Here is a 57671-nt window from a genome sequence, read left to right on the forward strand (position 1 = left end):
GAGAACAGCGAGGAGGGCCAGTTCCTCTTCAACGTCTCCTCCGAGCGGGCCGCCGAGCTGGACGCGGACGTGTTCCTCACCTACGCCACCTCCGAGCAGGAGGTCGAGGACCTGGCCAGCAACCCGCTGACCCGCCAGATCCCCGCCATCGCCGACAACCGCTGGTACGCCGCGGTCGACCTGACCGAGGCCATCGGTTTCTCCGCCCCGTCGCCGCTGTCGCTGCCCTCGGCGCTCGAGGACTACGTGCCGAACGTCGCCGCGGCCGTCGAGGGCGACGGCTCCGGGTCCTGACCCGGCCACCCACGAGGACGAGACGATGGCGCTGAGCACACCGGAGGTCCTGGACCGGCCGCGGGCGCGCCCCGCGGCCGGTCCGGCGCGGGCCGCCGCGGTGCTGCTCGCGGTGCTGCTGGTCGTCGCGGTCGGCTCGGTCCTGGTGGGCTCCCGCGCGGTCTCCCCGCTGGCGCTGCTCGAGGCCGGTCCGGACCGGGTCGTGCTCGAGTCCCGGGCGGTCCGCACCGTGCTCGGGGTGCTCGTCGGCATGGCCCTCGGGCTCGCCGGCGCCGCGATGCAGGGCCTGACCCGCAACCCGCTGGCCGATCCCGGCATCCTCGGCGTCAACGCCGGCGCCGCGCTGGCGATCGTGCTCGGCATCGTCTACCTCGGCGTCGGGGGGCTGCAGGCGTACATGCTGCTCGCGTTCCTCGGGGCCGCGGTCGCCTCGGTCCTGGTGCACGCCATCGCCGGCCTCGGCCGGGACGGCGCCACCCCGGCCACGCTGACCGTCGCCGGCGCCGCCTTCGCCGCGGCCGCGAGCAGCTGGACGGTCGCGGTGCAGATGGTCGACCAGACCACGCTGGACGTGATGCGACGCTGGCAGGTCGGCTCCCTCGGCGGCCGCGACTGGGACACGGTCGGCACGGTCGCGCCGGTGCTGCTGGCCGGCATCGCGCTGGCGCTGCTGCTGAGCCGTACGCTCAACTCCCTCGCGCTCGGCGACGACCTCGCCCGGGGCCTGGGCCGCCACACCGGCCGCGACCGGGTCCTGGTCGGCGTCGCGATCGTGCTCCTCGCCGGCACCGCCACCGCCGTGGCCGGCCCGATCGCCTTCGTCGGCCTCGTCGTACCGCACCTCGTCCGGGTCGTCACCGGCTCCGACCACCGCCTCCTGCTGCCGCTCTCGGCGGGGTACGGCGCGGTGCTGGTGCTGCTGGCCGACACCGTCGGTCGTGTGGTGCTCCCGCCGGGCGAGGTCCAGGTCGGCATCATGACCGCCGTCGTCGGCGTGCCCGTCTTCCTGCTGCTCGTGCGGCGCGGACGGATGGGCCTGTGAGCACCCCGACCCTGCGCGCGGCCGTGCCCGTGCGGACGTCCTCCCGCCCCGACCTGCGGGTGGCCACCCGCCGTCCACGCCGCCGCCGGCGGCTGGTGATCGGCGGGCTGCTGGTCGCCCTGGTCGCCGCGTTCGCGGTCCGGGTGCTGCTCGGCGACTACACCGTGACCGCGCCCGACTTCGTCCGGATCGTGCTCGGCGAGCAGATCCCGGTCGCGACCTTCATCGTGATGGAGTCCAAGCTGCCGCGGGCCGTGCTGGCCCTGCTGGTGGGGCTGGCCCTCGGCAGCGCCGGGTCGCTGTTCCAGACCCTGCTCCGCAACCCGCTGGCCAGCCCCGACGTGATCGGGGTCAGCATGGGCGCCAGCGCGGCCGGGGTGCTGGCCCTGCTCGTCCTCGGCCTGCGCGACGGCGCCGTCTCGGTCTTCGCCGTGGTCGGCGCGGTCGTGGTCTCGGTCGTGGTGCGGTGGGTGGCCGGCACCACCGGCGGCTACCGCCTGGTGCTGGTCGGCGTCGGGATGGCGGCGGCGATGGTCTCGGTGGTGCAGTACCTCTTCGCCCGCTCGGCCACCTACGACGTGCAGCTGGCGCTGCGGTGGCTGGTCGGCAGCGTCAACAACGTGCCCTGGTCGACGATCGGGGCGCTGGCCGCGGCCCTCGCCGTGCTGCTGCCCCTGCTGGTCTGGCTGTCCCGGGCGCTGCCGGTGCTCGAGCTGGGCGACGACGCCGCCGCCGGGCTCGGCGTGGGCCGGCACCGCACCGACGTCCTGCTGCTGGTCGGCGTGCTGCTGACCTCGGTGGCCGTGGCCGCCGCGGGCCCGGTGTCGTTCGTGGCCTTCATGGCCGGGCCGATCGCCCGGTCCCTGCTCGGCGGGCGGCACAGCCTGCTGGGCGGCGCCCTGGTGGGGGCCGTGCTGATGCTGCTCGCCGACTACGCGGCGGCGTACCTGGTCCCCGGCGTGGTGCTCCCCGTCGGGGTGGTGACGGGGGCGGTCGGAGGACCGTTCCTGCTGTGGCTGCTGGCGCGCGGCGCCGCAGGAGGGAGAGTGCGATGAGCAGGCTGCGCACCGAGGCCGTGAGCCTGGGGTACGGCGACCGCACCGTGGTCCGCGAGGTCACCCTCGAGGTCCTCGACGGGCAGGTGACCGTCGTGGTCGGCCCGAACGCCTGCGGGAAGTCGACCCTGCTGCGGGGCCTGGCCCGGCTGGTCCGGGCCCGCGGTGGCAGCGTGCTGCTCGACGGCGAGGTGATCCACCGCCGCCCGACCAAGGAGGTCGCCAAGGTCCTGGGTCTGCTGCCCCAGAACCCGGTCGCCCCCGACGGCGTGACCGTCGCCGACCTCGTCGGCCGCGGCCGACACCCCCACCAGGGCATCTTCGCCCGCTGGGGCGCCGAGGACCGGGCGGCGGTCGAGGAGGCGATGGTCCTCACCGACACCGCCGGCCTCGCCGACCGCGTCGTCGACGAGCTCTCCGGGGGGCAGCGCCAGCGGGTCTGGATCGCGATGGCCCTGGCGCAGGGCACCGACCTGCTCCTGCTCGACGAGCCGACGACCTACCTCGACGTCGCGCACCAGGTCGAGATGCTGGACCTGCTCGCCGAGCTCAACGCCCGCTCCGGCACCACCATCGTGATGGTGCTCCACGACCTCAACCTCGCGGCCCGCTACGGCCACCGGCTCGTGGCGATGCGCGACGGCGTCGTGCTGGCCGAGGGCACCCCGGCCGAGGTGGTGACCTCGGCGACCGTGCGGGAGGTCTTCGGCCTCGACAACACCGTGATCACCGACCCGGTCTCCGGCACCCCGCTGGTGGTGCCCATCGGGCGCACCCACGCCCCCGTCCCCCAGGAGGACGCATGACGACCGACCCCGACCTCGACCCCGACCCCGACCTCGGACTCCCGCTCGTGCTCGGGGAGGTCGAGGTGGTCGCCGTGGAGCGGCTGTCGCCGTCCTTCGTCCGCGTCGAGCTCGGCGCACCGTGCCTGGCCGAGATGGGGGTCGACGGCAGCTGGCTCGACCAGCGGTTCAAGGTGATCTTCCCGTGCGACGACGGCTCGTTGCCGCAGCTGCCGATGGCCGGCCTCGACTGGTGGGAGGCGTGGCAGGCGCTGCCCGAGGAGGAGCGCGGCAGCATGCGCACCTACACCGTCCGCGACGTGGTCGGGGTCGGCGAGCACCGCCGGCTGGTCGTCGACATCGTCCTCCACGACCCCGTGGCCGGGGAGCCGGACGGGCCGGGCAACCGGTGGGCGACCGCCGCGAGCGAGGGCGACCGGCTGCTGGTGCTGGTCCCGCGTCGCGGGCACGAGTTCGGCGGGCGCGAGTTCGCGCCGGCGCCGACCGACCGGGTGCTCCTGGTCGCCGACGAGACGGCCGTGCCGGCGGTGGCCGGGATCCTGCGCGACCTGGGACCGGAGGCGGCCGGGTGCGCGCTGCTCGAGGTGCCGACCTCCGCCGACGTGCAGGCCCTCGAGGCTCCGGCCGGGGTGGAGGTGCACTGGCTCCCGCGGGACGGGGCGCCGCGTGGCGACCTGCTGCACGCGGCCACGGTCGCCCGTCTGGGGGTCGACCCCCGGGAGCTGCCCGAGGTCGACGACGAGGAGGTCGACCCGAACGTGTGGGAGACGCCGGTCTACTCCTCCTCGGGGGAGCAGATCGCGCCCGACCCTGGGGTGGACGTCCGCGACGGCCTGTACGCCTGGATCGCGGGGGAGTCGAAGGTGGTGACCGGCCTGCGCCGGCACCTGGTGCGCGAGCGCGGGGTCGACCGTCGACAGGTGGCGTTCATGGGCTACTGGCGCGAGGGCGTGTCGATGCGGGGCTGACCGCGTCTGCGGCGGGTGGTCCCGGGGACGCCGGGGCGGGCGTACCGCGTGGCGGTGGTGCGGTCGGCCGAGCGCTGACGCGCCTCGACCTCGGCGAGCGGACGGAACTCGTGCACGGGGGTCTCCTTCGTGGGGCGGACAGGGGTGCGTCGGTGCGTCGTGGGGTCAGGCGTCGACGAGGTGCACGTCGCCGCTCACGGTGCTGACCCGCAGGGTCAGGTGGGGGCGGTCGTCGGTGGGCTCGCCGCGCGGGGAGGTGTCGGCGCGGACCGAGCCGGTGACGCTGGTGATGTCGGTCCACACGGGGAGGTCCGTCGGGATGGCTACCTGCACGTCGGTCGAGGCGCCGCGCAGGCTGATCGTGCAGGGCGCGGCCCGGTCGACGACGACGTCGCCACTCCCGCTGGTCATCATGACGTCGCCGTGGTGGCGGGCCACGTGCAGGTCGCCGGACCCGGTCTTGACCGCGAGGTCGCCCTGTACCTCGCCGAGCCGGACGTCCCCGGAGCCCGTGGACACCGCGACGGCCGCCGAGGCGTGCTCGACGACCACGTCGCCACTCCCGCTCTTGACCTGCAGCTCGCCCTGGACGCGGTCGAGGCGGACGTCGCCGGAGCCGGTCTCGACCAGGGTCGCCCCCGTGAGGGTGTCGACCGTCAGGTCCCCGCTCCCGCTGCGCAGGGAGCCTGCGCCGTACGAGCCCGCGGCCCGCAGGTCGGCGGTGCCGAGCCGCACGTCCAGGTCGCTGCCGGTGGGGAGCACGACGTCGACGTCGACCTCGACGTCGCGCTCGACGAAGCCGCGGTGCTGGGGCGCGGTCACCGACAGCACCCCGTCGTGGAGGTCGACCACGACGTCGCCGGCGTGCTGGCCGGCCACGCGGACCGACGTGCTGACGGTGTCCTCGGCCGTGACGGTCAGGCTGCCGCGGCCCAGGCGGGCACGGAGCCTGACGGGGGCGGTGGTGTCGAAGGCGTGGTCTCGGGCGGCGGTCATGGGGGCTCCTCGGGCTCGGTCTCGGGTGGGGTGGCCGGTGGTGGTCAGAGCCAGCCGGTCGTACGGCGGCCGGCACGGCGGCCGAACGGGTCGAACCCGCCGGCCAGCGGGCGGCTGGACAGGTCGACGTCGACCCGGGCGGCTCCGTCGCGGGTGGCGTCCCGGACGACGGTGACCAGCCAGGTGTTCAAGGACTGCCCGGCCCCGGCCGCGGCCTCCTCGGCCTTGTTCTTGAGGTGCTCGGGCAGCCGGAGCGTGATCCGGGCGACGCCGCCGTCCTCGTCGGACTCCGGCGGGGCGGGGGGCGCGAGACCAGGACCGGCGGTCGAGGAGCGAGCGCAGCGAGCATCACGAGACCAGGACCGGCGGTCGAGGAGCGAGCGCAGCGAGCATCACGAGACCAGGACCGGCGGTCGAGGAGCGAGCGCAGCGAGCGTCACGAGACCAGGACCGGTGGTCGAGGAGCGAGCGCAGCGAGCGTCACGAGACCCCTCCACAAGGGACATAGGTCCACTGACGATCGAACGCATGTTCGACTACACTAGATCCATGACCACCACCCCAGACCAAAGCACCGGGCCCGACCCGATGCTCGACGTCGACGTGCAGGTGGAGGCCGTCATGTCCCCGGACCCCTCGTTCCTCGACTGGGTCCACGAGCTCGACAACCGCCGCGAAGCCACCAGGGCCGACGCACTCGCAGTCGTGAAGAACGCACGTGCAGTCCGCGCTGCCGCAGAGGTCGCGGTCCTGCAGTCGATCGTGGAGTGGTGCGTGATCAACGAAGCACTCCGCGACGACGAGGCCATGTGGATCGCCGGCTACGGCGACCACGGCCTGTCCCTCGGCGGTGCCGGGTGCCCCCTGGTCCGCGAGTCCGCGGTCATCGAGATCTCCGCCGTCTTAGGCGTCTCCACCCGCTCCGGTGCCGACCAGATCGCGATCACCCTCGAGCTCCGCTACCGGCTCCCACTGTTGTGGGAACGCGTCATCTCCGGGGCCTGCCCGGTCTGGCGGGCCCGGCTCGTCGCGGAAAAGACCATGGCCCTGTGCGAGGACGGCGCCGCGGAGGTCGACCGCCTCGTCGCTCCGTTCGCCCACTCCATCTCTTATGCCCAGCTGTGCCGCCTGACCGACGAGGCGCTCTTGCGGTGGGACCCCGCCGCGGCGGAGGAGAAGCGGAAGGCTGCCGCCGACGGCAGGTACTGCCGCATCGGACTCTCGCAGCATGTCGACGGCACCGTGCAGCTCGACGCCGGACTCGACCTCGCCGACGCCCTGGCCCTCGAAGCAGCGGTCCGGGACCGGGCGAAGGCCTACGTCGACGACGGATCGACCGAGTCCCTCGACGTTCGCCGCTCGATGGCCCTCGGCTCCCTCGCCCTCGGCGAGCAGACCCTGCCCACCGACAACACCGACACCGGGAAGACACCCACGGCGCCGGCGGGGCCGGTGGGGCCGGCCCTGGTGTTGTTCGCTCACATCCCCGGCGGGGTGTTCAACCCGCTCTTCCAGGCGGGCGCCGGCTCCGTCAATGACGCCCTGGTGTCGCGGTTGGACAACCGGCACCCCGCCAAGGGCCCGATCACCACCGCGCAGGTCCGCGAGTGGGCGCGGACCGCGGCGAGCATCACGATCCGGCCGGTCCTGGACCTGGCCGAGACGATCCACTGCGACTCCTACGAGTGCTCCGACCGCCTCAAGGAACAGACCCAGCTGCGCGACACCACCTGCGTCTTCCCGTGGTGCACCAACCCCGCAGTCTTCACCGACATGGAGCACGTGATCCCGTACCCCGAAGGGCCCACCCAGACCGGGAACGTCGCCCCCGCCTGCCGCACCCACCACCGCGCCAAGACCCACATGGGCTGGGACTACGACGTCCTCGGCCCCGGGCTGTACCTGTGGACCAGTCCCCAAGGCGAGCGGTACCTGAGGTCCCACGCCGGGACCCACCCCATCGACCAGCTCCCGCCCGGGCCACCACCCGAACCCCTGCCCGAAGAACCGGACTCGACCCCGTACCCGGACCCGTCACCCCCGGCCGCAGACAACCCAGACGACCCCGACCAACCCGACGAATCACCACCCCGCAACACCACCCCACCCTTCTGACCCACTAACACTCAGCCGCAGCCATACCGCCGGACCGGGCACGCCCACCGGCGATACCGGCACGCCCGGACCTCCCCCGGCCACCGCGGCCCACCCGCTGCCGCGACCGGTCTCGTGACGCTCGCTTCGCTCGCTCCTCGACCACCGAGGGCTGACCTCCGCTTCTCGACCGCCGAAGGCTGGCCTCCGCTCGTCGACCACCGGGAGCGCCGGTACCGGCGCCCCCGCGCCCTCGGGCTCTCGACTCGCGATCCGGTGCCACCTGCTGACACCGGATCGCAACCCGACCGCCCCCGCCGGCCCGGGTCACCGGCTGCCGTGGTCGATGTGATCTGCACTCATCGGGTGCACGCAGATCGCACATCGACTCACCGCGACTGGTCTCGTGACGCTCGCTAGCGCTCGCTCCTCGACCACCGGGCCGCCGGCGCTCGGTCGTCGACCACGGGATCAACCCGCCCGGGCGCAGACCCCCGCACGTCGACCTGACCGTTTCACGCACCAGGTGCGTGAAAGTCACAGGTCGAGGTCTCGTGACGCTCGCTGCCGCTCGCTCCTCGACCCCCGGGGCCACCGCTCTCCTCGACCACCGGGGCCAGTTCCCGCTCCTCGACCACCGGGCCTGCACCCGGGCCCAGACGCACCGCGGCCGCGACCCCCGTGGGGGCCGCGGCCGCGGTGAGGAGGCTGGGTCAGGTCAGCCGTTGAAGCTGGGCTGCGACTGCGGGTTGAACCCGCCCTTGGGCTGGCGCGCGAGGGGGGTCAGGCGCGGGTCCTCGATCTTCAGCACGTCCAGGCCCTGCTGGATGTCGTTGCTGTAGATGTGGCCGCGGTACCAGTAGGCCGACCAGGAGCCACCGAGCACGAGACGGGCGTCCGAGATGGGGCCACGGTCGAACCAGCCGATCTCCTTGGGCTTGGCGGCGTTGGTGAAGTCCCAGACCGAGATGCCGCCCTGGTACCAGGCCTGCACCATGACGTCCTTGCCCTTGACCGGGATCAGCGAGCCGTTGTGGGCCACGCAGTTCTCGTTCTCGGAGTTGGTGCGCGGGATCTTGTAGTAGCTGCCGAAGTTCAGCTGGCCGCGCTTGCCGATCGAGTAGATCGCGTCGGCGCCCTTGGTCGGGCCCACGTCCGGGTTGCAGGTCGCCGCGCCGCCGCCGCCGAGCTCGTCGGTGAAGACGACCTTGGTGCCGGCGTTGTTGAAGGTCGCGGAGTGCCAGAACGCGAAGTTCTTGCGGTCGCGGACCGTCTCGGTCACCACCGGGTTGGCCCGGTCCGAGATGTCCATCAGCACGCCGTCACCCATGCAGGCGCCGGCCGCGATGTCCTTGCTCGGGTACGCGGTGATGTCGTGGCAGCCGCTCGTCGTGGAGGAGTAGTTGCCGGTCGGGTTGCCACCCTCGGGGAAGATCTTCGGCTCGCTGATCAGCTGCGCGCCCTCGGGGAACGCGCGGGTGATCTTGACGACGCTGATCTTGTCGTGCGGACGGCGGCAGTCCGGGAAGACGTTCTGCGGGCCGTAGGACGACACGTAGACGTAGACCTGCTTGCCGTTGTCGCTCGGCGCGAGGGTGTGGGTGTGCGACCCGCAGGCGGTCTCGACCGACGAGACGAACGCGGGAGCAGTCGGGTCGCTGATGTCGAAGACCCGGATGCCCTCCCAGCTCTTCTGGTCCTCCGCGGACTGGGGCAGCGAGGTGCAGGTGTCGTTGCTGCGGCTCGAGTCCACGCTCAGCACGAGCAGGTCGCCCGAGACCGAGATGTCGTTCTGCGAGCCCGCGCAGACGACCTGCGCGACCTGGACCGGGTCGGCCGGCGTACTGATGTCGTAGACGGTGAAGCCCTCGTAGTTGCCGGCGAAGGCGTACTTGCCCCGGAAGGCGAGGTCGGAGTTGTAGGCGGTCTCCGCGGCGAACGCACCCTGCTTGGGCACGTTGGCGATGAGCTCCATGTTGGCGCTCATGTCCATCTCGCCGGACGGGATCTCGGCCTGTGCGGCCGCCGAGTCGCCCGCGACGTCGCAGCCGACGCCGAAGCGGTCGGCCGCGCTGTTGAGCTGGCGGGCGAGCGCCGGCGGGCAGAAGCCGGCCGTCGAGCTGGCCGCGGCGGCGGCGTCCTCCTCGGCCGAGGCCGAGGTGAGGGCGGCGGGGACGGTCGCGGCGACGACGGCCGTGAGGAGCGCGCCGGCGAGCAGGGGGCGGCGAAGCGATGATCGCGAGGGGTGCTGAGGGTGCAGTGAGCGGTCCCGAGACACGAGGCACCGAACCTTTCCGAGAGAGTGGTGCTCTGATGGGTGGGTATGTCGTACCGTGCCCGGGAGATGAATGTAAAGACTCGGGTCCGCATTTCCTCGCTCGCCGCACTGGCCGTCGTGGCCGTCGCCGGGCTCTCCGGCTGCGCCTCCGACAGCGGGGGTGACGCCGGTACGCCGCGCGCCGCACCGTCCGCGTCGACCCCGCCGAGCCCCTCCGAGGGCGTCGTCCTCCAGCCCGGAGGGCCCGGTGAGCCGAACGCCACCGGCGACGCGGTGCAGCAGCAGGCACCCCAGCCGTGGAACGCCGAGGACGCGACCTTCGTGCAGATGATGGTCCCGCACCACAGCCAGGCCCTCGAGATGGCGGCGCTGGCGCGCACCCGCGCCGAGGACCCCGGGGTCCGGGCACTGGCGGACCGGATCGGGGCGGCGCAGCTGCCCGAGATCCGGCTGATGTCGGCGTGGATGACCGAGCAGGGCCTCGCCCCCGAGGACATGGGTGGGATGGACGGCATGGACATGTCGTCGATGGCCGGCATGGAGGGCATGCTCAGCCCCGAGCAGATGGACACCCTCGCCGCGGCGCAGGGCGCGCGCTTCGACCGCCTCTTCCTGCGCGGGATGATCGCCCACCACGAGGGCGCGGTGACGATGGCCGACGACGTCACCGTGGCCGGCAGCGCCCTCCAGGTCTCCGAGCTGGCCCTCGACGTGTCATCCGGCCAGTCCGCCGAGGTCGACCGGATGCGCGACCTGCTCCGCACCCTCTGACACCGCACCCTCTGACACCGGAACCCCTGACACCGCACGACGGGGAACGGCCCCGGGACCGTGGTCCCGGGGCCGTCCTGTCGTGCGTGCTGCGGTTGCTGCGCAGGCCTGCCGCGTCAGCGGCGGGCGGCGTCGCTGCGCGGCGTGAACGGGCGCGAGGTGCGCTCGTAGTCCGCGTTCAGCGCCTTCGTGCTGGTGCCGTAGCGCGCCGTGGCGTCGGCCATGGCGTTGGTGAACTGGTTGATCGCGCGCATGTTGACGTTGCTGATGTCGTCGCAGGCCTGGTGGTAGCAGGCGTCGTACGCCTCGCCGGCCGTGCCGCCGAACAGGGCCGCCTCCTCGTCGGTCTTGACGCCCTCGGCGCCGCTGAACAGACCACCGGCGGGGATGCCCTCGGCGATGAACGGCCCGTAGTCGCTACGACCGTTGAACTCGGTCGGGGCGGAGGCCAGGTCCTTGCCGCGGAAGTGCTTGCGGAAGGTCTTCTCGATGGCCGCGGAGCCGGCCGGGCCCTCGGGACCGCCGGTCGAGCCGTCGCCGTCGTAGACGAAGCGCGCGAAGTTCGGCGAGCCGATCATGTCGAAGTTGAGGTACATCCGGATGTCGGCGAGCGCGCCCGGGTTGTCGGCCTTCAGGTCGCTGACGTAGTGGTCGGAGCCGAACAGGCCCTGCTCCTCGGCGCCCCACCAGGCGAAGCGCACGGTGTTGCGGAAGTAGCCGCGCTCGGCGGCGGCCTCGGCCAGCTCCAGCAGGCCGGCGGAGCCGGAGCCGTTGTCGTTGATGCCGGCCCCCTCGGCCACGCTGTCGAGGTGCGCGCCGGCCATGACGACGTTGCCGCCGTTGCCGTACGGCGTCTCGGCGACGACGTTCCAGGTGCGGGCGCTCTCGGAGACCGCGTCGACCGCGACCCGGGCCACGGTGCCGTCGTCGGCCAGGTCGAGCCCGGTGGCGTAGCTGGCGCCGACGGCCGGGATGTAGTCGCCCGGCCCGCCGAGGGTGCCGTTGAGGACGCCGTCCTCGCCCTCGGTGCCGCGGTTGAAGATGATCGCGGCGGCCGCGCCGGCCTCGCCGGCGTTGGTGACCTTGTCGACGAACCCGCAGGTCCCGCGCTGCATCAGGGCGATGGAGCCCGCGGGGAAGCCCGCGAAGTCGGCGTCCTCGCAGCCGCTGGTCGAGGTCGCGCTGGGGCTCAGGTCGGTGTCGACCACGACGACCTCGGCGGTGACGTCGCCCGAGCCGGCGTACTCCATGACCGCGAAGTCCTCGTCGCCGACGTAGGTCGTGGGATCGGGCAAGACCTGCTCGAGCTCGCTCGGGGCGTTCTCCCGGAACACGTCGACGGTGAACGGCTGCACCTGCGGGCGGTAGCCCGCGTCGCGCAGCCGGTCCACGACGTAGTCCTTGCTGGCCTGGTAGCCGGGGGTGCCGGTCGAGCGGTTGCCGCCGTTGGCGTCGGAGATGGCCTGCAGGCGCAGCAGGTGCTCACGCACGCCCTGCGGCTTGGTGGCGCGCTGCAGCTGGCGCGACAGCTGGTCGGCGGACGGCCCGAGGGCCACCGACCTGTCGCTCTTCTTCTCGGCGGCCGAGGCCGTACCGGTGCCGGTGGTGCCGACCGCGGTGACGCCCAGGGCCAGACCGAGGGCCAGGCCGCCGGCACCGAGCCGGCGACGGGGGGTGAGACGTGAGGACACGATGGTGCTCCCAAGAGGTTCCAGGCCCCGAGCCGATCGGCGGGGCGGTTGCCGCAGAGTAGGGCGCGCCGCCGACACAGGCAACGGTTCTGGGTCCTCCGTCCCGAAGGTCAGTGGCCGCCGCCGAGGCGCTGGTTGACGACCCGGGTCAGCCAGCCCGGCGAGAACCGCGAGCCGAGCGACAGCGCCCGGGTCTGCAGGCCGACCGGGAAGTGGACCTGGTGGATGGCCGCACGCGGGCGGCTGGGGTGGACCGCGGCCCACACGGCGTCGGCGACCTCCTGCGGGCCGAGGCGGATCCCCAGCGAGGAGGTCGTCCCGGTCTTCAGCGTCGTGGTCATCGCGGTCTGCACGAACAGCGGCCACATCGCCACGACCCGCACCCCGTGCCGGCCCCACTCCAGGTCGAGGGCCTCGGTGAGCCCGCGGACGTAGAACTTGGTGGCGCTGTAGTTGGCGAGCTCGGGCTGGCCGTAGATCGCGGAGGCCGAGGCCATGTTGACCACGGTCGCCCGGCCGTGGGCAGCCGCGGTGGTGCGCAGGTGCTCGTACCCGGCGTGGCAGCCGTTCAGCACGCCGCCGACGTTGATGTCGACCTCGCGGCGGTGCCGCTCGACGTCCTGGTCGGCGAACCAGCCGCCGACCAGGACCCCGGCGTTGTTCACCAGCACGTCGAGCCGACCGGTCTCGCCGACCAGCGCGTCGACCGCCCCGGCGAAGGCGCCGGCGTCGGTGACGTCGAGCCGGCCCGTACGCACGGTGCCGCCGAGCCCCTCGACCTCGGTCGCCAGCGTGGCCAGGCCGGCCTCGTCGACGTCGTAGGCACCGACCGTCCAGCCCTGCCGGGCGAAGGTGAGGGCGATGGCGCGGCCGATGCCGGCGGCGGCGCCGGTGACCAGGACGGTGGATTGGCTCATGGAGAGGTCCTACCAGACCCGACAGGTCGGTGCACACGTGTCCACCGTCACCCGGCGGTCACCCCTGGCGCGCGAGCGCCCCCATCGGGTCCCACGCCGGGAGCACGAGCGGCTCCTGGTCGAGGGCCGCGCGCAGGTCGGCCGGCAGCGCGTCGCGGCGTACCGCGATCTCGAAGACGTACTCGCCGAACCACGAGTCGTTCATGGTCCAGAAGCCCTTGTCGGCCTTGTCGGTGCCCCACGAGTTCTCCACCCGCCAGCGGCGGGCGGTGGGCCCGTCGGGACCGTCGACCACGTCGACCCCGGTCAGCAGCATCGCGTGCGTCATCGCGGTCGCGTGGTGGTGCAGGCGGTCGGCCTTGGTCATCGTCGTCGAGGAGCCGTAGAGCGCGTCGTAGTCGAAGAGCGCGGCGTCCCAGTAGCCGTTCTCGGCCTCGCGCATCGGCTCGACGTCGCACCCGAACCACACCGGCTCCCCCGGCTCCCCCGGCTCCCCCGGCTGACCGTCGGCGCCCCCGACGATCGCCTCCCGCGCCAGCCGCTTCAGCACGTCCATCTCGACGTTCAGGTAGACCACCGGCGGGGCGCCGACGACGTTGCCGAGGTGCTCGACGGTGAAGGTGCGGCCGTACGGGCTGCTCTCCCGCGGGTCGTGGACCAGGCAGACGTAGTCGTCGAGCGGCACGGTGACGTAGCGCTGCGCGAACTCCTGCGGGGTCAGCTCGCCGTCGCGGTGGAAGGTCTTGTCGGTGTCGCGCCACTGCCAGGTGAAGCTGGTCGGCGGCGTGCCGAGGTGCAGGCACAGCATCCGGTGGACGACCTCGAGGACGTCGCCCTTGGCCTCGGCCAGCGCCGCCGCGTCGGCCCCGCCGGCGGCCGCGCCGCGCAGGTCGCGGGCGGCCTGGCGCAGGACGGTGGCGAGGTCGCGGTTCAGCTGGCGGGTGGAGGACGACGACACCGTCTCCGGCATCGCCGACTGGGGCACCAGGCCGTGCTTGGCGACCAGCGCGAGGAACATGTTCCACTGCCCGCCGTCCTCGGTCGGGGCCGACAGCAGGTGCGCCACCGTACGGTCGTCGACGTCGCGGTCCGCCGTGGCCAGCACCGACTCGAGCCAGTGGTTGGCCTTCTCGAGCTTGTCCCAGAACAGCGGGTAGCTCTGGCTGAGCTCGAGCTCCTTCATCCCCAGCCGCTGCGCCGCGCCGACGCGCAGCAGGTTCAGCCCGGCGAACATCCAGCAGCGACCGGACTGCTTCTGGTTGGTCGCCGTCCAGTCGTCGAGCTGGTGGCTCATCGTCCGGTCGATCGACCGGGCCAGCTGGTGGTCCAGGGCCACCTGGTCGACGTGGTTGCGGGTGACGGCGTTCTGCAGGAGCCGGTGGCGCGGGTCCGCCTCGAGCTCCTTGGTCAGCCGCTCCACCAGGTCCGGGGTGATCTCGCGCTCCATGCCGCGCACGCTACGCCGCGCGGCGCGGCCGGCAGGCGGGGCCGTCGAGCGGGACCGTCGAGAGGCAACCGCGCCGACGCGGGCACGGAACACGTCGGCAACACGACGCTGGTGGTCTGGACCGCCGCACCACCACGACGCTCGTACCGACCCCCAGGAGACCTCCGTGCCGTCCGTCCACCACCTCCACGCCGCCGACCACGACGAGCTCGCCCGCTCGATCGGGTCCCTGCTCGGGCGCCGCGCCCTGCTGCGCGCCAGCGCCGGCGGCGCGCTCGCCGGCGGGGCCCTCGCCGGCACCGCGGCCGGCGGCCCCGCCGCCGCGGCCGCCGCCGCGCCGGGCCGCCGCAAGCCCCGGATCCTGCAGCCGGGCACCGGCCGCACGCCCGGCCGCTACGTCCCCGCCAAGGCCGACGAGGTGCTGTGGGGCCGGTTGCCCAACCGCGACAGCAGCCCGGTCGCGAGCGTGCGCAGCGGCTCGGTGGTCACCCTCGACACGATCAGCCACGAGGGCCTGCTCGAGGACCAGGGCCAGGACCCACGGTCGTTCTTCGCCGACCAGGGCGTCCCGCGACGCCAGGTGCTCGACGACGCGATCGCGGTCGCGGCCACGACGCCGCACGACGGTCCCGGGCCGCACGTGGTGACCGGGCCGGTCGCGGTGCGCGGCGCCCGTCCCGGTGACGTGCTGAAGATCGAGGTGCTGCGCCTGCAGCTGCGGGTGCCGTACGGCGTGATCTCCAACCGCCACGGCAAGGGCGCGCTGCCCGGGGAGTACCCCGAGCAGTTCGTCGACGACCCGGCGGCCACGCCGTACTTCAACGAGGGCGGCAACATCAGCGTCTTCACCCGCGTCGACGGCGACCGCGCCCGGCTGCCCGGGGAGGTGCCGGTCGGGTTCCCGCTCGCGCCCTTCATGGGGATGATGGGCGTCGCGCGCGACACCTCGGCCCTGGTCGACTCGGTGCCGCCGACCGACGCCGGCGGCAACATCGACATCAACGACCTGCAGGTCGGCTCGACGCTCTACCTCCCGGTGCAGGTCGCCGGGGCGATGTTCTACAGCGGGGACCCGCACATGGCCCAGGGCGACGGCGAGGTCGCGCTCACCGCGATGGAGGGCTCGCTGCGGCCGACCTTCCGGCTCAGCGTGGTCGCCAAGGGCGAGCGCGGCGCCCCCTCGCCGGCCTTCGACGGGCCGTTCGCCGAGACGCAGCGGCACTGGGTGCCGATCGGGCTGTCCGACCCCGACGGCCCCGAGAACGGCGGCAACGAGACCAGCCTGGACGTGGCGATGAAGGCGGCGGTGCGCCAGGCGATGGCGTTCCTCACCGACGACGTGGGCCTCGCCGGCCCGGTCGCGTACGCCTACCTCTCGGCCGCCGCGGACTTCCAGTGCTCGCAGGTCGTCGACCGGACGACCGGGATCCACGCCCTGATCCGCAAGAGCGACTTCTGAGTCAGACGTGGCCCGCGAGTTGGGCCATCCGCGCCCGCAGCGCCTCGAGGTAGGCGTCACGCTGCTTCGGGGTGACCGCGGGGTCGACGCCCTTGGCGTGCTCCTCGAGGTGGCTGCAGGCCGGCAGCACGTCGATGGACAGCTTGGCCGCGCCGGCCAGCGCCCGCAGCTCGTCGAGGCGGTCGCCGAACGGCGTGCCGCTGCCCGGGGAGTAGGAGCGGACGACGTCGTCGAGGTCCTCGGCGAAGAGGTCGGCCTTGGTCACCACCACGACCAGCCAGGTGGGACGCTCCCGGCGTACGGCCATCGCGGCGATCCGGTGCGCGGTGACGGTCCAGTCCTCGAGCTCGGCGGCCAGCTGCTGCTCGCGGGTGACCGGTGCGGGCCCGGTGGTGCCGGCGGGGCGGCGGCCGGTCGCGTGGCCGTGGGCGACCAAGTGCAGGACGCCGTCGACCGGGTCGTCGTGGAAGACCTCGTCGAGGGCGCCGAGCCGGGTGGCGGCGTTCTCGCCGGGCACGACCCGGAAGCGGAACCCCTTCAGCCGCCCTCCGCGGCGCACCCTCCGCTCCAGGACCGCCGAGCCGGCCTCGGGCGTGCCGCCGGGCTGCGGGCGCCCCACCAGGTGGTCGACCAGCTCGGACTTCCCGACGCCGGTCATCCCGGTCACGGCGACGGTCGGGAACCGGTGCGACCAGACCCCGGTGACGCGCTCGCGCCCCCGGGACAGGGCGCCGGGGACCGCGCGGACGACGCGGGGGCGGGACGGGGCCACGGCTGCTCCTGGGTGAGGGGTGGTGGGTGAGGGGTGATGGGTGGTTCGGACGGCGACGGTAGCCCCACCGCCGAGGTGACGCTCGCGGACAGCCGAGATGACGGTTCCGGCGCCTCGAGATGACGGTTGCGGCGCCTCGGAGCAGCTCACCTCCCCGGTCGCGGGGTCGTCGAGGGCACACTCGCAGCATGCGCCCCGAGCCCGTCGACCCGCTCGCCCCGTCGCTGACCGGGCCGACGCTGATGAACCAGGACTGGCGCGACCTGACGTACCTGCACTGGGCGGTGCCACCGGAGCGCGTGGCGCACCTGATGCCGCCCGGCGTACGCCCCGACGTCCACGAGGGCGCAACGTACGTCGGACTCGTGCCGTTCCGGATGGTCGACGCCGGCCCCGGCCGCCGCACCAGCGTGCCGTGGGCCGGCACGTTCCTGGAGACGAACGTGCGCCTCTACTCCGTCGACGAGCGGGGGCGTCGGGGTGTGGTGTTCGTGAGCCTGGACGCCGACCGGCTGCTGGTGGTGCTGGGCGCACGAGCGGCGTTCAACGTGCCGTACCGCTGGGCGCGGATGCAGCACCACCGGGCGCCGGGCACGGGGCCGGGGCCGCAGGGCGACGTGCACACCTACACCGCGCGGCTGCGCTGGCCGGGCACGTCGGGGCGGAGCCGCGTCTCGGTACGGGTCGGGGCGCCGCGGGCCGCGGACGCGCTCGACGACTTCGTCTCGGCCCGGTGGCGGCTGCACACGGCCGTGCTCGGCCGGACCCTGGTCGTCCCGAACTCGCACGAGCCGTGGCCGCTGCACGACGCCGAGGTGGTCGACCTCGCCGACGGGCTGCTGGCCTCGGTGGGATTCGGCGAGCTGCTCGACCGGGCGCCCGACCACGTCGCGTTCAGCCCCGGGGTGCACACCGACTTCGGGCTCCCGCGGCGCTGAGGCGCCGGCGAGGTGTCCGCAAGGGTCATCTCGAGGCGCCGCAAGCGTCATCTCGGCTGTCCGCAAACGTCATCTCGGCTGAGTAGTCCTGCTCAGGAGGTCGAGTAGGACGACCCTGGGAGCGAGGGTGCGCGGTGCGACGTACTGGACCCATGGCCCGTTACGCCGACCCCGGCTCCTGCCCCGACTGCCGCACCGTGCTGCCCCACGCGCCGGCACAGTGCCCGACCTGCGCGCTGCCGCTGCGCGGCCCGACGGCCGCGGCGCTGCTCGCGACGCTGACCCGGGCCGACGAGCTGCTGGCCGTCCTGCGGGCCTCGGCACCGGTCACCGCGCCGGTGCCCGCGACCGCGGCCGGCGTCCCGGCGCCGGCACCGTCGGCGGGCCCGACCGGCCTGCGCGGCTCGTCGGTCCCCCGGGTCCTGCTCGGCCTCGGCGCCGCCTGCCTGCTGGTGGCGGCGGTCGCGTTCCTGGCCGTGGCGTGGTCGTGGCTCGGCGTCGAGGGCCGGACCGCGGTCCTGGTCGCGCTCACGGGCTCGGCCGCCACCGCGGCCGTGGTGCTGGCCCGCCGACCGCTGCCGGTCGCGGCCGAGGCGTTCACCACCGTCGCCCTCGGTCTGGTCGCCCTCGACGTGCTGGGCATGCGGTCCTCGGGCTGGCTGGGCGACCTCGGCGCCGGCGGCACGACCGCCGTGGTCGGCACCGCCTCCGGCCTGACCGCCGCCGCGCTCGTGGCCGTCACCCGCCACCGCGGGAGCGCCCCCGTGGCCGCCCAGGTCGGCACCGCGATCGGGCTGCTCCTCCTCGCCGGCGGCACCGTCGCCGGCACCGGCCACCTGACCAGCACCGCGACCGCGACCGTCCTCGCCGCGGCCCTCCTCGCCGGCCTCGCCCACCGCCTCGACCTGCACGCCGGCGCCGACGCGGCGGCGGTCGTCGCCGCCGCCTGGTGGCTCGGCCTGACCACCGTCGGTCTCGCGGACGCCGCCGCCGACCCCTCCGTGCGCGGCCTGGTCCTCGACGGTGCCGGCGCCGGCCTCCTGTCGGCCGGGCTGCTCGCCGCCCTCCCGCTGGCCCACCCCGCCGTACGCCGGTCGCGCGTCGCCGGGCCGGCCGCCGCGGCGGTCTCGGCGCTGCTGCTGACGCTGCTCGCCGTGGTGCCGCTGGCCGACGAGGGCGCCGGCGCGCTGCTGGTCGGGTGCCTGGTCGGCCTGGCGGCCTGGAGCGCCCTCGCCGTCGCCGCTGCCGCCGTCGCCGCCGCCCCCGCCCGTCGCTGGACCACGGCGATCGCGGCACCCCAGCTCGTCCTCGCCCTCCCCGCCGGGCTCGTCGCGCTCGACCTGGTCTCCTCGGCCGTCGGCAACGTGGGCCGGCTGGTCGAGCGGGTCGGCTCCCCCGGCGCCGCACCGCTCGACGCGGTGCTCGGCTCGGCCGTCACCGCCACCACCCCGGCCCTGCTGGTGCCGACCGTCTGCCTGCTCGCCCTCGCCGGCGCGGTCCACCTCCCCGCGCGGCACCGCCCGACCAGGCTCCCGGCCGTCGCCATTGCCGCCGTCGTCGCCCTGCCCGTCCCCGCCGCGGCGGTCGCCCTGGCCTGCCTCCCCGTGCCGCTCGCCCTGGTCGTCGCCGTGGCCGCGGTCCCGGCGCTGGTCGCGGCCGCCCTGGTGCTGGCCGGCCCTGGCGGACGCCACCGCACCCCCCTCCTCCTGGCTGCCACGGTCGCGGCCGGCACCGCCCTGCTCGCGGCGCTGCCCAGCGCGGCCCTGACGGCGCTCGTCCTCGTCCCGGTCGCCGCCGTCGCCGCCGTCCTCGCGCTGACCGACGAGGCCGGCACCCGGACCCGGACCGTCGCGGCCGCGTCGCTCCCGCTCGCCCTCGGCGGCCTGGCCTGGTCGGTCGCCGACGTGGTCGACCTCGCCGTCGCCGACCGCGCGCTCCCGGTGCTGCTGGTCGTCGGTGTCCTCGCGGTGCTCCGCCCGCGCCTGGCCGTCGCGCTCGGCGCCACCGCGGCCGCCGTGCCCGCCACCGTCGTCGCGCTCGCCGCCCTCGCGGCGTCGCCGGCCACCTCCGCGGTCGGCTCCGCGTCGGTCTCGCTCGCGGTGCACCTCACCCTCGCCGGCGCGCTGCTCACCGCGAGCGCCGGGCTGCACCCCTCCCGCCGGCTGCTGGCGTGGCCGGGCGGGCTGCTGCTGGCCGCCGCCACCTGGGTACGCCTGGCCGACCTCGGGGTCAGCGCCCCGGAGGCGTACACGCTCCCGACGGCGCTCGTCCTGGTCGCGGTCGGCGTGGTCCGGCTCCGCCGCGACCCTGCCGCGGCCACCCGGACGACGCTGCTGCCCGGGCTCGTCCTGGCCACGCTGCCCTCGCTGCTGGTCGTGCTGGCCGAGGACCCGGTCTCGCCGCGCGCCGCCGCCCTCGGGCTCGGCTGCCTGGTGCTGCTGCTCGCCGGTGCCCGGCTCCGCTGGAGCGCCCCCGTGGTCGTCGGCGGTGCGGCCGGCGCCGTCCTGGTCTTAGCCGAGCTGGCGCCGTACGCCGCGGTGGTCCCGCAGTGGCTCCTGCTCGCCGCCGCGGGGGCCCTGCTCACCGCCGTGGGGGTCACCTGGGAGGACCGCTCGGCCGACGCCCGCCGGGCGGCGCGCTACCTGGTCCGCCTGCGCTGACCCCGTCCCGTACGAGCGGGGCCGGCCGGCCGGTGTCCGGAAACGTCATCTCGACGCGCCGCGAGCGTCACCTCGGTGCGCCGCAAGCGTCATCTCGGCGGGTCTCCTGGGTGAGAAACGCTCTCACGTGACTGCCCTACCCTGGCTCCACGACGTGTTCCCGGCGTCGACCTGCCCCCGACGCGCCCGCCCCCCGCAGGGCCCGCCACCGACGAGGAGTTCCACCATGACCGTGCCGACCTGGGTCTGGGCCGCGACCATCGCGCTCATCCTCGCGATGCTCGTCTACGACTTCGTGTTCCACACCCGCAAGGCCCACGTGCCCTCGCTCAAGGAGGCCGCGGTCTGGTCGGCGGTCTACGTCGGCATCGCCGTGGTCTTCGGGCTCGTCGTGCTGTGGTTCGGCGGCGGCACGATGGGCGGGGAGTACTTCGCCGGCTACATCACCGAGAAGGCGCTGTCGGTCGACAACCTCTTCGTCTTCCTGATCATCATGACCAGCTTCAAGGTGCCCCGCGAGGACCAGCAGAAGGTCCTGCTCTTCGGCATCATCTTCGCGCTGATCGCGCGGACCGGCTTCATCTTCCTGGGCGCCGCGCTGATCAACCAGTTCGCCTGGGTCTTCTACCTCTTCGGGCTGATCCTCATCCTGACCGCCGGCAACATGCTCAAGGGCGAGGTCAGCGACGACGACCCGCACGACAACGAGAACTTCATGGTCAAGGTGGCGCGCAAGCTCGTGCGCACCTCGCCGGAGTTCGACGGCGACAAGCTCTTCACCGAGGTCGACGGCAAGCGCGTGCTGACCCCGATGCTGCTGGTCATGGTCGCCATCGGCGGCACCGACATCCTGTTCGCGCTCGACTCGATCCCCGCGATCTTCGGGCTCACCCAGAACACCTTCATCGTGTTCACCGCGACCGCGTTCTCGCTGCTCGGCCTGCGCCAGCTGTTCTTCCTCATCGAGGGCCTGCTCGAGCGCCTGATCTACCTCTCCTACGGCCTCGCCGCGATCCTCGCCTTCATCGGCGTCAAGCTGATCCTTCACGCGCTGCACGAGAACAACCTGCCGTTCATCAACGGCGGTGAGCCGATCGAGGTGACCGAGATCAGCACCGGCGTCTCGCTCGGCGTGATCCTCGGGCTGCTGACGGTCACCGTCGTCGCCTCGCTGGTCAGCAAGAAGGGCCGCGCCAAGGTCGCGATCGGCAACGCCCGCCGCCACGTCAACGCCTACCTCGACCTCGACTACACCACCGACGAGGCCGAGCGGGAGCGCGTCTACTGCGCGCTGGTCGAGGAGGCCGAGCAGGTCAAGTCGCTCGGCCCGGAGTCCAAGCGGATGATGCGCGACGAGACCGAGCTGATGGAGAAGATCGAGAAGGCACGCAAGCAGCACGAGGAAGCCACCGGCGCGAAGGTGGACAACCCCGCGCCGTGACCCACCCCGACGCCTGGGACCTCGGCGCGCTCCCGCCGCTGGTCCCGGTCGCACGACGGCGCCCGGTCGCCCTGGCCCAGCCCGGCACCAGCGTCGTGGCCGCGCCGTACGCCGCCGCCGAGCTCGACCTCGCCTCCCCCGACGGGGACGCGGTGGTCGGGCTCGCGGCCGGTCCGGCCGGGGGCACCCTCACCGCGCTGCGCGCGCGCCGCAGCTCCGGCCGGACCTGGCTCGAGCTCGACCACGACGGCGCCACCTCGCGCCACGAGAGCCGGCGCCACGCCCGCTCGCCCCGCGCCGAGGCGCTCGCGGTGACGCTGACCGGCTCCCTGGCGACCGCCTGGACCCGCGAGGCCGGCACCTGGCGGGCCCGGGCCGTGCTCGACCTCGCCGAGCTGCGCAGCCGCGAGCCCGCGACCACCCCGGACCCGTTCGACGCGGCGTGGCTGGCCGGGCTGCGGGCCGAGCCCGGCGCCGACCGCGCCGGCACCTTCGGCCAGCTCGGCCTGCGTGACCCGCACCTGGTCACCCACGCCGACGGCACGGCCTACGACGACGACGGGCTGCTGCTGCTCAGCGCCACCTCGGCCGGGCCGGGCGGCTTCGGGACGGGGCACACCTCGGTGTGGTCGCTCGACCCGACCACGCTGGTCCTCGCCCACCGCGGCGACCTGTTCTTCCACCGCTCCGACCGTGCCGGGGTCCTCGGCGACCACGCCACCCACGTCGTCCGCGACGGCGACCGCTGGTTGGTCGCCACCAGCACCTGGGGCGACTTCGACCTCGACCGCAACCCGCACGTCGCCATGACCCTGGCCGTCGTCCCCGCCACCACCGACCTCCTGCGCGGCAGCCACGTGCTCGACACGGTCCCGCTGCCCACCCCGGCCGGCACCGACGGGCCCGCCCCGGTCGGCACCTGGGACCCGCACCTGGTCCGCGACGACGACGGCACCTGGCTCCTCGCGTTCGTCCAGGCGACCCGGTTCTTCGTCTTCCACCCCGCCCTGGCCAGCGGCCCCGACCCCACCGACCCCACCGGCTGGACCCTGCGCGCCGCCGCCACCGCGCGGACGGCCTGCGAGGGCCCCTCCCTGCTGCGCACCACCGACGGCTGGCGGGTGCTGGCCAGCCACGGGCGCGACGGCAGGCGGGACGCCGAGGGCGCTCCGGCGACCTACCCCGTGCTCGACCTGGACCTGCACGAGGTGGGCCGGCTCGACGCGGCCTACCCGACCAACCTGCCCTGGCCCACGCTCGCCCGCACCGCGGCGGGCCCCCTGCTGATCGGCTTCGACTCCACCCCGGCCGGTGGCCCGCTGCTGGGCTACGGCACCCACGGAGACCTCGTCCTCCAGCGCCCCGCCGAGGCCTGAGGCGCACCGGCGGCGCCCGGATGAGAGGACCCTCATCCGGCTCTCACCGGCGGCTCACCGCCGGGCCCCAGGATCGTCCACGTGACGACAGACGACCGGACGGGTGGCTCACCTCAGGAGCCACCCGCCCGGCCGCTCCCGGATCCTCCCACGCCGCGGACCGGCCTCCTGGCGCGCGCCGCCGCCTCGTTGCGTCCCGGCGCCGACGACGACCCGCTGGTGGCCCAGGCCCGCGGGATGACGATCGCCGACGTCGTACGCCGGTTCTGGCCCCGGCTGCGCCCCCTGCGGGCCTGGCTGGTCCTCGGGCTGCTCCTGCTCGCCGCCGCCCCGGCGATCACCGTGGCCGAGACGCTGCTCTTCCAGCAGCTCGTGGACCGGGTGCTGGTCCCCGCCGACCCCGGCCCGCTGCTGTGGCTCGCCCTGGTCTTCCTCGGCCTCAACCTGCTCTCCGGCGTCGTCTCCGGCGCCGACGACTACCTCGGCACCTGGATCTCGCAGAAGTTCCTCGTCGGCCTGCGCCGCGACTCCTTCGCCCACGTGCTGTCCCAGCCGTCCCTGACCCAGGACCGGCGCCGGATGGGCGACGTGCTGACCCGGCTCACCTCGGACGTCTCCGCCGTCGAGAGCTTCATGGTCGGCCAGCTGACCGTCGGCATCGGCGCGGTGCTCCAGCTGGTGTTCTCCCTCGCGGCGCTGTTCTGGCTCCAGTGGCAGCTGGCCCTGGCCTCGCTGGTCGTGGTGCCCGTCTTCTGGTGGGTCTCGACCCGCTTCGCCCGCCTCACCAAGGACGTCTCCCGCGAGCGCCGCCGCCGCGGCGGGTCCCTGAGCAGCGTCACCGAGGAGAGCCTGGCCAACGCCTCGCTGGTGCAGGGGTACGGCCGGGAGGCCGACGCCGTGGCCTCGTACCAGCGCCAGAACGAGGCCATCGCCTCCGCCGAGCTGGCCGGCAGCCGGGTCCGGGCGGTGTTCCTGCCGCTGGTCGACCTCGCCGAGCTGGCCGGGATGCTGCTCGTCATCGGGCTCGGGGTCTGGGCGCTGGCCACCGACCGGCTGAGCCTCGGCGGGCTGCTGGCCTTCCTCACGCTGCTGATCACCTGCTACAAGCCGGTCCGCGAGCTCAGCCAGCTCGTCCCCTCGCTGTTCTCGGCCACCGCCGGCGTCGAGCGGATCGTCGAGCTCCTCGACGAGCCGGCCGCCGGCGACCGGCCCGGCGCGACCCCGCTCCCGGCCCCGGTGCCCGGCGCCCCCCGCGGCGGCGTCGAGCTCCGCTCCGTCTCCTACACCTACCCCGACGCCGCCTCCCCCGTCCTGGACGGCCTCGACCTCGTCGTGCGCCCCGGCGAGCGGGTCGCCCTGGTCGGCCCGAGCGGCACCGGCAAGTCCACGGTGGCCCGGCTGCTCACCCGCGCCCTCGACCCCGACGCCGGCCACGTGCTCCTCGACGGCCACGACCTGGCCGACCGCACCGCGACGTCGGTCCGCGGCGCGGTCACGATCGTGCAGCAGGAGCAGCTGATGCTGGACGCCAGCGTCCACGACAACATCGCGTTCTCGCGTCCCGACGCCACCCGCGCGGAGGTCGAGGCCGCCGCGCGCGCCGCGGACGCCCACGACTTCGTGACCCGGATGCCGCAGGGCTACGACTCCCGGGTCGGCCAGCGTGGACGCAGCCTCTCCGGCGGCCAGCGCCAGCGCCTGGCCCTGGCCCGGGCGCTGCTGCGCGAGAGCCGGCTGCTCGTGCTGGACGAGCCCACGACCGGGCTCGACGAGGCCACCAGCCGGCGCCTGCTCGAGGCCGTGCTGCGCGGACCCGGCGACCACGCCGTGCTGCTGCTGACCCACGACGCGGTGGCGCTCGAGTACGTCGACCGGGTGATCGACCTCGCGGCCGACCCCGCCACGCCGACCACCCCNGCTCGGGTACGCCCTCGAGCCGGCCGCCCGCCTGGCCCTGATGGAGGCGGTCTCCCACGCCGCGGCCGAGATCACCGCCGAGATGGCCGGCGGCGGGGGAGCCGCGGGAGGCGGCGGCACCGCCGCGGTGTCGTCGTGCACGACGAAGTCGAGGTCGCGGCCGTCGAGGCGCACGTCGACCCCTCCGCCGGCCATCTCGGCGGTGATCTCGGCCGCGGCGTGGGAGACCGCCTCCATCAGGGCCAGGCGGGCGGCCGGCTCGAGGGCGTACCCGAGCCGCTCGGCCACCGCGTGGGTCTGCTCGTCGGCCCCGGCGGCGGCGAGGAGGTCGCGGCGCAGGCTCTCGACGTACGGGGTCAGGTCCATGACGCCACTGTGACACCAAAATGGCGTCAACACAAGGGAGGATGACGTCGCGATGCCGCCACGGCGGTACCGGGGTGAGGGGCGCAGGGGTCGGATGGGGCAGAAGGTCCTACTGGGGTCTTGCGCAACCTCTCGTCCGAGGTGTGGACTCCTCCGGTGCTGCCCGTCATCCCCCAGGCCACGATCATCTCGGCGAGCTTCGTCGACTACCTGATCGTCGCGCTGTACTTCGCCGTCGTGCTCGGGATCGGCGTGCTCGCGCGCCGCCAGGTCTCGGACTCCGTGGACTTCTTCCTCTCCGGCCGCTCGCTGCCGGCCTGGGTCACCGGCCTGGCCTTCATCTCCGCGAACCTCGGCGCCGTCGAGATCATGGGGATGTCGGCGTCCGGGGCCGAGTTCGGCCTGCCCGCGACGCACTACTTCTGGATCGGCGCGATCCCCGCGATGCTGTTCCTCGGCGTCGTGATGATGCCGTTCTACTACGGCTCCAAGGTGCGGTCGGTGCCCGAGTTCATGCGCCGCCGCTTCGGTACGGGCGCCCACCTGGTCAACGCGCTCTCGTTCGCGCTGGCCCAGCTGCTGATCGCGGGGGTGAACCTCTACCTGCTCGGCAGCATCATCCAGGCGATGCTCGGCTGGAACCTCTACCTCTCGCTGGTCGTGGCCGCGATCGTCGTGCTGTCCTACATCACCCTGGGCGGGCTGAGCGCGGCGATCTACAACGAGGTGCTGCAGTTCTTCGTGATCGTGGCCGCCCTGCTGCCGCTGACCCTGATCGGCCTGCACCGCGTCGGTGGCTGGGGCGGGCTCAAGGACAAGATCACCGAGGCCGCCGCGAGCAACCCGGCCTCGGCGACCGCCTCGGAGCAGCTGAACTCCTGGCCGGGCAACGCCCTGTCGGGCTTCTCCAACGACTTCCTGTCGGTGGTCGGGATCGTCTTCGGCCTCGGGTTCGTGCTCTCCTTCGGCTACTGGACCACCAACTTCGTCGAGGTCCAGCGCGCGATGGCCTCCAACTCGATCTCGGCCGCCCGCAAGACGCCGATCATCGGGGCCTTCCCCAAGATGTTCATCCCGTTCGTCACGATCGTGCCGGGCATGATCGCCGCCGTCCTGGTCTCCGAGATCGCCGACCTCAAGGCCGGCGAGACCGTGGCCGGCGGGGCCGAGGGGACGGTGCAGTACAACGACGCGCTGCTCTACCTGATGCGCGACGTGCTGCCCAACGGCCTGCTGGGCCTGGCGATCGCCGGCCTCCTCGCCGCCTTCATGGCCGGCATGGCCGCGAACATCTCGGCCTTCAACACGGTGCTGTCCTACGACCTGTGGGAGCAGTACGTCGTCAAGGACCGCTCCGACGACTACTACCTGCGCGTGGGCCGGTGGGCCACCGTCGTGGCTGCCGTGGTGGCGATCGGCACCGCGGTGTTCGCCTCCGGCTTCAGCAACATCATGGACTACCTCCAGGTGCTGTTCGGGTTCTTCAACGCCCCGCTCTTCGCCACCTTCATCCTCGGCATGTTCTGGAAGCGGATGACCCCGACCGCCGGCTGGGTCGGCCTGGTCGCCGGCACCCTGTCGGCGGTCCTCGTCGCGTTCCTGTCCGAGGACGCCTTCGGCGCGGCCAGCCTGGGCGTGATCCCGCTGGGTGGCCAGGGGGCCGCGTTCGTGGCGGCCGCGACGGCCTTCGTCGTCGACATCGTGCTGAGCATCGTGGTGTCCCTGGTGACCAGGCCCAGGGACCCGGCCGAGCTGCGGGGCCTGGTCTACTCGGAGACGCCCAAGGAGGACCTGGTCGACGCCGAGGAGGCCGGCTACCCCTGGTACCGCCGCACCATGCCGCTGGCCGGCATCGCCCTGGTGATGGTCATCGCCCTGAACTTCGCCTTCTGAGGAGGACGACATGAACGACGAGCAGTCCGCAGCCCCGGTCGACCCGACGATGTCCGACTCGGAGAAGGCCGCCTTCGAGCAGCGCACCCACACCGCCGGTGCGTTCGACATCCGCAACGTCATCGGCGGCCTGATGGCCGTCTACGGCGTGATCCTCACCGTCACCGGTCTCTTCACCGAGAGCACGCCGGAGGTCGCCTACGCCGACGACTACAACAGCAACCTGATCGCCGGGATCGTGCTCCTGGTCGTGGGCGTCGGCTTCGTGGTCTGGGCCCGGCTCCGCCCCGTCGTGGTGCCGGTGCAGAAGGACGACACCGCCGGGCGCTGACGGTCGGCCGACCCCAGCACACGACAGCAGCGGATCACTGCCACCAGGTGGCAGTGATCCGCTGCTGTCATGGCGGGGTGACGAGGTCGTCCACAGGCTGGTCGCCTGGGCCTGGCGCCGGCCCCACCGCGGGGCGCAGGCTGCCCGTCGTGGACGAGTCGCCCGAGGTCGTACGCGCGCTGCTCCGGCGGCAGGACGGCGTCCTGGCGCGCCGCCAGGCCCTGCAGGCGGGGCTGGACGCGGCCGACGTGCGGCGGATGCTGCGCGGCCGCACGTGGACCACCCTGCTGCCCGGGGTCTACGTCGACCACACCGGCCGACCCTCCTGGACCCAGGACGCCTGGGCGGCCGTGCTCGCGACCTGGCCGGCCGCGCTCCAGGGCACGTCGGCGCTCCGGGCGTTCGACGGTCCGCCCCCGCGGGAGGGTGGTCCGGCACGTCCGACCATCCACGTCGCGGTCGCCCGCCGCCGGGCCAGGCCCGCCCCGCTGGCCGGAGTGGTGGTCCACCAGGTCGCCCGCCTCGACGAGACCGTGCTGTGGAACCTCGGACCACCGCGGCAGCGGTATCCCGACGCGGTGCTGGACGCGGCCGCCGCGGCCGGCACGGAGCTGGACCGGGTCGCGGTGCTGGCGCGGGCGGCAGGCTCCCGGCGTACGACCGTCGCGCAGGTGGTCGCCGCCCTGGCGCACCGCACGCGGTACCCGCGTCGCCGCTGGACCGAGGACGTGCTGCGCGACGCCGCGGCCGGCACCTGCTCGGTGCTCGAGCACCGCTACCTCGTCGGGGTGGAGCGCGCCCACGGCCTGCCCCGTGCCCGACGACAGCAACGGGAGGCGGGGGTCACCGGCGTCGTGTACCGCGACGTGGCCCTCGGTGCCGCCGTCGTCGAGCTCGACGGCCGCCTCCACCACGACGACCCGGTGGCCCGGGACGAGGACCTGGAGCGTGACCTGGACGTGGCGGTCTCGGGGCGGGCGACCGTCCGCCTGGGCTGGGGCCAGGTCGTGGGCCGGCCGTGCCGGACCGCGACCAAGGTGGCGGCCTTCCTACGGCAGCACGGGGTGGAGGCGTACGCCCGTCCGTGCGGTCCGGGCTGCCCGGTCGGTCGGCGACCCGGGTCGGAGCTCGCCGCATGACAGCAGCGGATCACTGCCACCTGCTGGCAGTGATCCGCTGCTGTCATGCCGGCGGGACTCAGAGGTCGAAGAGGCTGCTCGACCCGCTGATGTCGGCGTCGGTACGCGGCTGGTGCTGCTCGCCCGACGAGGCCGGCTGCGCGGGTGCCTCGGGCGCCTCGGGCGCGGCGGGTGCCTGGGTGGGCTCCGGGGCGGCTGCTGCGTCCTCGGCGACCCGCCCGTCGGCGACCTGCTCCTCCACCTCGGCGGCCCGGGCCTCGGCGTCGGCCTCGGTGATCCCGGCCTCCGCGGTCTCGGCCTCGATGGCCTCGGCCGTGGCGGTCTCGGTGTCCCCGTCGACCGCGCTCGGCGCCGAGGCGGCCGGGGCGGCCGGCTCATCGTCGGGGGCCACGGACGTCGGCGCAGGCTCCGGCGTCGCCGCCGGAGCGGGTGCAGCCGGAGCCGGGTCGGCGGGGGCCTCGAGGTCGAACAGCGACCCGCCCTCGGGGATCTCGATCGACCGTGCCGGCGTGACGGCCACCGGGGCCGGGGCGGCCTCCGCTGCCGGGGCTGCGGGCGCGGGCTCCGGCTCGCTGGTGGCGGGCTCGGGCACGACCTCCTCGGGCTCGGCCGCGACAGCGGGCTCGGGCGCGACAGCCGGGGCTGCTGCTGCGACGGCGGCGGCCGGTGCGGCGATGTCGAACATCGAGCGGCGGGCCGGATCGGTCGGCCGGGCGGCCGGCTCAGCGGCCGGGGCCGGGGCCGAGGCTGCTGCCGCGACGGTGGCGGCCGGTGCAGCGATGTCGAACATCGACCGGCGGGCCGGGTCGGTCGTCCGGGCGGCAGGCTGGGCTGCCGGTTGGGCGGCAGGCTCCGGGGCCTTCGCTGCCGGCGCCTCCGCCGGTGCGGGCTCCGCCGCCGGCGTGGGCTCCGGTGCCGGTGCCGCCGCCGGTGCGGCTGCGGCCGGGGCCGGGGCGGGCTCGTCGGCCGTCAGGTCGAACAGCGAGCCCCCGGACCCCAGGTCGGCGGCAGGCTGGGCGGCAGGCTTCGCGGCAGGCTGGGCCGGCTCCGGAGCAGGCGCGGCCTTCGCCGCCGGCTCGTCCCCACCCAGGTCGAACAGCGATCCGCCACCCAGCCCCTGCTCCGCAGGCTTGGCAGCAGGCGTTGCAGCAGGCGTCGCGGCGGGCTCCGTGGGCTTCTCGGCGGCGGGCGCCGGGGCGGCCGCCGCGGGCTCGTCGCCCCCACCGAGGTCGAAGAGGGACCCGCCGGAGGACGTCGGCTCGGCGGCCTTCGCCTCGGCCGGCACCGACTTCTCCGAGGAGGCGGTCTCCGGCTTGTCCGCCGCGGGCGCCTCGACCGAGGTCTCCGCGGGGGTGTCGAAGAGCGAGGACCCGCCGCTGGCCTTGGCCAGAGGCCCGGCGTCGGCGGTCCGGGTGATGGACTCCTCGGTGCGCATCTGGTCGTCGGGGCTCGGCTCGGCGTGGGTGGCCTCGTCGTCGCGGACCAGCGTGTCGGTGCCGCCGCCGGACGCGGCCGCGGTGGCCGTACCGGCAGTGGCGGGGGCTGCCGCGGGGGCACCGCCCGGGGCCAGCTTGGTCGCCTGGACGCCCTTGACCGAGGCCAGCAGCATCTGGGCCACGTCGAGGACCTCGACCTCCTCGCGCGCGTCGCCCTTGTCCTGGGCGGCGGTGAGGCCGTCGGAGAGCATCACGCGGCAGAAGGGGCAGCCGACGGCGATCTGGTCGGCGCCGGTGCCGATGGCCTCGTTCGTGCGGTTCATGTTGATCCGCTCGCCGATGTTCTCCTCCATCCACATCCGCGCGCCGCCGGCGCCGCAGCAGAAGGAGCGCTCGGAGTTGCGCTCCATCTCCACGACCTCGGCGCCGGGCAGGATCTGCAGGAGCTCGCGCGGCGGGGAGTAGACGCCGTTGTGGCGCCCGATGTAGCAGGGGTCGTGGTAGGTGATCGAGCGCTTCGCGGCGCCCGCGCCCTCGGCCACCGGGGTCAGCCGTCCCTCCTTCACGAGCCTGTTCAGCAACTGCGTGTGGTGCACGACCTCGAGCTCGATGCCGAGCTCGCTGTACTCGTTCTTGAGGGTGTTGAAGCAGTGGGCGCAGGTCGAGACGACCTTCTTGACCTTCGCCTCCTTCATCGTCTCCACGTTCTGCTGGGCCAGGCCCTGGAAGACGAACTCGTTGCCGGCACGACGGGCCGGGTCACCGGTGCAGGTCTCGCCCGTGCCGAGCACGCCGAAGGTCACGCCGGCCATGTCGAGCAGCTCGGCGACGGCGCGCGTGGTCTTCTTCGCGCGGTCCTCGTACGCCCCGGCGCAGCCGACCCAGAACAGCCACTCGACCTCGTCGAGCGACTCGATGTCCTTGCCGACGACCTTGACCTCGAAGTCGAGACCCTTGGTCCAGTCCAGGCGCGCGGAGGCGTTCATGTTCCACGGGTTGCCCTTGTTCTCCAGGCCCTTGAACAGCCCGTTGAGCTCGGCCGGGAAGTTGGACTCGACCAGCACGGCGTAGCGGCGCATGTCGATGATGTGGTCGACGTGCTCGATGTCGACCGGGCACTGCTGGACGCACGCACCGCAGGAGGTGCAGTTCCAGAGCACGTCGGAGTCGATGACCGCGGCGCCGCTCTCGGGGTTGTAGAACCAGTCGTCGCCGGTGTCGCCGACCAGGGGACGCTCGACCTCGCGGGTCAGGGTGTCGTTGCCCTCGAGCAGTGCCGCGCGGTCGCCCTCCTCGGCCTGCAGGTACGGCGCCTTGGCGTACGCGTGGTCGCGCAGCGCGGTGATCAGCAGCTTCGGCGACAACGGCTTCTCGGTGTTCCAGGCCGGGCACTGGCTCTGGCAACGACCGCACTCGGTGCACGAGGTGAAGTCGAGGAGGCCCTTCCAGCTGAAGTCCTCGACCTTGCCCACGCCGAGGACGGTGTCCTCGTCGAGCTCCTCGAGGTCGTCCAGGCTCACGGGCTGGCCGGCCGACGTCAGCGGCTTGACCCGGCCGAGGGCCAGCGAGCCGTCACCCTCGCGCTTGAACCAGATGTTGAAGAAGGCGGTGAAGCGGTGCCAGGCCACGCCCATGGTCAGGTTCAGCGAGACCACGATCATCCAGGTGAAGGAGATGACGATCTTCAGCATCGCGACCAGGAAGATCAGGTTCGCCAGGGTGCTCTCCGAGAGCCCGGAGAGGGCCTCGCCGATCCAGAAGGTCAGCGGGAAGTGGAAGGCCGAGGCGAGGTCGTCGCCCTCGACGGCCGCCAGCGCGTACTCCAGGCCGCGCAGCATCACGATGCAGACGCCGACCCCGAAGATGACGGCCTCGACGAAGTAGCCCTGCCACATGCTCGAGCCGTACATCCGCCCGCGGGCGCCGCGCACCCGCTCCTTGGGCCGCGTGACGCGGTAGGAGAACAGGCCCACGATCGCGGCGAGCATCACCCAGGTGAAGAGCTCGGTGGCCCACTCGAAGAGGAAGAAGTGCCCGATGAACGGGAGCACAAAGTGCGGGTCGAAGAGCTGCCCGAACGCGGTGACCAGGGTCAGGAAGAGCAGCCCGAAGCCGGTCATCACGAACCAGTGCGCCCCCCCGACCCAGGTCCACTGCAGCATCCGGGTGTGCCCCAGCGACTCCTTGACCAGGGTCAGGGAGCGCCCGACCGGGTTGTCGGTGCGCGACGTCGGCGTGCCGGTGCGCACCACCGCGACCATGGCCGCGATCGCCCGCACGAACAGGGTGGTGCCGACGGCGGCGATCGCCAGGGAGACCACGATGGCCACGATCTGCATGCGGGTGTGCTCCTCGTCCTCGAGCGCGTCCGGAGGACGTGCGCTGCGAGCCTAGGTCCGACGGCGGCGGCCGTCAGTCCCCTGGCCCGGTGAGGAATATCCTACTTGGCGGTAACTTCACCCGCGGTCGGGGTGCGAGGACGTCCCGGTACCGGGAGCGCCGGGGACCCCGGGCGCCTCGGGGGTGCTCGGAGCGGCGCGGTGCGTGCCGTCGGCGGGCGTCCGCGGGTCGTTCGTCGTGTCCATGGGCCGGGTCTGCGGTGCCGCCTCCGGCGTCTGCGGGCTGTAGTCGTCGCGGCGCTGGTTCACGTCGGGGTCGATCCGGTCGGCCTCGCGGACACGGTCCTCGATCCGGGCCTCCTCGGTCTGGTGGCCCAGCCGGGCCTGCTGCGCGCGCTGCTCGGCACGGGCGGCCTCCTGGCGGGCGATCTCGGCGTCGGCCTCGGCGCGCTGGGCCTCGGCCCGGCTCCGCTGGGCGTCCGGGGTGCCGGCCGCCGCCTGCTGCCGCAGGTGCCCTGCCTTCTCGCGGCGGGCCGTGGCCTTCTTCTTGCGCGCGGCCAGGGCGACGGCGATCGCCGCGGCGATCAGCAGGACGACGACGACCACGATGATGACGATGGTGGTGGTGCTCATGAGGGACCTCTCGACAGGGGGAAACCCTCAACCTGTCAGACGGGCGAGGGGGGACACCCACACCCGCCGGGGGGACCCTGCCGTGGTCAGACCGCCGCCTCCTGGGTCGCCACGGCCGTGCTCAGGGCGCGGGCCAGCCGCTGGACCTCCTGGCCCAGGCGCCCGCTGAGCACGTTGGTCGGCTCGCGCCGGTGCGTGAGGGCGACGGCGGCGGGCAGGCCGTGGGGCAGGCCGCTCACGGGGGCGGCGACACCGGCCAGGCCGGGGCGCATCTCGTTGTCCTGGACCGCGAAGCCCTGGCGGCGTACGCGCTCCAGCACCGCCTCGAGCGCGGCCAGGTCCCGTGGTCCACGGGGCTGGCCGTCGTCGAAGGCGGCCGGTGCGGCGTAGAGAGCCCGCAGACGCTCGAGGGGGGTGGCGGCGAGGATCGCGCGGCCCGAGGCGCACAACCGGGCGGGGAGCCGGGTCGGGCGGGTCAGCAGGGGCGGCATCTGGGTGCCGCGCTCCTCGTGCAGGACCACGATCTCGCGACCCTGGCCGACCGCGAGGTACGCGGAGACGCCGAGCCGGTCCACGAGCATCGCCAACGGGGTGCGGGCCACGCGCACGAGCAGGTCCTGGCCGGCGAACCCGAGCCCGACCTCCTGGGCGCCGAGGCCGAGGCCGAAGCGGTGCTCGGCGGCGAAGTGCACGACGAAGCCCTCGTCGACCATGGTGCCGAGCAGGTGGTAGGCCGTGCTGCGGGGCAGGTCGCAGGAGCGCGCGATGCACTCCAGCGAGACCGGCGTCTGGTGGTCTGCGAGGAAGCGGAGCACGCGCAGGGTCCTGGTGGCGGACGGGACGTGGCTGACCGACATGGTGATCACCGTGGAAGTCTTGGAGAGGTGGGAAGCAGCCGCCGGGGTCCGGGACGGCCGGGGGGGACCGGGGCGCGCCGTCGTGCTGGGCGCGCCCCGGTCCGGGGGGTCAGCGTCGGATGACGCCCTTGCCGATCTTGATCCGCGACACGGCGAGGTCCACGGTGGCGAGGTCGCCCTCGACCAGCTGGATCCGCAGGCCGATGACCTCGATGCCGTTGCGCGACTTCGTCACGACCTGGGGCGTAATCGAGGCCAGGCCCGGGATCTCGAGGGTGTCACCGGGCGACGGGAGCTCCTGCGCCTCGCCGTTGGCGATGATCCGGGCGACGCCCGAGGTGGCCTTCTTGGTGACCTTGCCGCCGACCCGCTTGGCCTGGGCCTTCGAGAAGATGCCGTCGATCTGGAGGGCGCCGTCGGCCAGGGAGATGTCGGCGACGTTCGCGCGCTCGAAGCCGCTGGCGCTCTTGGCCCGGTTGTTGCTGCGCTGGGCCACCTCGAGGGCGCCCACGTCGACCTGGCCGCCGAGGTCGACCCCGGCGAGGGCGCGCTCCTCGAGCTTGCCCTTGGTGCCGACGCACGGCATCTGGAGCAGGGGGTTGCGACCGATCTTGACGTTGTCGTCCACGGCGGTGCCGCGGAGGCCGGCGGCGAAGCCGCTGAAGATACCGGTGCGCACGCCGCGCTCGATGCGGGCGCGGGCGTTGCCGACGGTGACCTTGGTGTTGGACGGGATCAGCGTGACCTTGAGGCTGCTGGCGAAGGCCTTGGCGACGTCGCCGTTGTCGCGCGTGAGCGGGCGTCCCAGCTCGAGGGTCACCAGACCGGGGATGGTGACCGGCTGCTGGGGGCTGGGGGCCGGGAAGGTCTGGGCGGGCAGCCCGCCGGCGGGCTGGAAGGTGATCCGGCCGATGTCGATCTTCGTCGAGGCGTTGAGCTTGCCCTTGCGGGACTCGGTGCGCGCGGTGGAGGTGAGGCCCTTGATGGAGGCCGAGCCGAGCGGGGTGTCGATCAGCGTGATGTCCGCGATGGTCTCGCGGGCGACCGAGGCGTACAGGCCCTTGGCCGGCTTCGCGATCGTGGAAAGAGCCGTAGTGGCGGCGCCGACGCTGAGCGAGGTGCCGGGCACGGTGGCGTCGGCGATGTTGTTGCCGCGGCGGATGTTGCCGAGGTTGGTGCAGCTGAGCACCTTGCCGGCGGTCTTGGCGGAGTCCGCCGGGACGTCGCCGCCGATCAGCTTGGTGCCGAAGCCGGAGGCGTAGAAGGCGAACGGGGTGGGCTTGACCTTGGCCTTGGCAGCCGAGGCAGGAGACGCGCCGCCGGCGTAGGCCAGGCCCAGCAGGGCTAGTGAGAGCAGCAGAACGGTGAGACGTCGCACGGGGGATCCTCCTCGGGTCGGCCGTGCGGGGGCACGGCCAAGGGCTGATCAGAGGAGTGGTCTCCTCTGAGCAGACCGTAGGTCCCAGGTCCCGTGCCGTCAGGGGTTCTTCCTCCAAGTCCCGGTGACGAGACAAGAGCGGGCTGAAGCACCCTCAGGGATGAGGGAGGTGCCCCGCGCCCGGTCGGCCGGAGGAGGCGTCAGCGGCCGGTCGACACCGCGTCGTGCAGCGCCAGCGTGCGGCGCGCGGACTCTACGTGGAGGTTCTCGACCATCCGGCCGCGGTAGGTGACCACACCCGAGCCGGCCCCCTGCTCCCAGGCCTCGAGGACGCCGTGGGCGTCCTCGACGGCCTCCGGGGAGGGTGAGAAGGCCTCGTTGGCCCCGGCGACCTGGCCGGGGTGGATCAGGGTCTTGCCGTCGAAGCCCATCTCGCGGCCCTGGCGACACTCGGCGAGGAAGCCGTCGGTGTCCTTGACGTCGTTGTAGACCCCGTCGAGGATCACCCGCCCGGTCGCCCGGGCGGCCAGCAGCGCGAGGGAGAGTCCGGTCAGCAGGGGGCCACGGCCGGGGACGTGCTCGGCATACAGCTCCTTGACCAGGTCGTTGGTGCCCATCACCAGGACGGTGAGGCGCTCGGAGGCGGCCGCGATCTCCTCGGCGTGCAGCATCGCGCGCGGCGTCTCGACCATCGCCCACAGGGTCGTGCGGTCGGGGGCGCCGTGGCGCTCGAGGGCGTCGGCGAGCGCGTGCACGGCGCCCGCGCTGTCGACCTTCGGCACCACGATCGCATCGGGGCCGGCCGCGCAGGCCGCGGCGAGGTCGTCGTCGTGCCAGGCCGTGTCGGCGCCGTTGACGCGGATCGTCAGCTCCCGGTGCCCGTACGCGCCCGAGCCGGCCGCGGCGCAGGCGGCCTCGCGGGCCGCGGCCTTGGCGTCGGGGGCCACGGCGTCCTCGAGGTCGAGGATCAGGGCGTCGCAGTCGAGGTCCTTGGCCTTCTCCAGCGCCCGGGCGTTGGAGGAGGGCATGTAGAGGACCGAGCGGCGGGGGCGGAGCAGCTCCTGCTCGCCGGCGCTCACGCCGACGCCCCGGCGGCCGGGATGGCGTCGTACTGCGCCTTGAGGTCGGGGTCGATCGCGCCGAGCTGGTCGGCGAGGTCGACCATCACCAGGCACTGCTTGAGGGACGCGTCGTCCTCCATCTTGCCGTCGAGCATCACCGCACCGGTGCCGTCGCCCATCGCGGCCACCACCCGGCGGGCGTGGGCGACGTCCTCGACGCTCGGGCTGAAGACGCGGCGCGCGATGTCGACCTGCTTGGGGTGGAGGGTCCAGGTGCCGACGCAGCCGAGCAGGAAGGCGTTGCGGAACTGGTCCTCGCAGGCCACGGTGTCGGCGATGTCGCCGAACGGGCCGTAGTAGGGGGAGAGGCCGTGCATCGCGCAGGCGTCGACCATCCGGGCGATCGTGTAGTGCCACAGGTCCTGCTGGTAGGTCGTCCGGGCGGCGCCGATCGCCTCGGGGCTGCCGTCGGCGGGGTCCTGGCGGACGAGGTAGCCCGGGTGGCCGCCGCCGACGCGGGTGGTCTTCATCCGCCGATCGGCGGCGAGGTCGGCCGGGCCGAGGGAGAGCCCCTGCATCCGGGGGCTGGCCGCGCAGATCTCCTCGATGTCGGCCACGCCGCGCGCGGTCTCGAGGATCGCGTGGACCAGGATCGGGTGGTCGAGGCCGGCCTTGGCCTCGAGCTGGGCCAGCAGCCGGTCGACGTAGTGGATGTCCTCCGCGCCCTCGACCTTGGGGACCATGACCACGTCGAGCTTGTGCCCGATCGCGGGCACCAGGGTGGTCAGGTCGTCGAGCGCCCAGGGGCTGTCGAGGGCGTTGACCCGGGTCCACAACTGGCTGCGTCCGTCGGGCCCGCCGAGGCCCTCGGTCTCCTGCGCGATCCGCACCAGGCCCTCGCGGGCGGCGACCTTGTTGTCGGCCTTGACGGCGTCCTCGAGGTTGCCGAGGAGGACGTCAACGGTGCCGACCATCCCGGGCACCTTGCCGGCCATCTTGGCGTTGCTCGGGTCGAAGAAGTGGATGGCGCGGCTGGGCCGGGCCGGGACCTCGCGGACCGGCATGGGCGCACCCACGGCCAGCGGGCGGAAGAAGTCCTTGGCGCTGCGTGACATGGCGCGGAACCTAGCAGCGCGGCGGGGTGCGCGGCTGTGACCGATCTAACCGGGCGGCTCCCTCAGCGGGCGCGCCGCTGCCACCACCGGCGCCGCGGGGGTCGTGCGGCGTCCTCGGCGGCGCGGCGGGCGGCCAGCTCGGCGGTCCGGGCGGCCCGGCGCCCGCGCCAGCCGGCGAGGGTCTCCTCGACGTCGCGCGGCATCGTGATCAGCGGCGGGGTGCCGTCGGCGGGGGTGTAACGGGCCCGGATGACGCGGGCGTTGAACTCCTCGACCTCGCGCCGGACCTCCCTCTCCACCGCCAGCGCGTCCAGCCGCTCGTCGAGCGCCGCGTCGTCCTTGCGCAGCTGCAGGCTGGCCGGCAGGACGGTGATGTTCTCCCGCTCGACCAGCCGCTTGAGCCACCAGTCCGGGTCGTGCGACTGGCCCAGGTCCCGGATCGGCCGTCCCGCGCCGGGCAGGTCGTCGAAGTCGCCGCGCTCCATCGCGATCCGCAGCTGCTCCTCGACCCAGGTCTGCTGCTGCTGGATCCGCATCGCGGCGGCGGACCGCCCGGTCCGGGCGTCCTTGTGCGAGGAGTGACGCCCGCGCTGCTCGTCGCCCTCGGCGCGAGCGAGGCGGTCACCGAGGTCGAAGTCGTCGGGAGCCTGGCTCATCTCGCGTCCAGCCTACGACGGCCGCCGCCCCGGGCAACCCCCGCCGAGGTGACGCTTGCGGACAGTCGAGGTGACGCTTGCGGACAGCCGAGGTGACGCTCGCGGACAGCCCTCCTCACCCGCCGGCGGCCAGGCCGGGCAGGACGAGGAAGCGGCCCGACGCGACCCACCAGGCGACGTCCAGCGCCAGCACCCCGCCGGCGAGCACCAGCGCCAGCGTCCCGGCAGCCGCCAGCAGCGGGCGCCAGCGGGCGAGGACGCGCTGGAACCACGCCACCGCCCCCTCGTGCCGTCCCCGCAGCACGGCCGCGGCGAGGACGACGAGCGGCAGCTGGCTGACCACGATCCAGAGCACGTGGGCGGTCACGGTGGTCGCTGCGGAGCCGTCGCGACCGGCCAGCACCACCAGCGCGACGAAGGTCGGGTCGAGCACGGCAGTGAGCGCGAACCCGGCGCCCAGGACCGCCAGGCCGGCCCCACCCGTACGGCCCCCGCCCGGCCGCGGCGGGCGTGCGTCGGGCCGGCGCCACCGCACCGCCGCCCACGACAGCAGCGCCACCGCGACCGACAGCTCGATCAGCGCCGCAGCGCCGTCCGGCGGCACGAGCCGGGTCCAGGCGAACCCGTCGAGCTGCCTGCCCAGCGTCATGGACAGCAGCACGCCCCACCCGGCGGTGCCGAGCAGCACGACGGCGGCGAAGACCAGCACGTGCCGTTCGCGTGCGCCTGCCGCGAGGGCCGCGACCGCGATCGCGGCGCCCGCCGGGTCCAGCCCGGCCACGCCGAGGGTCGCGGCGGCAAGGAGCACGTCGAGCACGCACGCAGGCTAGCGACCACTCAGCCAGGCCGACTCCCACGACCGGCTGGGGTGACGAGGTCGGGGCCGGCTGTCCGGAACGGTCATCTCGAGGCGCCGCGAGCGTCATCTCGGCTGTCCGCGAGCGTCATCTCGGCCAGGAGCCGCGGTGGACGACCTCGTCGGGGGGACGGCGGCGGCGGCGCGAGGGCGACCCCGCGGCGGTGGCGGCGCTCGCGGTCGGGTCGGGGTGGCCCAGGGCGACCACGCCGACCGGCTCGTGGTCGTCGGGGATCGCGAAGGCTGCGCGGACGGCGTCGTACCGCTCCCGGGGGATGCCGAAGAAGCAGGCGCCGAGGCCCTCGTCGACCGCCGTCAGCAGGACCAGCAGCGAGGCCATCGCGGTGTCGAGGTGCCAGTAGGGCATCGCCCAGCGGTCGGGGTCGCGGTCGGTCCAGCCCTTGTCGGGCTCGGCGTAGCGGTCGAGGTAGGCCGCGCGGCTGCTGCACGGCACGACCAGCACCGGCGCGGTCATCATCCCCGCGAGCCAGCGCCCGGGGGAGGCCAGGCCGGCCGGGTCGACGCAGGCCTCCCAGTAGCGCCGGACGTCGGCGGGGGTGTCGAGGACGAGGAACCCCCAGCCCTGCGTGAACCCGGCGCTCGGGGCGCGGGTGGCGTGGTCCAGCGCCCGGTCCACGACGGCCGGGTCGACCGGCTCGTCGGTGAAGCGCCGCACCATCCGCCGCCGACGGACGACCTCGTGCAGCTCCACGCGCCCCAGCCTAGGCGCCGTACTCCTAGTATGTGGAGATGGTGAGCGTCGATCTCCCGCCCGGCCTGCCCGACACCACCGGGGAGACCCGGCACCGGTTCACGGTGATGCGCCCGACCGGAGGTGAGGAACCCCGGGTCGGCGACGACGGCCTGCCCCCGGGTCCGCGGTGGCCGGCGATCCTGCAGACCGTCGCGCTGCTGCGCTTCCGGCACCGCTTCCACCCCTGGCTGGCTCGCCGGTACGGCGACCGGTTCACGGTGCGGCTCGTCCCGGGCGGGCAGCCGCTGGTGCTCTTCACCCGGCCCGAGGACGTCCGGGAGGTCTTCGCCGCCGACCCGGCGGTCTTCCACGCCGGGCGCGCCAACGGCATCCTCGGCCCGATCATGGGCCAGCACTCGCTGCTGCTCCAGGACGGTGCGGAGCACCAGCGGGCCCGCAAGCTGCTGATGCCGGCCTTCAACGGCCAGGCCCTGCACGGCTACCGCGCCCTGGTCCGCGACATCGCCCGCGCCGAGGTCGACGACTGGTCCGACGGCGACGAGCTGGCCACCCTGGACCGGACGAACGCGGTGACCCTCGAGGTCATCCTGCGGGTGGTCTTCGGCGTCACCGACGAGCGGCGGCTGGCCGCGCTCCGGCCCCGGGTCAACGCCACGGTCGACGTCAGCCCGGCGGTCCTGCTCGGCTGGAGCTACCCCGTGCTGCAGCGGTTCGGGCTGTGGCGGCGCACCGTCCAGACCCAGCACGAGCTCGACCGGCTGCTGTTCGCCGAGGTCCGCGAGCGCCGCGACGCCGCCGACCTCGACCAGCGCGCCGACGTGCTGTCCCGTCTCGTGCGCGCCAGCCGGGAGGCCGAGCTCGAGGGGCGTACGGCCGACGTCCTGGGCGACACCGAGCTGCGCGACCAGCTGATCACCCTGCTGCTCGCCGGCCACGAGACGACCGCCAGCGCGCTGGCGTGGGCGCTGTGGGAGCTCGGCCGCGACGAGGACCTGCTCGCCCGCTCGACCGCCGCGGCCCGCGCCGGGACCGAGGACGACCGGGACGTCGAGGCCGACGCCTGGCTGGAGGCGGTGGTCAAGGAGTCGATGCGGCTGCACCCGATCATCCCGATCGTGAACCGCACCCTGGTCGAGCCGGCCACGATCAACGGCCTCGACCTGGCCGCGGGGGTCACCGTCGGTCCCTCGATCGTGGTCAGCCACGCGCGCTCGGAGGCGTTCGACGACCCCGCTGCGTTCCGGCCCGACCGCTTCGTCGGCACCAACCCGGCGCCCAACACCTGGATCCCCTTCGGCGGCGGCGTGCGGCGCTGCATCGGGGCCGGCTTCTCGCTGATGGAGGGCGTCGAGGTGCTGCGCGCGGTGCTCGCGACCTACGACGTGGAGGCGGTCGGCCCGGACCGGCCGAAGGTCCGCAACATCACCAGCGTCCCGCGCGACGGGGCCCGGGTCCGGCTCCGGCGTCGGTGAGGTCGCGCGGTCAGCGGTCGAGCTCGCCGAGCGCGTCCCACGCCCCGTCGACCACCTCGGCCTCGGTGGTGTCGTAGACGTCGGCCAGCAGCCGGTCGGTCAGGTCGCCGTCGTCCACACCGGCCCCGGCGTCCACGCCCGAGCGGTAGCCCTCGAGCAGCGAGCGCAGCGCGACGGGGCCGCCGCGGGCGAGCAGGTGCTGCGCGGCGGCCTGGGAGACCAGGTAGTTGACCGCCGGGTCGAGCTGGAACACGCCGGCCCCCGGCAGCCGGTGCGGTGCGGCCTGGACGCGCTGCCAGAGCTCGGGGGTGACCCGCAGGTCGCGGGTGGTCAACGGGTACCAGCGCGCGTACTCGGCGACGCCCTCGGAGAGCCACATCGGCAGCACCCCGGTGTAGCGGCGCAGCAGCAGGTGGACGACCTCGTGGCGGAGCAGGCCGGGGTCGCCGGTGAGCTCGGCGGCGGTGAGGTCGGGGTTGATCCGGATCGTGCCGCCGCTCAGCGTGGTCCGCCGGCCCTGGGCGTCGACGTCGAAGACGCCGGTGTAGATCGCGGCGGCCTCCTCCTCGTCGACGGTGTTGAGCCGGACCGTGGGGCCGTTGCCCGTGGCGTCCACCAGCACCTGCCGGTCCGGCGCCACCTGCAGCAGGGCCGCGTCGGCGGTCACCGACTCCTCCACGATGTCGGCGAGGGCGTCGGCCAGGCCGGCGTCGGCGGCGTCGGTGAGCACCACGAGCGTGCCGCGGTCGGCGACGTCGACGGGCCCGCCGAACCACGGCCGCAGGTGCCCCTCGCCGCCGGCGACCTGCTCGGCCGCCTTCTCCTGCCCGACCAGCCACCGGCCGTCCCGCCGGACGTAGGTCATCCGGACCACGTTGCCCACGGCCCCGGTCAGCGCGTCGGCGACCTGCGTGTGCTCGACAGTCTGGAACCGGACGACCGGCTCCCGCGGACCCGCCCGCCGCACCGGGTCGGGCAGCAGCTGGTCGCCGGTGGTCTCGTAGTCGTAGCGGGCCAGGCGCAGCCGTGCCAGGTTGGCGAACAGGGTCCGCTGCTGCGCGACCAGTCGGGGGTCGCGGTCGTCGACGGTGGCCAGGAACGCGGCCTCGTCGCGCACGCGGACGGCCTGGGCGCGCTGCGCCAGCATCGCGTCGACCGCGGCGCGGTCGGCCTCGTCGGCCGCGTACGCCGGCCGCGCACCGGGGGACGCCCCGGGCTCCGGGCTCGCGGTCGCCGCGGTGGCGGCGGGGGAGGGCCCTGGCGCGTCGTCGCCGCCGGGCTCACCGCCGCACCCGACCAGGGTCGGGACCAGGACGAGGGCCACGACGCACGCGAGCCCCCGCGCGGAAGGGGCCGTGGTCGGCACCCTGGGCAGCCTCACCCGGGCAGCGTAGGCGCTCGTCGGGGGCGCCGGGTTGGTTCGCGGGGCGCGCCCCGCGACAATGGTCGGGCCCGACCTCTCCCTGCCGCCTGGAGCGCCTGTGAACGACCAGCCCCGTCCGTCCGAGCGCCACCCCGTCGTGACCGGGGTCGTGGCGCTGGTCGCCGTCGGTCTCGTGGTCGGTCTCGTGCTGGGCGGCGTCGCCTGGGCCGGCGCCCGCTTCGCGGGTCTCGGCGGCGACGGGTCGGCCGCCGGTGACCCGAGCGCCACCTCGGCCGAGGACGGCGACCGGATGGTCCTGCCCCGCGCGAAGGAGACCGAGGCCAACCCGGACCCGCTGATCACGCTCGCCCCGATCCCGGGGGGTGAGTCCCCCTCGGCCGCCCCGCGGGAGCGCGAGGAGGAGGAGGACGAGCCCGAGATCGTGCTGTCCGCCGGCCAGGAGGCCGTCGGCGTCTTCGGCCAGATCGACCTGACCGGGCAGTACGCCGACGGCGACGGCCGGGTGCTGCAGGTCGAGCGCTACGAGGGCGACACCTGGGTCGAGTTCAACGCCACCGTCGCGGTCACCGCCGGCTCCTTCTCCACCTTCGTGCAGAGCGGACAGACCGGCCCGAACCGCTTCCGGATGGTCGACAGCAGCGACGGCACCACCTCGAACCCGGTCACCGTCCGGGTCGGCTGACCCGGTCCCCGTACGCAGCGAGCCCGTCCCCCGGTGCGGGGGACGGGCTCGACGTGCGAGACGGGGCGGCCGGGGCCGCGACGGCTCAGTCGGGGATGTAGTCGAAGGTGGCGGGGTCGGGGCCCGTACGACCGTCGGTGCCCTTGTCGAGACCGGTGATGGTCGCGACCTCGTCGGGGGTCAGGGCGAAGTCGAAGATGCCGAAGTTCTCGGTCATCCGCTCCCGCTTGGTCGACTTCGGGAAGACGATGTCGCCCCGCTCGACGTGCCAGCGCAGCGTGACCTGCGAGGCGGTCTTGCCGTACTTCTCGGCGATCTGGCCGATCGTGGCGTCGTCGAGGACGGCGCCCTGGGCGATCGGGGACCACGCCTCGACCTCGATGCCGTGGCCCAGCGAGGCCTCGCGGACGGCGTCGTTGACGAAGTAGGGGTGCGCCTCGACCTGGTTGACCACGGGCAGCACCCCGGTCTCGTCGGCCAGGCGCTGCAGGTGGTCGGGGTTGAAGTTGGACACGCCGACCGAGGCGGTGAGGCCCTCGGTCACCAGCGCGGCCATCGCCTTCCACGTGGACACGTAGTCACCGTCGTACTGCGTCGGCAGCGGCCAGTGGATGAGGAACAGGTCGGTCCGGTCGAGCTTGAGCTTGGTCAGCGACTCCTCGAAGGAGCGGCGGACGTCGTCGGGCCGGTGGTTGCCGTTGTTGAGCTTGGTGGTGACGTAGAAGTCGTCCCGCGCCAGGCCGGAGGAGGCCAGGGCGTCGCCGACGCCGGCCTCGTTGCCGTACATCTGGGCGGTGTCGATGTGGCGGTAGCCGACCTCGAGCGCGGTCGAGGTGACCTCGGCGGTGTCCTCCGCCGGGACCTGGAAGACCCCGAACCCGAGCTGCGGGATGGTCGTCTGGTCGAGGAGCGTGATGCTGGGAACAGTCATGCCTCCCTCAGCGACCCGCACCCCCCTGGTATTCCGACCGTCAGGGTGAACCCGCCAGGATCGGGGGATGGACGCACCGCATCCGGACCGCCTGCCCGACTACACCGAGTACGACACCCGGCTGGCCGCCTACGTCCTGCTGACCGAGGACCGGCCCGGCGGACGGCGGGTGCTGCTGGCGCTGTGGAACGAGGGCGACCGGCCCCAGTGGACCCTGCCCGGCGGCGGCGCGGAGCTGCAGGAGAGCGTCGAGCAGACCGCGGTGCGGGAGGTGCGCGAGGAGACCGGGTACGACGTGGTCCTCGGCGACGTGCTCTGGGTCAGCAGCTACGTCATCGCCCCCGAGCGGCGCCACCGCGACACGGACCGGCCGATGAAGGCGGTGCGTGTCGTCTTCGACGGCCGCGTCACCGGCGGCCGCCTGCGCGACGAGGTCGACGGCAGCACCGACACCGCCCGCTGGGTCCTGGTCAGCGACGTGCCGCGGCTGCCGCACGTGTCCCTGGTCGAGGAGGCCCTGGCCCGCCTCCGCTAGCCCTCCGCCGAGATGACGCTCCCGGACAGCCGAGATGACGCTCGCGGCGCGTCGAGGTGACGGTTCCGGCGATCAGCCGACGGGCGGGCCGACCGCGAGCGCGACCGCGGTGAGCGCGGCGACCGCGACCACCCCTCCGAGCGCCGCCCGGGCCGGGCGGCGCAGCAGGCCCGCGACGGCCTTCTCGGCGGGACCGGCCGGCGTCGAGCCGGCGTCGGCGAGCCGCCAGCGGGTGTCGAGGAGTCCCCGCTTCTCGGTCGCCCGATCGAAGAGCACCGTGAAGAACGGCGGTACGGCCGCGGCCAGCCCGAGCAGCCCGCGCACGGGGCTCCACCGCTGGTCGACCCACACCACGAGCGCGGTCAGCACGTAGGCGATGAAGACCACGCCGTGCACCATCCCGAACACCGACACCGCCTTGTCGGTGGTCTCGGTGACGTACTTCAGGAACATCCCGACCAGCAGCAGCGCCCAGGTGACGGCCTCGGCGACGGCGACCGTGCGGAACAGGCGCAGCGGGCTCGACAGGATGCTCATGGCGCCAAGAGTGCCCGGCGGAGGTCGCCGACCACGACCCGGTCGCGTGTGGCGCTGGCCACCCGTGCGGGCCACCCGCGTGGGCGGGCCCGCTACGGCAGCAGGCCGTGCTCGCGGAACATCTCGTCGTACAGCGCCCGCACCACCGGCTCCTTGACCCGGTTGTAGTCCATCCCGGTCCCGCCGGCGGCGTTCGTCGCCGCGGCGGCCTCCCTCTTGGCGGCGGCGTACCGCTCCCGCACCTCCGCGCGCTCCCGCAACCGGTCCCGGAACATCAGGTGCCGCACGACCTCCGGGCAGCCCGGCCCGAAGACGTGCAGCGTGGTGCGGGTCGTCGAGCCGTGCCACACCAGCAGGCGGTGCTCGTGCCACCACGGCTCGCGGAGCCGGTGGACGAACCCGCCGGCCACGAGGTCGGGGACGTACGTCTGCTCGTCGGCCGGGTCGGCGACCACGAGGTCGAGGTCGAGGACCGGCTTGGCCGGCAGGCCCGGCACCGAGGTCGAGCCGACGTGGTGCACCTCGAGCGCCCGCTCGCCGAGCAGCGCACGGACGTGGGCCGCGACCCGCTGCGCCTCGGCGGCCCAGGTCGGGTCGTGCTCGAGCAGCCGGATCTCGTACGGCTCCTGCCGCTGACCGGCGACGAGCGCGTCGGTGTCCGGGCGGGTGCTGTCGTGGTGACGGACGATCTCCGCGGCGGTCGGGGGCACGGGGACATCCTGCAGCCGGGAACAACCCCGGGCCGAGTCCCGTTGACGCCACTGAACGAACTTGAGTTGAACGCACTCAACTCTTCTGCCACGATTGCGGCAGCCCGCCGGTCCAGCAGCACGGTCCCGGCGGAACCCCACGTTTTCCCGGAACCCCGGGCAGTACTCAGGAGGTACTCACCATGGCACGAGCCGTCGGCATCGACCTCGGCACGACGAACAGCGTCGTCGCGGTCCTCGAGGGTGGAGAACCCACCGTCATCGCCAATGCGGAGGGCGCTCGTACGACCCCCTCCGTGGTCGCCTTCGCCAAGTCCGGCGAGGTCCTCGTCGGCGAGGTGGCCAAGCGTCAGGCCGTCACCAACGTCGACCGCACCATCCGCTCCGTCAAGCGCCACATGGGCACCGACTGGAAGCAGAAGGTCGACGACAAGGACTTCACCTCCCAGCAGATCAGCGCCTTCGTGCTGCAGAAGCTCAAGCGTGACGCCGAGGCCTACCTCGGTGAGACGGTCACCGACGCGGTCATCACCGTGCCGGCCTACTTCAACGACGCCCAGCGCCAGGCCACCAAGGAGGCCGGCGAGATCGCGGGCCTCAACGTGAGCCGGATCGTCAACGAGCCGACCGCGGCCGCCCTGGCCTACGGCCTCGACAAGGGCGACGACCAGACCATCCTCGTCTTCGACCTCGGTGGCGGCACGTTCGACGTGTCCCTGCTCGAGATCGGCGAGGGCGTCGTCGAGGTCAAGGCGACCTCGGGCGACAACAACCTCGGTGGCGACGACTGGGACAACCGCGTCGTCGAGTGGATGGTCAAGAAGTTCAAGGACAACAACGGCGTGGACCTGGCGGCCGACAAGATCGCCAAGCAGCGCCTGCAGGAGGCCGCGGAGAAGGCCAAGATCGAGCTGTCCTCCTCCAGCGAGACCACCGTGCACCTGCCCTACATCACCCACGGCGAGTCCGGCCCGCTGCACTTCGAGGAGCGCCTGACGCGCTCGGAGTTCCAGAAGCTGACCGCCGACCTGCTCGACCGGACCAAGGCGCCGTTCCAGGCCGTGCTCAAGGACGGCGGCGTCGCCGTCGACAAGATCGACCACGTGGTCCTCGTCGGCGGCTCGACCCGCATGCCGGCGGTCCCCGAGGTCGTCAAGAGCCTGCTCGGCGGCAAGGAGCCCAACAAGGGCGTCAACCCCGACGAGGTCGTCGCGGTCGGCGCCGCGCTCCAGGCCGGCGTCCTCACGGGCCAGGTCAAGGACGTGCTGCTCCTCGACGTCACCCCGCTCTCCCTGGGCATCGAGACCAAGGGCGGCGTGATGACCAACCTCATCGAGCGCAACACCACGATCCCGACCAAGCGCTCGGAGATCTTCACCACCGCCGACGACAACCAGCCGTCGGTCGAGATCAAGGTCGCCCAGGGCGAGCGCCAGATGTGGGCGCAGAACCAGCAGCTCGGCAACTTCGAGCTGACCGGCCTGCCCCCGGCCCCTCGTGGCGTGCCGAAGATCGAGGTCACCTTCGACATCGACGCCAACGGCATCGTGCACGTCTCCGCCAAGGACCAGGGCTCCGGCAAGGAGCAGTCGATGACGATCTCCGGCGGCTCCGCGCTGGGCAAGGACGACATCGACCGGATGGTCCGCGAGGCCGAGCAGTACGCCGAGGAGGACGCCCAGCGTCGCGCGGCCGTCGAGGCCCGCAACCAGGCCGACGGTCTGGTCTACACGACCGAGAAGTTCCTCGGCGAGAACGCCGACAAGCTGCCCGAGGACGTCACGACCGAGGTCCAGGCCGACGTCGACGCCCTCAAGGCCACCTTGGAGAACGCCGAGGCGAGCTCCGAGGAGATCACCCTGGGCACCACCAAGCTCAACGAGTCCAGCCAGAAGATGGGTGCGGCCATGTACGCCGCCGCGGAGGCCGACAACGCCGCCGCCGGCGGGGCCGACTCCTCGACGGGTGGCGCCGACGACGACGTCGTCGACGCCGAGATCGTCGACGAGGAGACCGACGGCACCACCTCCACCGACGGCACCGACGGCACGCCCGGGGACGGGTCCAAGTGACCCAGGACCCCACCGACCCCCGGGACGCAGCCCCGCTGCCCGAGGACCCGACGCCGGCCGACGTCCCTGAGGGCGTCGCCGGTGACGGGACCGGCGACGGAGCCGGCGACGTGGCCTCGGTCGTGGAGGGCGAGGGCGCCGAGGAGCCCGTCGGGGCCCACGGCGACGTGGAGGCCGACGAGGCCGACCAGGTCACCGAGGACGAGCTCGCGGTGGCCCGGATGGAGTCCGCCGAGCGGCTCGCCGACCTCCAGCGGCTCCAGGCGGAGTTCGTGAACTACAAGCGGCGGGTCGAGCGTGACCGCGACCTGCTCAAGGAGAACGCGACCTTCAAGGCGCTGGCGCCGATCGTCGAGGTGCTCGACACCATCGACCGGGCCCGCGAGCACGAGCCGCTGGACGGTGGCTTCAAGGCCGTCGCCGAGCAGCTCGAGCGGACGGTGGCCGGCTCCGGGCTGCTGAAGTACGGCGCACCCGGCGACGCCTTCGACCCGACGCTGCACGAGGCTCTCTCCCACCTGGGCGAGGACCCCGAGGCCACGGTGACCACCTGCAAGGTGGTGGCCAAGTCGGGCTACAAGATCGGCGACCGCGTGGTCCGCGCCGCGCAGGTGCTCGTCGTCGACCCGCCCGCCTGACGTCGGGCACCATCTCCACCAGCACCACAGCAGGACAGGGGGACGCGGGCCGGTCGGCCCGGCCCGCGTACCCGGCCCGGCGCCACCGCGCCGGCGCCCGCATCAGCGACGATCAGGACGGGAGGTGCGTATGGCCGACGACCAGGGCTTCCGGTCCGACTGGGCCGGCAAGGACTTCTACGCCGAGCTCGGCGTGGCCAAGGACGCCTCCACGGCGGACATCAAGAAGGCCTACCGCAAGCTCGCCCGCGACAACCACCCCGACTCGCACCCCGGCGACACCGCCAAGCTCGACCGGTTCAAGAAGGTCGCCGAGGCCTACGACGTCGTCGGGGACACCGACAAGCGCCCGAAGTACGACGAGATGCGCCGGCTCCAGGGCTCGGGCGCGTTCGGCGGTGGCTTCGGCGGCGGTGGCGCCCGCGGCGGCCAGGCCGGCGGCGTCAACGTCGAGGACCTCCTCCGTGACCGGATGGGCGGGGGTGGGGGCGGCTTCGGCGACATGTTCGGCGACCTCTTCGGCGGCGCCGGTGGTGGCCCGCAGCGCCGGCAGCAGACCGCGCGGCCCCGCAAGGGCCCCGACACCGAGGCCACCGTGACCATCTCCTTCGTCGACTCGCTGGACGGCGTGACCATCTCGCTGCGCCTGGCCTCGGACGCGCCCTGCCCGAGCTGCTCGGGCACCGGCGGCAAGCCGGGGACGCGGCCCCACATCTGCTCCGAGTGCGACGGCGCCGGCTACGTCGTCAGCACCTCCGGCGGCGCGTTCTCGATGAACGAGACCTGCCCCCGCTGCGCCGGGCGTCAGCTCGTCTACGACGAGGCGTGCCCGACCTGCTCGGGCTCCGGTCGCGGGCGCTCGAACCGCACCATCCAGGCCCGCATCCCGGCCGGGGTCAAGGACGGTCAGCGGATCCGCCTCAAGGGCAAGGGCACGGCCGGCGAGAACGGCGGCCCCGCCGGCGACCTCTTCGTCACCGTGAAGGTCAGCCCGCACCGGCTCTTCGGCCGCTCCGGGGACCACCTGACCCTCGACGTCCCGGTCTCCTTCGACGAGGTCGCGCTGGGCGCCGAGATCAAGGTCCCGACCCTCGGCGGCGCCCCGGTCACGCTGCGCCTGCCGGCCGGCACGCCCAACGGGCGCACGTTCCGGGTACGCGGCCGCGGCGCCCCGCGGGCCGACGGCTCGAAGGGCGACCTGCTCGCCACCGTGGCCGTCCAGGTTCCTGCCGTGCTCGACCCGGCCGCCCGGGAGGCGGTCGAGTCCTACCGCGACGCGGTGGCCGGCAAGCCCCTGCGCAGCCGGCTGTTCGAGGAGGCCGGGTGATGCCTCGCGAGCCGTTCGCGCCCCCGCCGCCGGACGCGGCGGTCTACGTCATCAGCGTGGCCGCCCAGCTCACCGGGCTGCACCCGCAGACCCTGCGCACCTACGAGCGTCTCGGCCTGGTCACCCCAGGTCGCACCGGCGGGGGCGGGCGGCGCTACTCCTCGCGCGACATCGAGCAGCTGCGTGAGATCGCCGAGCTGACCTCATCCGGGATCGGGCTCGAGGGCGTCCGCCGGATCCTGCTGCTCGAGCGGGACAACGCCGCCCTGCGCCGTCAGGCCGCCGAGCTCGCCGCCGAGCTCGAGGCCACCCGCGCCGCGCTGCACCAGGCCTCCCAGGCCGGTCTCGGTCGGCCACGCGCCGACACCCCCGGCCTGCCGAACAAGCTGCCGGTCCTGCGTCCGCGGGGCATGGACGCCTCCGTCGTCGTCTGGCGCCGCGGGCGCTGACCGGTCCGGTCCGGTCCGCTGACGCGGCCGGGTCCGCGGGTCAGCCCTCGCCGAGCAGCGGGAGCGTGACGGTGAAGACCGACCCCCGGTCGGCGCCGTTGCGGTGGTGGACGTCCCCGCCGTGCGCCAGGGCCAGGCGGCGCACCACGAACAGACCGAGACCGGTGCCGCGGGCCGAGGCGCCCGGGGCGCGGGAGAACTCCTCGAAGAGCTGGTCGCGGAACGACTCCGGCACGCCGGAGCCCTGGTCCTCGACCGCCAGGTGCGCCCACGACCCCTGCTCGCCGACGGTGACCACGACGGGCGGCGCGCCGTACTTGCGGGCGTTGCCGAGCAGGTTCGTCACCATCTGGTCGAGCCGGCCCGGGTCGGCGCGCACCCGCAGCGGGGCGGCACTGCCCTCGCGGGCCAGGACGTGCAGCGCGACGTCGGGGTGGGCCTCCAGGATCGTCTCGAGCGTGTCGACGAGGTCGAGCGGCTCGAGGCGTACGTCGAGCACGCCGCGGCGGGCCTCGGCGGCGGTGAGCAGGTCGGCGGTGAGCGAGTCCAGGCGAGCGGCCTGCCGGCCGACCGAGGCGACCATCGCGGCCCGGCGGGCGGGGTCGAGCGTGTCCTCCCCGGGCGCGAGGACCTCGGCGATCCCGCCGAGGACGGTCACCGGGCCGCGCAGCTCGTGGGCGGTGGTGGTGATCGCCGAGCGCAGCCGGGCGATCTCCTCGTCGGCCGGGTCGGGGCCCGCGTAGACGACGACGGAGGCGCCGGTACGCGTGCCGCGCAGCGAGAACCGGGCGCCGTCCCGCACGACCTGCACCCGCACCGACTCCTCGGCCACCTCGGCCGGGTCCCGCCCACCCACCGCGTCCCAGAGCTCGGGCAGGAGGTCGGCCAGCGACGCCAGGGGACCGGCGGCGATGCCGAGCATCTGCGTCGCCGCGCCGTTGGCGAAGCGGACCGTCCCGTCGGCGTGGTCGGCCACCAGCATCGCCACCGGCGCGTGCTCGACCAGCAGCGTGGCCGGGTCCGGCGGCGGTGGGGCGGCCGCTGCGGGGGCCGGCGTGGGCGAGGCGGCCGCCGGGACGTCGTCACGGCCCGGTGCGACGCCGCGTCGCGCCTCGCTCTCGTCGGCGATCCGTCGCAGCCGGTCGACGATGGCCGGGAGACGGGTGCCCTTCTCCACGTAGCCGTCGGCGCCGGAGACCAGGGCCTGGTCGCGCATCGCGGTCGCCCCGAACCCGGACAGCACCACGATCGTCGCGTTCGGGCGTATCCGGCGCAGGTGCGGCAGCGCCTCGAGCCCGTCCATCACCGGCATCGCCAGGTCGAGCACGACGAGGTCGGGCTCCGTCTCCTGCGTGACCGCGATGCCGGCCCGCCCGTCGCCGGCCTCGCCGACGACCTGGAAGTCGTCGGTCTCCTCGAGCGTCATCGCGAGCAGCTCGCGCAGGTCGGGGGTGTCGTCGACCAGCACGGTGCGGCGACGTGCGGGGCTGCTTGCGCGGTGGGGGTCGGTCACAGTCGCTCCTCGGTGACCTCGGTGGGGGTCGTGCTCGCGCCCGGCGCCGTCGCACCGACCGGTGGTGCGGCCACGACTGCGGCGCCCGAGCGCAGCAGGTGCGCGGTCCCGCCGCGCCCGCCCTCGACCAGGTCGGTGATGATCGTGCCGGCCGACCCGATCGCCGAGTCCAGCGCGCTCAGCGCCTTGTCCCGATCACCGCGCTCGAGCGACATCCGGGCGACCACCAGGCTCTGCAGCACGTGGTCGTTGAGGTCCAGCGCCTGCCGCTCGCGCTGCTCGAGGTCGGCGAAGAGGGCCGCCCCGGAGGTCAGCGAGGAGTAGCTGCGTCGGAGGGAGAGGTAGTAGAGCGCGACCAGGGCGCCGAGCACGTCCCACGACGCGAGGGGCCAGCCCCAGGCCTGGCGCATCGCGGTGCCCTGCACGACGTCGACCCCGAACCAGGGCATGGCCATGTGCAGGGCGTGCGACCCGTGGTGCACCGCGCAGGTCAGGAAGATGGCGGCGGTCGCGGCAGCGAGCGGGTTGCTGCGCAGCTGCCCCGTGCGGAGCAACGGGCGCACGATGGCCAGGGTGATCAGCACGTAGCTGAGGGCGATGACGACGTTCGCGGCGGCGCCGACGGTCCAGGGCACCTCAGGCACCCCCGCCCGTGCGAACGGTCACCAGGACCAGCAGCGGCAGCGCCAGGACGCTGAGGCCGGCCCAGGCCACGGCGCCGCGGTGCCATGCCGTGCCGGAGGCCAGCGGGCGTACGCCGCCGGCGGCGATCACCCAGAGGCAGGCGGCCGACGCGACGAGCTGCCACACCACGGCGGCGGCGTCCCACGGACCGACCGGCTCGGGCCCCTCGAGACCCGGGAGCCCCACCGTCCGGCTGAGCGCCCAGGCCGCCAGCACCGTGCCCTGGAGGACGAGACCGGCGGCTGCGAGGGACGCCGCGCGCGGGCCGGTCACCGGGCGCAGCAGCGCGACGCCGGCCCAGGCCAGCTGGGCGGTCGCGGCGACGACGAACAGCAGGCCGAGGAGCGGGCTCTCGGTGGCGTGGGCGGGCCCCATCGCGGCGTGGACCCCCGCCGCGGCGGCGCTCGAGACGACCGCGACCGGCCACAGCGCAGGCCGGGTCGCGACGGTGGCCGGCACCTCGGCACCGCGTCGCCCGAGCCGTGGGTCCGACGACCCGCCGACGGTGACCAGCGCCGCCCTCGCGGCCGGGGACGGGCTCCTGGTCGAGCCGAGCACCAGTGCACCGACCCCGGCGAAGCCGACGACCAGCAGCCCGTAGTGGAGCGTGTGCCCCACGAGGGACGCGAGGCTGAGGGGGTGCACCGACTCAGGGTAGGTGTCCGGCCGGCGGCTGATCAGGGTCGTTATGCCTCAGATGTGCGCGACCTGCGACCTCCTGCCTCACCCCCCGGGGCCGTCGAGCCACTACCCTCACCGCACGGGTCCGCGTCGTCGCGGACCGTGGCCGGAGGGTATGGGGCTCGTGGACTGGCTGAGCGTGGACGGCGTGACCGACGCCGTCGTCACGTGGTGGACCCACATCCACTGGGTCCACTTCCTGACCATCCCGCTGTTCACCGGCGTCGTCGGGTTCCTGATCAACTGGTCCGGGCTGTGGATGCTGTTCAGCCCGGTGCGCTTCCGCGGGGTGCGCATCGCCGGGATGCGGGAGCTGGCCTCGGTGCTGCCGCGCAAGATCCAGGAGATCCCCGGCGTCCTGCAGGGCGGTCTCGGCTGGCAGGGCATCATCCCCGCACGCGCGGCGAAGATGGGCAGCATCGCGGTGGACAAGGCGATCGCGAAGCTCGGCACGCCCTCGGACTTCTACCAGCAGCTCGAGCCCGAGCGGATCGCCGAGCACATCGTCGCCAGCTTCCGCCCGGAGATCCCCGCGCTGGTCGACGAGGTGATGCGTCGTGAGCACCCACGGCTGTGGCGCGACCTGCCCGGCCCGGTCCGCGAGGCCGTGGTGGAGCGGGTGCAGAACCAGGTCCCGGCCGTGGTCACCCGGGTCACCGACGAGATCGGGGAGCACATCGACCAGCTGCTCGACCCCAAGATCATGGTCATCGACCACTTCCGCGAGAACCCCGCGCTGGTGGTGCGGATCTTCCGCGACTTCGGGCAGCGCGAGCTCGACCTGATGGTCCGGTTCGGCTTCGTCTTCGGCTTCCTGCTCGGCGTCCCGGTCGCCGTGGCCGACAGCATCGTGGGGCAGTGGTGGCTGCTGCCGATCCTCGGCGTCGTCGTCGGCTGGGTGACCAACGCGCTCGGGATGTGGCTGATCTTCGAGCCGCCCGAGCCCCGCCGCATCCTCGGCATCCGGGTGCACGGGCTCTTCCTGCGCCGCCAGGACCAGGCCGCGGAGGTGTACGCCCGGATCATCGCCGAGGACGTCATCACGCTGGAGCGGATCGGCGACTTCCTGCTCAACGGCCCCCGCGGCGACCGGACCCGCCAGATGCTGGCCACCGCGATGCGGCCGGCCATCGACCGGGCGGCCGGTCCCGCTCGGGGGGCGGTGCGCGTGGCGCTGGGGGCGGAGCGGTTCGACAGCATCCGCGACTCCGTGGCGCGCGAGGCGGTCGGGCGCACGCTGACGCCGTTCCAGGACCGGGCGTTCAACGCCCAGCAGGCCGAGCGGATCCAGGAGCTGGTGGCCCGGAGGACCAAGGAGCTGCCGCCGCGCGACTTCGTGGAGATGATGCGCTCGGCCATCCGCGAGGACGAGTGGATGCTCTACGCCCACGGCGCGATCATGGGCCTGGGGGGCGGGTTCCTCCACCTCGCCTTCTTCGGGGTGGGAGGCTAGGGGCACTGTGAGCAGCCTGGTCCCGAGAGAGTCCCGCGAGCGGCTCGAGCGCGCCGCGGGGTCGGTGCCCGGCCTGGCCCGCGTGGCCGCCTCCGCGGCCTGGCACACCACCGGCTGGGGCGTGCGCACCAGCCTGCGCGGCACCCGCCGCGTGGCCCGCGCCGCCACGTCGGCCGACGAGGCCGCAGCGCTGATCGACGACGTCACCGAGACCGTCGGCGTCGTCGGCGACCTCGCCCGCAAGTTCTCCGGCGGCACCCCCGTGGGCCGCGCCCTGATCGAGGCCGGCACCGCGCTCGGCGGGCTCGCGGAGGTCAGCCGCGAGAACCGTGAGGCGCGCGAGGAGGCCGCCGGCGTGGAGCGGCACCCGTACGACGCCCCGGTCCCGCACGAGGGCCACCACGGAGGCCACGTCGTGCGCGGCTCGGTCCTGCGCGACGACCACCTCGACAGCCAGAGCCTGCGCGAGCTCGGCCAGGACCTCCTGCGCCGCTCGCGCGACGTGTGGGCCGACGACGAGGACCACCCGGCGTACTCCAGGATCCTCACCGAGCTGGCGCCCGACGAGGGCCGGATCCTGCTGCTGCTCCTCGAGGGCGGTCCCCAGCCCAGCGTCGACGTGCGGACCGGCGGTCCGGTCGGCATGGTCTCCTCGCAGCTGGTGGCCCCGGGGCTGACCATGATCGGCAGCCGGGCCGGGTGCCGCCACGGCGAGCAGGTGCCGTCCTACCTCAACAACCTGTTCCGCCTCGGGCTGGTGTGGTTCTCCCGGGAGGCGCTCCGCGACCCGCTGGAGTACCAGGTGGTCGAGGCCCAGCCGGACGTGCTCGCGGCCCTGCACTCGGTGCGCTTCGCCAAGGTGGTGCGGCGCAGCATCCACCTGACCCCGTTCGGCGAGGACTTCTGCCGGGCCTGCCTGGTCGTCGAGGAGGCGCGCGACGCGGCCTTCCCGCAGCACGCGACGCCGGACACCGGGGACCCGGGAGGGTCCTAGGTCGTCGGCGCGGTCGTCGCCGGGGCCTTCGCGGGGTCGACCGCGGGCAGGTGCAGGCTGAAGACGGCGCCGCCCTCCGGGCCGGTGCCGCAGGTGGCCTCGCCGCCCATCGCCAGCAGCAGCGTGCGCACGATGTAGAGCCCGAGGCCGGTGCCGCCGGAGGCGCCCTCCTTGCCGCGGGTGAACTCGGTGAAGACCCGCTCGACCAGGTCGTCGCCCACCCCGGGCCCGTGGTCGATGACGTCCACGACCACGCGGTCCGGCAGCGCCGCGTCGGGGCGGACCCGCACCGCGACCGGCTGCTCCCCGTGGAGGTGGGCGTTCGAGAGCAGCGTCCGCAGAGCCTGCGCCAGGCGTACGGGGTCGGCCCGCACGGCCCGGTTGTCCTCGACCACGACCGTGACCGCGGACCCGGAGCCGGCCACCGACAGGTCGTGCTCGGCCGCGACCCGGCGGGCGACCGCGGCGGCGTCGACGTCGACCAGGTCGACGCGCATCGTGCCGCGCTGGATCTGGGCGGAGGTGAGGAGGTCGGCGGTGATGCCGTCCAGCGCCCGGGTCTGGCGCAGGACCGCCGCGACCCAGCGGTCGCGGTCCTCGGAGGTGGCGGGACCGGCGGCCGCGCCGTCCTCGTCGAGGAGCGTCTCGGCGATCGCGCCGAGCACGGCGACCGGCCCGCGCACCTGCTGGGCGGCGGTGCTGATCGCGCGGCGCAGCACCCCGACGTCCTCGCGGGAGGAGTCGAGGTAGACCAGCACCGACCAGCCCGTACGCCGGATCGTGGCGCGGGCCCGGCCGCCCACCAGCTCGACGTCGAAGGAGGCGTCGGCGTCGAGGCGGTGGTAGGAGACCATCGAGGCCAGCTCGGGTGCGGACACCGCGAGCGGGTTGCCCGGCCGGGCGGGGCCCAGCAGGCGCTGGGCGACGGCGTTGACGGTGAGGATGCGGAAGAGGGGCTCGTCGGCGAGCTCGAGGACACCGAACGGCGCCAGCGCGAGCGCCTCGCTGCTGCCGCTCGCGCGCTCGGCGGGGTCGGTGTCGGTGGCCGGCTCGACCCGGTCGGAGTCGACGGCGGTCGCGTCCGGGACCACGCTGAGGGCACGCCCGCTGCGGCCCGCCGGGGCGGCGCAGACCGTGCGGACGTAGTCGAGGATCGAGGGCAGCGGGGCGCCCTTCTGGACGTAGCCGTCGGCGCCGACCGCGACGGCCCGCGCGGACATCTGCTGGGCACCGAACCCGGACAGCACGATGATCTTCGCGCTCGGCACGAGCCGGCGGATCGCGGGCAGCGCCTCGATCCCGTCCATCACCGGCATCGCGAGGTCGAGCAGGACCACGTCGGGGCGGTGCTCGCGCACGGTCTCGATGCCGGCCCGGCCGTCGCCGGCCTCGGCGACGATCTCGAAGCCCCCGCGGGTCAGCGCGAGCGACAGCAGCTGGCGCAGGTCGTCGGTGTCGTCGATGACGACGACGCGCGGCGCGCGTGCGGGCGCTGCGGTGTTCACGTCATCGACTCCGATCGGGGTGGGCCCGGCTGACGATACGCAGCCCCGGCGCCGAGCGGGACGAATTCGGCCGACGACCCGGGCGGGGAGGACCGAAAGAGGGGCTATGCTCTGACTGAGCAAACTTGAGCGAGATCCACTCAAGTACGTCCAGGAGGTTCCCATGGCGCAGTTCGGTGCGGAGAAGTTCACCACCCGCAGCAGGGGGGCCGTCGAGGCCGCCCAGCTGGCCGCGACCACGGCCGGCAACAGCACCACCGACCCCGTCCACCTGCTCGTCGCGCTGCTGCGTCCCGACGACGGCACCGCGCGCACGCTCGTCGGGCGTACGGGCGCCGACCCGGCCGTGCTGCTGGCCGCCGCCGAGCGCGCCGCGGCCGCGCTGCCCCGCGCCTCCGGCTCGACCG

51 protein-coding genes (2 of these 51 only partly in view) are annotated in these 57671 nt (G+C 74.0%); 26 read left to right on the plus strand and 25 right to left on the minus strand.

The annotated features are described in order from the left end of the window. The 5 genes in view from GV155_RS01235 to GV155_RS01255 are tightly spaced (at most 25 nt apart) and all read left to right on the plus strand, a layout consistent with a single transcriptional unit that may run on beyond the window. On the plus strand, positions 1-294 hold the 3' end of the coding sequence (locus GV155_RS01235; protein WP_160004518.1) for an ABC transporter substrate-binding protein. Its footprint begins 762 nt before the window's first position; only the last 294 of its 1056 coding nucleotides appear in the window; the start codon falls outside the window, past its left edge; it ends in the stop codon at positions 292-294. Positions 295-319: 25 nt separating this feature from the next. Then, positions 320-1336: a FecCD family ABC transporter permease gene (locus GV155_RS01240; RefSeq protein ID WP_160004520.1), complete on the plus strand. Its 1017-nt coding sequence runs from the start codon at positions 320-322 to the stop codon at positions 1334-1336. Beyond that, the gene (locus GV155_RS01245) at positions 1333-2391 is read left to right on the plus strand and encodes a FecCD family ABC transporter permease (RefSeq protein WP_236553810.1); all 1059 of its coding nucleotides are present in this window, start codon (positions 1333-1335) and stop codon (positions 2389-2391) included. Before GV155_RS01240 ends, GV155_RS01245 begins: the two co-directional genes overlap by 4 nt. Beyond that, entirely contained in the window at positions 2388-3197 is an 810-nt protein-coding gene (locus GV155_RS01250; protein WP_160004522.1) for an ABC transporter ATP-binding protein, read from the plus strand. The genes GV155_RS01245 and GV155_RS01250 overlap by 4 nt, the downstream gene beginning before the upstream one ends. Beyond that, the gene (locus GV155_RS01255) at positions 3194-4165 is read left to right on the plus strand and encodes a siderophore-interacting protein (protein ID WP_160004524.1); all 972 of its coding nucleotides are present in this window, start codon (positions 3194-3196) and stop codon (positions 4163-4165) included. Before GV155_RS01250 ends, GV155_RS01255 begins: the two co-directional genes overlap by 4 nt. Here GV155_RS01255 and GV155_RS01260 read toward each other — a convergent pair. Genes GV155_RS01260 through GV155_RS21030 form a run of 3 tightly spaced genes read right to left on the minus strand, consistent with a single transcriptional unit; the run spans position 4132 to position 5547 of the window. Further along, positions 4132-4281: a hypothetical protein gene (locus tag GV155_RS01260; RefSeq protein ID WP_160004526.1), complete on the minus strand. Its 150-nt coding sequence runs from the start codon at positions 4279-4281 to the stop codon at positions 4132-4134. The genes GV155_RS01255 and GV155_RS01260 overlap by 34 nt on opposite strands. A 49-nt stretch (positions 4282-4330) precedes the next feature. After that, positions 4331-5161: a DUF4097 family beta strand repeat-containing protein gene (locus GV155_RS01265; protein WP_160004528.1), complete on the minus strand. Its 831-nt coding sequence runs from the start codon at positions 5159-5161 to the stop codon at positions 4331-4333. A gap of 44 nt (positions 5162-5205) precedes the next feature. Beyond that, complete coding sequence (locus GV155_RS21030; RefSeq protein WP_160010666.1) at positions 5206-5547, minus strand: toxin-antitoxin system HicB family antitoxin; 342 nt, start codon at positions 5545-5547, stop codon at positions 5206-5208. 163 nt (positions 5548-5710) lie between these two features. Here GV155_RS21030 and GV155_RS01275 point away from each other — a divergent pair, with 163 nt between their 5' ends. Further along, a complete protein-coding gene (locus tag GV155_RS01275; protein WP_160004530.1) occupies positions 5711-7276 on the plus strand; it encodes an HNH endonuclease signature motif containing protein in 1566 nt (521 codons plus the stop codon). A 697-nt stretch (positions 7277-7973) separates the two neighbouring features. Here the strand turns inward: GV155_RS01275 and GV155_RS01280 are convergent. Continuing rightward, the gene (locus GV155_RS01280) at positions 7974-9533 is read right to left on the minus strand and encodes an LVIVD repeat-containing protein (RefSeq protein WP_160004532.1); all 1560 of its coding nucleotides are present in this window, start codon (positions 9531-9533) and stop codon (positions 7974-7976) included. Positions 9534-9599: 66 nt separating this feature from the next. On the opposite strand from GV155_RS01280, the gene GV155_RS01285 reads away from it, so the two are divergent. Continuing rightward, positions 9600-10304 carry a DUF305 domain-containing protein gene (locus GV155_RS01285; protein ID WP_160004534.1) on the plus strand — a complete coding sequence of 235 codons (705 nt, stop codon included), beginning with the start codon at positions 9600-9602 and terminating at the stop codon, positions 10302-10304. A gap of 116 nt (positions 10305-10420) precedes the next feature. On the opposite strand, the gene GV155_RS01290 is transcribed toward GV155_RS01285, so the two are convergent. The 3 genes from GV155_RS01290 to GV155_RS01300 all read right to left on the minus strand — a co-directional run bounded on the left by GV155_RS01290 (position 10421) and on the right by GV155_RS01300 (position 14359). Further along, complete coding sequence (locus GV155_RS01290) at positions 10421-11995, minus strand: M28 family peptidase (RefSeq protein ID WP_160004536.1); 1575 nt, start codon at positions 11993-11995, stop codon at positions 10421-10423. 110 nt (positions 11996-12105) lie between these two features. Continuing rightward, positions 12106-12912 carry an SDR family oxidoreductase gene (locus tag GV155_RS01295; protein ID WP_160004538.1) on the minus strand — a complete coding sequence of 269 codons (807 nt, stop codon included), beginning with the start codon at positions 12910-12912 and terminating at the stop codon, positions 12106-12108. Positions 12913-12970: 58 nt separating this feature from the next. Beyond that, a complete protein-coding gene (locus tag GV155_RS01300; protein WP_160004540.1) occupies positions 12971-14359 on the minus strand; it encodes an aminopeptidase C in 1389 nt (462 codons plus the stop codon). Between the two features lie 166 nt (positions 14360-14525). Here GV155_RS01300 and GV155_RS01305 point away from each other — a divergent pair, with 166 nt between their 5' ends. Further along, positions 14526-15818 (plus strand): acetamidase/formamidase family protein, encoded by a 1293-nt coding sequence (locus tag GV155_RS01305; RefSeq protein ID WP_236553814.1) that lies wholly within the window; start codon positions 14526-14528, stop codon positions 15816-15818. 1 nt (position 15819) lies between these two features. Here the strand turns inward: GV155_RS01305 and GV155_RS01310 are convergent, their stop codons facing one another. Further along, a complete protein-coding gene (locus GV155_RS01310) occupies positions 15820-16590 on the minus strand; it encodes a hypothetical protein (RefSeq protein ID WP_160004542.1) in 771 nt (256 codons plus the stop codon). Between the two features lie 188 nt (positions 16591-16778). Between GV155_RS01310 and GV155_RS01315 the strand changes: the two genes are divergently transcribed. The 8 genes from GV155_RS01315 to GV155_RS01350 all read left to right on the plus strand — a co-directional run bounded on the left by GV155_RS01315 (position 16779) and on the right by GV155_RS01350 (position 28651). Then, positions 16779-17528, plus strand: coding sequence for a YqjF family protein (locus GV155_RS01315; RefSeq protein ID WP_160004544.1), 750 nt, complete (start codon positions 16779-16781; stop codon positions 17526-17528). A 152-nt stretch (positions 17529-17680) separates the two neighbouring features. Then, a complete protein-coding gene (locus GV155_RS01320) occupies positions 17681-20188 on the plus strand; it encodes an SCO7613 C-terminal domain-containing membrane protein (RefSeq protein ID WP_160004546.1) in 2508 nt (835 codons plus the stop codon). Positions 20189-20414: 226 nt separating this feature from the next. Then, a complete protein-coding gene (locus GV155_RS01325) occupies positions 20415-21629 on the plus strand; it encodes a TerC family protein (protein ID WP_160004548.1) in 1215 nt (404 codons plus the stop codon). Further along, positions 21626-23005, plus strand: a complete 1380-nt coding sequence (locus tag GV155_RS01330) for a hypothetical protein (protein ID WP_160004550.1) — start codon at positions 21626-21628, stop codon at positions 23003-23005. Before GV155_RS01325 ends, GV155_RS01330 begins: the two co-directional genes overlap by 4 nt. Before the next feature lie 237 nt (positions 23006-23242). Then, positions 23243-24921, plus strand: a 1679-nt coding sequence (locus GV155_RS21075) for an ABC transporter ATP-binding protein (protein ID WP_442938854.1), incomplete at its 3' end; no start/stop codon positions are given. A 535-nt stretch (positions 24922-25456) separates the two neighbouring features. Beyond that, positions 25457-27181 (plus strand): sodium:solute symporter family protein, encoded by a 1725-nt coding sequence (locus GV155_RS01340; RefSeq protein WP_160010670.1) that lies wholly within the window; start codon positions 25457-25459, stop codon positions 27179-27181. Between the two features lie 49 nt (positions 27182-27230). Next, positions 27231-27512: a hypothetical protein gene (locus GV155_RS01345; RefSeq protein WP_160010672.1), complete on the plus strand. Its 282-nt coding sequence runs from the start codon at positions 27231-27233 to the stop codon at positions 27510-27512. A gap of 149 nt (positions 27513-27661) precedes the next feature. Further along, the gene (locus GV155_RS01350) at positions 27662-28651 is read left to right on the plus strand and encodes a hypothetical protein (RefSeq protein WP_201300012.1); all 990 of its coding nucleotides are present in this window, start codon (positions 27662-27664) and stop codon (positions 28649-28651) included. A gap of 58 nt (positions 28652-28709) precedes the next feature. Here the strand turns inward: GV155_RS01350 and GV155_RS01355 are convergent, their stop codons facing one another. The 9 genes from GV155_RS01355 to GV155_RS01395 form a co-directional block, all read right to left on the minus strand. Then, entirely contained in the window at positions 28710-32426 is a 3717-nt protein-coding gene (locus GV155_RS01355; RefSeq protein ID WP_160004554.1) for a (Fe-S)-binding protein, read from the minus strand. Between the two features lie 117 nt (positions 32427-32543). Next, on the minus strand, positions 32544-33059 hold the full coding sequence (locus GV155_RS01360; RefSeq protein ID WP_160004556.1) for a hypothetical protein: 516 nt from the start codon (positions 33057-33059) through the stop codon (positions 32544-32546). Positions 33060-33145: 86 nt separating this feature from the next. Beyond that, the gene (locus GV155_RS01365) at positions 33146-33916 is read right to left on the minus strand and encodes an IclR family transcriptional regulator (RefSeq protein ID WP_236554436.1); all 771 of its coding nucleotides are present in this window, start codon (positions 33914-33916) and stop codon (positions 33146-33148) included. A gap of 109 nt (positions 33917-34025) precedes the next feature. Further along, complete coding sequence (locus tag GV155_RS01370) at positions 34026-35294, minus strand: choice-of-anchor P family protein (protein WP_160004560.1); 1269 nt, start codon at positions 35292-35294, stop codon at positions 34026-34028. A 200-nt stretch (positions 35295-35494) separates the two neighbouring features. Continuing rightward, a complete protein-coding gene (locus GV155_RS01375) occupies positions 35495-36373 on the minus strand; it encodes an HpcH/HpaI aldolase/citrate lyase family protein (protein WP_268892561.1) in 879 nt (292 codons plus the stop codon). Beyond that, positions 36370-37470 (minus strand): HpcH/HpaI aldolase/citrate lyase family protein, encoded by a 1101-nt coding sequence (locus GV155_RS01380; RefSeq protein ID WP_160004562.1) that lies wholly within the window; start codon positions 37468-37470, stop codon positions 36370-36372. The genes GV155_RS01375 and GV155_RS01380 overlap by 4 nt, the downstream gene beginning before the upstream one ends. 62 nt (positions 37471-37532) lie before the next feature. Then, positions 37533-38126, minus strand: a complete 594-nt coding sequence (locus GV155_RS01385) for a J-domain-containing protein (protein WP_236553824.1) — start codon at positions 38124-38126, stop codon at positions 37533-37535. A gap of 115 nt (positions 38127-38241) precedes the next feature. Beyond that, positions 38242-38943, minus strand: a complete 702-nt coding sequence (locus GV155_RS01390) for a hypothetical protein (protein WP_160004564.1) — start codon at positions 38941-38943, stop codon at positions 38242-38244. A 127-nt stretch (positions 38944-39070) separates the two neighbouring features. Continuing rightward, on the minus strand, positions 39071-39694 hold the full coding sequence (locus GV155_RS01395) for a nitroreductase family protein (RefSeq protein WP_160004566.1): 624 nt from the start codon (positions 39692-39694) through the stop codon (positions 39071-39073). Between the two features lie 38 nt (positions 39695-39732). Here GV155_RS01395 and GV155_RS01400 point away from each other — a divergent pair, with 38 nt between their 5' ends. Continuing rightward, positions 39733-41169, plus strand: a complete 1437-nt coding sequence (locus GV155_RS01400; protein WP_236553826.1) for a cytochrome P450 — start codon at positions 39733-39735, stop codon at positions 41167-41169. A 10-nt stretch (positions 41170-41179) separates the two neighbouring features. Here the strand turns inward: GV155_RS01400 and GV155_RS01405 are convergent, their stop codons facing one another. Further along, on the minus strand, positions 41180-42550 hold the full coding sequence (locus tag GV155_RS01405) for a hypothetical protein (protein ID WP_160004568.1): 1371 nt from the start codon (positions 42548-42550) through the stop codon (positions 41180-41182). Positions 42551-42650: 100 nt separating this feature from the next. Between GV155_RS01405 and GV155_RS01410 the strand changes: the two genes are divergently transcribed. Next, positions 42651-43235, plus strand: coding sequence for a hypothetical protein (locus GV155_RS01410; RefSeq protein WP_160004570.1), 585 nt, complete (start codon positions 42651-42653; stop codon positions 43233-43235). An 85-nt stretch (positions 43236-43320) separates the two neighbouring features. Here the strand turns inward: GV155_RS01410 and GV155_RS01415 are convergent, their stop codons facing one another. Beyond that, on the minus strand, positions 43321-44166 hold the full coding sequence (locus GV155_RS01415; RefSeq protein ID WP_160004572.1) for an aldo/keto reductase: 846 nt from the start codon (positions 44164-44166) through the stop codon (positions 43321-43323). Between the two features lie 67 nt (positions 44167-44233). Here GV155_RS01415 and GV155_RS01420 point away from each other — a divergent pair, with 67 nt between their 5' ends. Continuing rightward, positions 44234-44701 (plus strand): NUDIX hydrolase, encoded by a 468-nt coding sequence (locus GV155_RS01420; protein ID WP_160004574.1) that lies wholly within the window; start codon positions 44234-44236, stop codon positions 44699-44701. A 72-nt stretch (positions 44702-44773) separates the two neighbouring features. Here GV155_RS01420 and GV155_RS01425 read toward each other — a convergent pair whose 3' ends face one another. Beyond that, positions 44774-45238 carry a DUF3817 domain-containing protein gene (locus GV155_RS01425; RefSeq protein WP_160004576.1) on the minus strand — a complete coding sequence of 155 codons (465 nt, stop codon included), beginning with the start codon at positions 45236-45238 and terminating at the stop codon, positions 44774-44776. A gap of 92 nt (positions 45239-45330) precedes the next feature. After that, positions 45331-45948, minus strand: a complete 618-nt coding sequence (locus GV155_RS01430; RefSeq protein WP_201300013.1) for a GrpB family protein — start codon at positions 45946-45948, stop codon at positions 45331-45333. Positions 45949-46130: 182 nt separating this feature from the next. Between GV155_RS01430 and dnaK the strand changes: the two genes are divergently transcribed. From dnaK to GV155_RS01450, 4 genes are all read left to right on the plus strand, one after another. Beyond that, complete coding sequence (gene dnaK, locus GV155_RS01435; RefSeq protein WP_160004578.1) at positions 46131-48020, plus strand: molecular chaperone DnaK; 1890 nt, start codon at positions 46131-46133, stop codon at positions 48018-48020. Beyond that, positions 48017-48658 (plus strand): nucleotide exchange factor GrpE, encoded by a 642-nt coding sequence (gene grpE, locus GV155_RS01440; RefSeq protein ID WP_236553828.1) that lies wholly within the window; start codon positions 48017-48019, stop codon positions 48656-48658. The genes dnaK and grpE overlap by 4 nt, the downstream gene beginning before the upstream one ends. Before the next feature lie 130 nt (positions 48659-48788). Next, positions 48789-49985: a DnaJ C-terminal domain-containing protein gene (locus GV155_RS01445; RefSeq protein ID WP_160004580.1), complete on the plus strand. Its 1197-nt coding sequence runs from the start codon at positions 48789-48791 to the stop codon at positions 49983-49985. Continuing rightward, complete coding sequence (locus tag GV155_RS01450) at positions 49985-50434, plus strand: heat shock protein transcriptional repressor HspR (protein ID WP_160004582.1); 450 nt, start codon at positions 49985-49987, stop codon at positions 50432-50434. The genes GV155_RS01445 and GV155_RS01450 overlap by 1 nt, the downstream gene beginning before the upstream one ends. A 40-nt stretch (positions 50435-50474) precedes the next feature. Here GV155_RS01450 and GV155_RS01455 read toward each other — a convergent pair whose 3' ends face one another. From GV155_RS01455 to GV155_RS01465, 3 genes are read right to left on the minus strand one after another with little or no spacing between them, the layout of a single operon-like run. Next, complete coding sequence (locus GV155_RS01455; protein WP_160004584.1) at positions 50475-51947, minus strand: response regulator; 1473 nt, start codon at positions 51945-51947, stop codon at positions 50475-50477. Next, positions 51944-52591 (minus strand): hypothetical protein, encoded by a 648-nt coding sequence (locus GV155_RS01460; RefSeq protein WP_160004586.1) that lies wholly within the window; start codon positions 52589-52591, stop codon positions 51944-51946. Before GV155_RS01460 ends, GV155_RS01455 begins: the two co-directional genes overlap by 4 nt. Further along, positions 52584-53276, minus strand: a complete 693-nt coding sequence (locus GV155_RS01465; protein WP_160004588.1) for a hypothetical protein — start codon at positions 53274-53276, stop codon at positions 52584-52586. The genes GV155_RS01460 and GV155_RS01465 overlap by 8 nt, the downstream gene beginning before the upstream one ends. Before the next feature lie 184 nt (positions 53277-53460). Between GV155_RS01465 and GV155_RS01470 the strand changes: the two genes are divergently transcribed. Both GV155_RS01470 and GV155_RS20360 read left to right on the plus strand, forming a co-directional pair. Further along, the gene (locus GV155_RS01470) at positions 53461-54765 is read left to right on the plus strand and encodes a hypothetical protein (RefSeq protein WP_236553830.1); all 1305 of its coding nucleotides are present in this window, start codon (positions 53461-53463) and stop codon (positions 54763-54765) included. Positions 54766-54772: 7 nt separating this feature from the next. Next, positions 54773-55759: an Abi-alpha family protein gene (locus tag GV155_RS20360; RefSeq protein ID WP_201300014.1), complete on the plus strand. Its 987-nt coding sequence runs from the start codon at positions 54773-54775 to the stop codon at positions 55757-55759. On the opposite strand, the gene GV155_RS01480 is transcribed toward GV155_RS20360, so the two are convergent. Next, a complete protein-coding gene (locus GV155_RS01480; RefSeq protein ID WP_160004592.1) occupies positions 55756-57264 on the minus strand; it encodes a hybrid sensor histidine kinase/response regulator in 1509 nt (502 codons plus the stop codon). The two genes, GV155_RS20360 and GV155_RS01480, sit on opposite strands and share 4 nt — an antisense overlap. 163 nt (positions 57265-57427) lie before the next feature. Between GV155_RS01480 and clpB the strand changes: the two genes are divergently transcribed. Further along, positions 57428-57671, plus strand: partial view of an ATP-dependent chaperone ClpB gene (clpB, locus tag GV155_RS01485; RefSeq protein WP_160004594.1) — the 5' end (the start) only. Its footprint extends 2345 nt past the window's final position; only the first 244 of its 2589 coding nucleotides appear in the window; it begins with the start codon at positions 57428-57430; its stop codon lies off the right edge, out of view.

The organism is Nocardioides sp. AX2bis, assembly GCF_902506435.1.
Taxonomy (GTDB): domain Bacteria; phylum Actinomycetota; class Actinomycetes; order Propionibacteriales; family Nocardioidaceae; genus Nocardioides.

Excerpts from the sequence above, each read along its gene's own strand:
- GV155_RS01240 (WP_160004520.1), top strand. The coding sequence starts at position 320 with ATGGCGCTGAGCACACCGGAGGTCCTGGACCGGCCGCGGGCGCGCCCC.
- GV155_RS01250 (WP_160004522.1), top strand. The coding sequence starts at position 2,388 with ATGAGCAGGCTGCGCACCGAGGCCGTGAGCCTGGGGTACGGCGACCGC.
- GV155_RS01255 (WP_160004524.1), top strand. The coding sequence starts at position 3,194 with ATGACGACCGACCCCGACCTCGACCCCGACCCCGACCTCGGACTCCCG.
- GV155_RS01265 (WP_160004528.1), bottom strand. The coding sequence starts at position 5,161 with ATGACCGCCGCCCGAGACCACGCCTTCGACACCACCGCCCCCGTCAGG.
- GV155_RS01275 (WP_160004530.1), top strand. The coding sequence starts at position 5,711 with ATGACCACCACCCCAGACCAAAGCACCGGGCCCGACCCGATGCTCGAC.
- GV155_RS01285 (WP_160004534.1), top strand. The coding sequence starts at position 9,600 with ATGAATGTAAAGACTCGGGTCCGCATTTCCTCGCTCGCCGCACTGGCC.
- GV155_RS01295 (WP_160004538.1), bottom strand. The coding sequence starts at position 12,912 with ATGAGCCAATCCACCGTCCTGGTCACCGGCGCCGCCGCCGGCATCGGC.
- GV155_RS01300 (WP_160004540.1), bottom strand. The coding sequence starts at position 14,359 with ATGGAGCGCGAGATCACCCCGGACCTGGTGGAGCGGCTGACCAAGGAG.
- GV155_RS01315 (WP_160004544.1), top strand. The coding sequence starts at position 16,779 with ATGCGCCCCGAGCCCGTCGACCCGCTCGCCCCGTCGCTGACCGGGCCG.
- GV155_RS01320 (WP_160004546.1), top strand. The coding sequence starts at position 17,681 with ATGGCCCGTTACGCCGACCCCGGCTCCTGCCCCGACTGCCGCACCGTG.
- GV155_RS01325 (WP_160004548.1), top strand. The coding sequence starts at position 20,415 with ATGACCGTGCCGACCTGGGTCTGGGCCGCGACCATCGCGCTCATCCTC.
- GV155_RS01345 (WP_160010672.1), top strand. The coding sequence starts at position 27,231 with ATGTCCGACTCGGAGAAGGCCGCCTTCGAGCAGCGCACCCACACCGCC.
- GV155_RS01355 (WP_160004554.1), bottom strand. The coding sequence starts at position 32,426 with ATGCAGATCGTGGCCATCGTGGTCTCCCTGGCGATCGCCGCCGTCGGC.
- GV155_RS01360 (WP_160004556.1), bottom strand. The coding sequence starts at position 33,059 with ATGAGCACCACCACCATCGTCATCATCGTGGTCGTCGTCGTCCTGCTG.
- GV155_RS01365 (WP_236554436.1), bottom strand. The coding sequence starts at position 33,916 with ATGTCGGTCAGCCACGTCCCGTCCGCCACCAGGACCCTGCGCGTGCTC.
- GV155_RS01380 (WP_160004562.1), bottom strand. The coding sequence starts at position 37,470 with ATGTCACGCAGCGCCAAGGACTTCTTCCGCCCGCTGGCCGTGGGTGCG.
- GV155_RS01385 (WP_236553824.1), bottom strand. The coding sequence starts at position 38,126 with ATGAGCCAGGCTCCCGACGACTTCGACCTCGGTGACCGCCTCGCTCGC.
- GV155_RS01400 (WP_236553826.1), top strand. The coding sequence starts at position 39,733 with ATGGTGAGCGTCGATCTCCCGCCCGGCCTGCCCGACACCACCGGGGAG.
- GV155_RS01415 (WP_160004572.1), bottom strand. The coding sequence starts at position 44,166 with ATGACTGTTCCCAGCATCACGCTCCTCGACCAGACGACCATCCCGCAG.
- GV155_RS01420 (WP_160004574.1), top strand. The coding sequence starts at position 44,234 with ATGGACGCACCGCATCCGGACCGCCTGCCCGACTACACCGAGTACGAC.
- GV155_RS01425 (WP_160004576.1), bottom strand. The coding sequence starts at position 45,238 with ATGAGCATCCTGTCGAGCCCGCTGCGCCTGTTCCGCACGGTCGCCGTC.
- dnaK (WP_160004578.1), top strand. The coding sequence starts at position 46,131 with ATGGCACGAGCCGTCGGCATCGACCTCGGCACGACGAACAGCGTCGTC.
- GV155_RS01445 (WP_160004580.1), top strand. The coding sequence starts at position 48,789 with ATGGCCGACGACCAGGGCTTCCGGTCCGACTGGGCCGGCAAGGACTTC.
- GV155_RS01450 (WP_160004582.1), top strand. The coding sequence starts at position 49,985 with ATGCCTCGCGAGCCGTTCGCGCCCCCGCCGCCGGACGCGGCGGTCTAC.